Below are 57,671 nucleotides of genomic sequence, written 5' to 3'. Positions count from 1 at the left end.
AAACAATAACAGTTCATGGTACATTCTACGATTTCTGTATGCCAAACTACTTTACGCCAAATGGTAGTACAGGTACAACAATAGGTCCAGATTGTGGTGCATTAGCATACAAAGAACTAACATTTGATATCTATGACAGATATGGTAGAGTAGTAGCGAAATACCGTGTTGGTGGAAAATGGGATGGTAGATATCATGGAAATGAATTGCCAACAGGTGACTACTGGTACGTTCTTAAATTAAATGATCCGAAAGATCCAAGAGAATTTGTTGGACATTTCACTTTATACAGATAACAAAATTATAGCCCCAATGATGTTATCTAAAAAAATTATTACAATGAAAAAGTTTATTTTATCCTTAGTACTCATGGCTGTAACAACAAGTTACAGCCAAGAGTTAAACCTACCAGTGTTTACGCAGTATTTAGCTGATAACCCTTTTATTCTTTCTCCTTCTTACGCTGGTATTGGAGATAATCTCCGTATTAGAGCCAATGGTTTAACGCAGTGGGTCGGAATTAAAGATGCGCCAGATAACCAATCATTGTATGCAGATTTTCGTGTTTTAGATCGTTCAGGAGTTGGTATATCATTGTATAATGACAGCAATGGTAACACTAGGCAAACGGGAGCTAAAGTTTCTTTTGCGCACCACTTGATTTTAGATTATCGTACAGAACAGTATTTGTCTTTTGGTATTTCATACAACTTTAATAGTTTCCGTATTGAAACTGGAAATTTTAATGATGGAAGCAATGGAAACCCACCAATTGGAGGACAGCAGCCTACAGATAATCGCTATAGCGGAAATAATAACTTTGATATTAGTGCACTATATCGTAACAGAGGATTTTATTTTAGTTTCAATGCCAATAACGTATTGAAAAAGAATATCAGTCTTGAAAGAGTAAACGAACCAGATCTTTTATCTAACTTTCAGATATATTCTGGATTCACTTTCAAAGATGCTGAAAACAGACGTATAGAATACGAACCATCGGTTTTTCTTCAATATTTTTCAAGTGACCAGCGTTCTACAACCGACTTTAACTTCAAATATAGACGTTACAATCGTTACGAAGATTACTATTGGATTGGAGTTTCTTACCGTTTCTTAAACGACCAGTTCCCAAAACCATTAGCAATGGGACCAATGGCTGGTTTTATGAAATCTAAATTCTATTTTGCATACTCTTATCAGTTAATGTTTAATGGTCTTGGATCTTATAACTCAGGAACACATTCAATCACGATCGGATTCGATTTCTTACAATCTATCAGTAACTGTCCTTGTACACAAAGTCCTGTTCACGATTAGGCAAGTAATTTTTATCATCTTTAAGAATTATTTTGTTTGTTTTCATAATTTACAACGTTTTCGTTTTTATTATTGGATTATTTTTGCTTTTTTGAAATTTAGAGTACTGTAAAAGTTCTATATTTGTTATTCTTTCAAAAAATTAAAAAAATTAGCAGATGAAAACTTTAAACGATTTCGATTTTAAAAATAAAAAAGCAATTATCCGTGTTGACTTCAACGTGCCGTTGGATGAGAATTTTAATGTAACAGATACAACACGTATTGAAGCGGCAAAGCCAACAATTGATACTATTTTAGCACAAGGTGGAAGTGTAATTTTAATGTCACACCTTGGAAGACCAAAAGGAGCAGAAGAGAAATACTCTCTAAAACATATCTTAAAAACAGCTTCTGAAATTTTAGGAGTTCAAGTAAAATTTGCTGAAAACTGTGTTGGTGAACCGGCTCAAACAGCAGCAAAAGATTTAAAACCAGGCGAAGTTCTTTTATTAGAAAATTTACGTTTCCACGCAGAAGAAGAAGCTGGAGATGTAGCTTTCGCTAAAGAATTAGCTTCACTTGGAGACATCTATGTAAACGATGCATTTGGTACTGCTCACAGAGCACACGCATCAACTACTATTATTGCAGAATTTTTTCCAAACGATAAAACTTTTGGAACATTATTGGCAAAAGAAATTGACAGTTTAAATAAAGTTCTTAAAAACAGTGAAAAACCTGTAACTGCTGTTCTTGGAGGTTCTAAAGTTTCTTCTAAAATTACCGTTATCGAAAATATCTTAGATAAAGTAGATCACATGATTATTGGAGGAGGTATGACTTTTACTTTCATTAAAGCTCAAGGCGGAAAAATCGGTGAGTCTATCTGTGAAGATGATAAATTAGATTTAGCACTTGAAATTTTAAGATTAGCAAAAGAAAAAGGAGTTCAGGTACATATTCCTGTTGATGTTATTGCTGCAGACGATTTCTCAAATAATGCAAACACTCAGGTTGTAGATGTAACTGCAATTCCTGATGGATGGCAAGGTTTAGATGCAGGTCCAAAATCTCTAGAGAACTTCAAAAAAGTAATTTTAGAGTCTAAAACAATTCTTTGGAATGGTCCATTGGGAGTTTTTGAAATGGAAACTTTCTCTAAAGGAACAATTGCATTAGGAGATTATATCGCAGAAGCTACAGCAAATGGAGCATTTTCATTAGTGGGTGGCGGTGATTCTGTTGCAGCAGTAAAACAGTTCGGATTTGAAGATAAAATGAGCTATGTTTCTACTGGTGGTGGGGCAATGCTTGAAATGTTAGAAGGAAGAATTTTACCTGGAATTGCAGCGATTTTAGACTAAAATATCACAATTAACATTTTTTTAAACACTTTTCTTCGATAAAGGGCTTAAGTTTGCAAAAATACAACTCTAGTAATTGTTTGAATTACAGAATTTTAAAAAAATGTTATATGATTGTAAAAAAATTATCATTAGTGGTTTCTGTTTTCTTTACGTTGGCTGTCTCTGCACAGGAAACGGCAAAGACAAACGTAGAACTGAGGCCAGAGGTTAAGCTTTCATATTTAGATTCTATTAAAAGCACATTCAAAAAAGACAATCTGGCTACAAAAGTGGATAGTCTTTGGATGAACGAGTTAGTGAGTCTGGATATTTATGATGATCTAACCAAAGACATTCAAACCATTAACAAAGATGTTACTGTTGATGAAGAACTCCCAACCGAACTGCTAAAACAGCGTTTGGCGGCGATGAATCAGAAATCACCTTTTGAAATTCAATACAATCAAGGTTTAGAAAATATAATAAAGTCATTTCTTAAGAACCGGAAAAAATCGTTTTCTCGATTAATGGCTTTATCAGAATATTATTTCCCAATCTTCGAGGATGCTTTTGCTAAGCAAAACGTTCCTTTGGAAATAAAATATTTAGCCGTTGTAGAATCTGCTTTAAACCCTAAAGCAGTTTCTAAAATGGGCGCTACGGGACTTTGGCAGTTTATGTACGGAACCGGAAAACAATATGCTCTAAAAATCGATTCTTATATCGATGAAAGAAGCGACCCTCTTAAAGCTACAGCCGCAGCTTCAGAATACATGACCAAAATGTTTAATATTTTTGGAGACTGGGAACTGGTTTTAGCTTCTTACAATTCAGGACCAGGAAATGTTACCAAAGCAATTCGTCGCTCTGGCGGAAAAACAAAATATTGGGACATTCGCAATTATCTTCCAAAAGAAACTCAAGGTTATGTTCCTGCTTTCTTAGCAACAATGTACCTTTTCGAATACCACAAAGAACACGGAATCAATCCAGAAAGAGCAGTGGTTAAAAACTTTGAAACGGATACGGTTTGTGTAAAAAATCAAATGTCCTTCAAACAGCTAGCAGATTTATTAGACATGCCACAATCGCAAATTCAGCTTTTAAATCCATCATACAAAATGGGAGTTGTTCCATTTTATCAAGGAGAGCAGCACTTCATCCGTCTTCCAAAAGACAAAGTAGCTACTTTTGTTTCAAACGAAGATCAGATTTATGCTTATGTGAAATATGATGCCGAAATGAAATCTTCTAATTCAAGATTGGCGGTAAAGTATGCTCCTAAAGCGAAACCGGCAGCTAAAGCAATTCTTAAACCAACAGAAACGGATAATGCCGACTTTGAATTCTATAAAGTTAAAAAAGGAGATAACTTAGGAGCAATCGCTTCTAAATATAATGTAAGTATTAGCGAAATTAAAAAATGGAATAATATAAAAACAAATGCCGTAGCAATTGGCAGAAGTTTGAAAATTAAATCTGAAGAACCTTCATCTTCAGCTATTAAGGCAAATGCAGTTGTAGATAAAAAAGAAGAAGCAATCGCATCTGCTGATGAAAAAGAGAAATCAACAGCTGTCGATATGGACTATGTTGTTGTTGCTGGAGATAATTTAGGTAGCATTGCAAAGAAATTCGGTACGACTATTGCGGAGTTAAAAGAACTTAACAATTTAACTTCAAATAACATTGGTTTAGGAAAAACACTTATTATTTCTAAAGCAGCAATAGTTATAGAAGAGCCGACTTCAACAGCAATTGCATCAAACTCGGTTGATACATTCAAGAAAAAAGCGCCTTCTAAAAACGTTAGTGAAGATTATTACGTTAAGAAAGGAGATTCTTTATATAGCATTTCTAAAAAATATCCTGGAGTGACAATTTCAGATATTAAAAAATGGAATGGTATTAAAGATGAAGATATTAAACCGGGAATGAAACTTAAAATAAACGGATAATAGAAAAATCTTATTAAATTTGGGTTTTATTTCATAAATTAAAAAAATGAATAAAACCCATTTTTTATTGCTATTAATTCCATTTTTCCTGACTGCTTGTTTCAAGACTGAAAAACAGAATGAAACAGTTTCTGGAAAAACCAATACTATTTCTGTCATAATAGACGACCAGTTATGGTATGGTGAAGTGGGCGATAGTATCAGAAATAAATTTGCTTCACCGGTTCTTGGACTTACTCAAGAAGAACCTCTTTTTACCATTAATCAATATCCGGCCAGATTGCTTGAAGGTTTTGTTACAGACAGCCGAAGCATTATTGTGGTTAAGAAAGCGACAGCCGATAAATTCGAAATCATTCGAAGTAAAAACCTTCCGCACAATACTTTTCGCATTTACGGAAAATCGGTAGACGATATTATCTGCAGTCTTGAATTGAATTCTCCGCAAATAATAAAAATCATTCACGATTCCGAAATTCAGAAAATACAAGAAGATAACAGTGCTTCACTGCTGAATAAAGCCATTATAAAAAACAAGTTCCATATCAATATTCAGATTCCAACAGGATATGAATATATGCTGCATAAAAAGAATTTTATTTGGCTTAAAAAAGAAATCATTAGTGGCAACACGAGTTTATTAATTTACCAAATTCCGCTTCACAATTTCAAAAAGAAAAAAGATGTCGTAAACGCAATCGTCAAAATGCGCGACTCAATTGGTAAATACATTCAAGGACGTGAACCCAATACACAAATGATTACCAGCGATGCCTACGCACCGTATTTCTCCAAAGTATCACTAGACAATAGAGAAGCCTTTGAAACTAAAGGAACTTGGGAACTGAAAAACGATTTCATGACAGGACCATTTATCAATTACGCCATATTAGATCCAACTTTTAATCGCGTTTTGGTTATAGAAGGATTCTCTTATTCACCATCACATCAAGAACGTGACTTAATGCTAAATCTTGAAGCTATTATAAAAACATTCAGAATCGATAAACGATAGGGTTTTTTGTTTCAAGTTTGAAGTTTGAGGTTTCAAGTTAACGTTGCGTAATAAATCTGCATTGCTTTGAGGACTTTGCCTTCTTTAAAAATATCCTCAGCGTACTTTGCGAAAAATCCTTTGCGAACTCTGTGGTTAAATCCACAAAGCGGGATTTTGTTTCAAGTTTCAGGTTTGAAGTTATTACAGTTCCACGGTTACATATGCGCATTTCTCTGAGGACTTTGTCTTCTTAAAATATACTCACTGTGCTTTGCGAAAATCCTTTGCGACTCTGCGTTAGAACAGACAAAGCAATCAACTTCAAACCTGAAACCTGAAACAAAATAGAACAACCAAAAATTTTTCGTAATTTTATTCATAACAAACATAAAAACAATTAGTTATGAAAAAATTAACCACAACCTTAGCAATAATAGCCTTGTGTTTTGTTTCATGTAAAAAAGAAGCAAAAACAGAGACTGCTACCGCAAAAGACTCTCTTGCTGTTAAAACGGAAGAACCGCTTATTGAAGAACCATTAGATTCTGCAGCTCAAATGAAAGCTTGGGCGGCGTATGCAGCTCCAAGTGAAGCGCATAAATTAATGGCCGACGAAGTTGGAACATGGAACTGCGATATGACATTCTGGTCTGAACCAAACGGGAAACCAGAAAAATCTACGACCACAGCAGAAATAAAAATGATTTTGGGAGGACGCTATCAAGAAGCAGTTTATAAAGGAACGATGATGGGACAGCCTTTTGAAGGGAAAAGCACTTTGGCCTACAATAATGCAAGTCAAGAATATACCACAACCTTTATCGATAATATGGGTACTGGAATGATGGTTGCTATGGGAAAATATAACGAAGCGGCAAAGAGTATGGAATTCAAAGGAGAAATGGTAAATCCTGTCAACGGCGAGAAAACGCCATATCGCGAAGTTTACACAATTGTTGACCCGAAAACGAGAAAATTGGAAATGTTTGATGTAAAAAACGGATCAGAATATAAAAGCATGGAAATCGTAATGACGAAAAAATAGTTTTTTCTAAGGGACAAAGTTACAAAGTGACAGAGGCACAAAGTTTTATTCTAACGAAATAAATTTTGTGTCTTTTCGATTTTTATAAGAAACTTTAGCGGAGCAAAAAAAATATATAACTTCGCGTTTTTGCGCCGTCGTGGCAAAACATAAAGTAAGAATGGAATTAAAATGGAAAATAAAGCCTTTTGAGGCATTAACTGTTTACGAGTTATACGATTTGCTCAGATTGCGAAGCGAGATCTTTGTAGTCGAGCAAAATTGCGTTTATTTAGACCTTGACAATAAAGACAAGAAAGCATTGCACTTGATAGGAGAGTTTGAAGGTAAAATTGTAGCCTATTCGCGTTTATTTGATGCTGGAATTAGTTTTGATAATGCTTCTATAGGAAGAGTTGTCGTAGACGCAAATTATCGTGATCGCAAATGGGGACACGAATTAATGCGTGAAGCAATTGCTCAAATCAAATCCAATTTTGGAAAAGATAAAATAACCATAGGTGCACAATTGTATTTGAAGAAATTCTACGAAAGCCACGGTTTTGTCCAAACCAGCGAAATGTATTTAGAAGACGATATTCCGCATATACAAATGGTTAGGGAGTAATCATTACATTTCTATCTTAAAAAAATAATTATATAGCGACTGAAATATTTAGTCGTTTTTTTTGTTGGTTCTTTTTATCAGTTTGATTTCTTTCTTTAATAAAGAGTTTTGCTCTTTTAATAATTCTATTTTATTTTCTAAAGAGATAATTAAGGTGTCTGTATTTGAATAATTTATGTCTTTTCTTTCAATACCTAAGAGGACAATAACATCCACACCCAATGCTTTAGCTATATTATTTAAAGTTTTGATGTCAATTTTACATCTATTATTTTCAATTTTAGAATATGTCGATTGGCTTATTCCTATTTTCTCAAATATTTCCTCTGCTTTTATATCTTTTTCTCTTCTGCACTTTCTAATGTTTTCTCCTATATTCATAAATAATAATTAAATTATTCACAAATATATAAGAAAATTCACACATTTAAAACAATATTCCTTTAAAGAATTATTTATTCTAATTATGCTCTGTGCTTATTAAAATAAAATACACAAATTTGAAACATAAAATTATTCTTACTTTAATACAGGGTTAACTGCAGTAACAATGTCTAAGTAACGATTAAATTTTTATTAATCAATTAAAACAAGCAAAATGAGTAAATTAAGTTTAGACGCTCTAAAAGAAAGAGCGGAAGCAAAAGCTTCAGAAGAATTGTTAAATGAAATTAAAGGTGGAAATGCAAATGGCTGTCACAGTACGTTAGAGCAAGCCGCAGAAGCAATCGGGACTTATCTTTTCGAAACTGGTTTCGGACGTTAGTAATTAAACCTATGAAGTTGTTATTAACTTTTTAATAGTTTTAACTTCTTCATAGGTTAAATTTTTATTTAAATGTTCAAAATCTTTAAAAGTGATATAAAAGATATATTAGTATGCCCTCGCAATATTGTATATGTCGGTTTCTTTAGAAAATCATTATTTTATTATTTTATTGCCTTTACATTAATGTTAATTCTTTTTTCGTTTTTTATTGGAATTCTAGTGCATGAATTTTCTAATAAATCTGAAGTTGTTATACCAAAAAACATTACTTTTTTTAAGGTAGCTATTATATCTCCAATTATGGAAGAAATTTTGTTCAGATTATTAATTATAAAAAACAAGTACAATCTAGTCTTATTTTCTGTCTTTTTCTTGATTTCATTTCTATATGAGAAATTTGTTTTATCAACCGTATTATATTATGTATTTAATATTTCTTTTTTACTGCTTTTTGTTTCTAAAAAGTTTAATTATAAACTAAATATTTCGGATGATAAAAGCTTAATGTTACCAATTATTTATTTTTCATGTTTGCTTTTTGGAGTATTTCATTTGTCAAATTTTAATAATTTAAATACGTTAAATATTGTAATAGTATTATATATATTTTCTAAAATCATTTCGGGCTTTATTTTTTCTTTGCTGAGATTAAAATTTGGAATTGCTGCATCTATCGCTCTACATATTTTCTTAAATTCATTTTCCTATATATTAATTTCCTAATTATCTGTTTTATAGCAATATATTAATTTAAATTTAATCGGTAATAATAAGTACAATTAAAAATTATTCAAAAATGAGGGATATCAAGGCTTGCCAAACAGAAATGATAAATACTATCAAATTGCTTATTTATAAAGAAAATCCAGATTTATTAGAAAGAATCGATTTTGATGACGATAATTTATTTCTAGAACCACTATTGTTCTTTTATTTTAATCATAAAATTGAAAATTATTTCTCTAATGAACTTTTAGTAGAAATCATGCAAGGTTATTTTCTGGACAAACAAGATTTGGAGATTAATCATTCTTTTAGTAGCACTAGTAGTATTGCTTACCTTCCAAAATTAGGATATTTTAATAAAGAAGAACCCATTCCTTTTGATAAGATACAAATGATAGAGAATACTAATATTGAAGTGTTTATACATCCAGTTGATTTACTTCAAAATATTTTTAAAAATATTTCTGGAAATATACTAGATTATAGTCAGATAGATTGTAGTAATAAGTTGTTCAATAAAAATATTAATTATTTAACAAATGCACTTTCTCTAATTAAGGAAAACTCAAAGGAACATTTTAATCTAATTGAACTTTGTTGTCAAAAAATACTAATTTTTAAGACGGATACTAACAATACCAATTCTTTTGCATCAATAAATGCTCATGGTATAGTTTTTTTAAATGTCTACCAAGATGATTATGATGAAGTCTTTTTTGTTGATGATATTGCCCATCAAACCGGGCATATTATTTTAACAACATTATTCTATAACAGAAAGGCTATTTTTAAAATTAATGAAGAACAAAATGTAGAAGATATCATAAAATTAAAAGATCATAGAACAGTTTATATACTTTTTCATGCACTTTATACATATTATGCGACATTTTTATGCTTAGATGATTGTCTAAAAAATAATAAATTCAAAGAAAAACAAAGAAAAGAAGCTATAGCAAGAATAGGTTTTTATTTAATTAAATGTTCTTTTGATTTGTCAAGACTTGAAGAAATAAATAAGTTTTATAATGGAAAAGAAAATGTGTTGACACTTGAAGGAATTGAGATTTATAATCTAATTAGAAAAAAGTATTTAGAAATTTCAAAAAAATGGCATATTACAACGAAATATTATAATTATAATAATCAGCCATACAACTTCACAATGAAAAATTTTGATCAATCAAATTTTAATTAATTATGATAAAAATAATTATTTCCCTTTTCTTATTAATGTTTTCGTGGTTAAACTATTCACAAGCAAAAAATCAAGAGATTATAATACAAGAATATGCAACTAATTGCGCTTTAAGATATAATTACAATTATCAAATGTCAGAATGGCAAAGCTGTTTAGATAATGGTCTTAAAAAAGACAGTACAGTTGCATATTTATGGCAACAAAAAGCTATGCCGTACTTTAAAGCTCGGAAGTATGAAATGGGGATGCAGTATATTAGTAAAGCTGTTCTATATAATTCAGAAGAGTGGCTGCCATATAGAGCTTTTATAAAGTGCATTTTTTCCAAAACATATGAAGAAGCTATTTTGGATTTCGAAGAGTGTATAAAAAAGTATGGAAATAACTACGTAATGGATCATACCTATAGTTTTTATATTGGTATATGTTACCTACAATTAAATAAGTTTGATAAAGCCGAAAAAGTATTAAAAGAGTATAACGATGATATTTTTTTGAATAGACAGCAGTTGGAGCATCCTACCGCTTTATTTTATTATGGAATTGCGAAATATGAATTAAAAAAATGGGATGAAGCAATTATATTATTTGATAAAGCATTAAAAATATATCCAAATTTTTCAGATGCTAAATATTATAAATCTATATGTATGGCTAGGTTAGGATTTTCATCAAAAGATAGTAATAATTTATTTAATGAAGCAAAAGAAGATGCAAAATTGGGATTTACAATAAATGAAGATAATACAATATATGAAATTTATCCTTATCAGGTAAGATGGAATTTTAAGTAGCAAATATTTATATATTTCTACATAAGGATTCAAGATTACAGAATTAAAATATAAAAGTTCGCTAAAAGTATAGATTATAAATGATAAAAAAGAAGTTTCCACATTTTAGACAATTAGATAATAAAGATTGTGGGCCCACCTGTTTGAGAATGGTTTCCAAATACTATGGTAAAAATTTTTCGCGAGAATTTTTAAGGGACAAAGCTAGTATTACCAAACAGGGTGTAACAATGGCAGGAATTGCAGAAGCAGCTGAAGCAATAGAAATGCGCACTCTCGGTATGCGAATTTCTTTAGAAAGTTTAGTAAACGAACTACCAACTCCTTTTATCGTGCCATGGAGACAAAAACATTTTGTTGTTATATATAAAATTACTAAATCAAAAATATATGTAGCTGATCCAGCTCAAGGGTTACTAATTTATTCTCAAAAAGATTTTAAATCAGCTTGGACTGATGTTTCGGATGAGACAGGCTATGTTTTAATATTAGAACCCAATGCTAAATTTTACGAGCAAGATGATGATAAAGAAAAAATGCAGGGATTTTCATTTATATATCCTTATTTTAGACCATATAAAAAATTAATCTATCAAGTTTTTATAGGTTTATTTATCGCTACTATTATCCAGTTTATTTTGCCTTTTTTAATGCAATCTGTAGTAGATATTGGTGTTAATAATAAAAATGTTTCGTTTATATATTTAATTCTTATTGCGCAGTTTGTTCTAATACTTTCGCAAACTCTAGTGACTATATTTAGAGAATGGATTTTGATACATATAACAAGTAGGTTTAATATCAAAATAATTTCAGATTTTTTATATAAAATGTTGAAATTGCCAGTAAATTATTTTGATACAAGAAATTCTGGAGAACACTTACAAAGAATTACAGATCACACACGCATACAAAATTTTGTTTCTTCTTCTAGTGTGAATATGATATTCTCAATAGTGACTTTTGTAATATTTAATGGAATTTTAATATATTATAATCTGATTATCTTTTTGGTATTTATAATAGGCTCTATTTTTTATATTAGTTGGACTTTCTTTTTTTTAAAAAAAAGAGCAGAATTAGATTTTAGGAGATTTGATCAACTATCACAAAATCAAACTTCACTAATTCAAATTATTAATGGTGTCAAAGAAATTAAGATTAACAATTCACAGCGGAAAAATCGTTGGAAATGGGAATATAATCAGATTAGTTTGTTTAAAACTTCCCTAAGCACATTAAAATTAGCACAATATCAAAATATTGGAGCTAATTTTATTAATGAACTAAAAAATATTATCATCACTTTTCTTTCTGCTAAGGCAGTGGTAGATGGTAATCTAACAATTGGTATGATGACGTCAATACAATTCATTGTAGGACAACTTAATTTGCCTTTGAGTAGTTTTGTTCTTTTTATACAATCATGGCAAGATGCAAAATTAAGTTTGGAGAGATTGTCACAAGTTCATTTAAAGGATGACGAGGATATAATTTCAGCTGGCAAAATAAAAGAACTGCCTAATGATAAAACTATAATTTTAAAAGATTTAACTTATAGATATGGTGGTAAAACTTCAGCAGTTGTTTTAAGAAACATTAATTGTACTATTCCTGAAGGAAAAACGACAGCCATTGTTGGTGCTAGTGGTAGTGGTAAAACTACTTTGATGAAACTATTATTGAAATTTTATGAACCGACCGAAGGAAGTATTAGTGTTGGAGCAGTAAATTTAATAGAGATAAACAATGATTTTTGGCGTTTAAATTGTGGAGCTGTCATGCAAGATACTTTTATTTTTAATGATACTATAGGTGGTAATATTTCTGAGTCAGAACAAAATGAAATTATAGACAGGAATAAATTAAATAACGCAGCATTTGTTTCAAATATCGAATCCTTTGTAGGGAGATTACCTAATAAATATAATACGGAATTAGGAACGTCAGGAATTCGTTTAAGTGGCGGACAGGAACAGCGAATTATGATTGCTCGAGCCGTATATAAAAACCCATTATATTTTTTGTTTGATGAAGCGACAAGTGCTCTTGATGCTAATAATGAAAAAATAATAATGAAAAATCTTAGAGAGTTTATTTATGGAAAAACTGCTATAATTGTTGCGCACAGATTAAGTACGGTAAAAAATGCAGATAATATAATTGTTCTTGAAAATGGAGAAATTGTAGAGCAGGGCAATCATAATGATTTAACTAAATTAAAAGGAAAATATTTTGAATTGGTTAAAAATCAATTAGAATTAGGAAGTTAAAATGGAAGAAATTAACAATAGTCTTAAAATTTATAGTGAAGAGGTAAGAGATGTTTTGTCTAGTCCCCCAAAGGCTATTCAAAAATGGGGCAATAGCATTTTATTATTATTTATTATAGTACTTTTTTTAATATCATGGTTTGTAAAATATCCTGATATTATAACATCCCAAGTTGTAATAACCACTAATATGCCACCTCAGAAAGTAGTTGTTAATATTTCAGGCAAAATTGATGCAATTCTAGTAAAAGATAAAGAGATTGTAAAACCAAATGCAGTTTTAGCTGTTTTAGAAAATTCTGCAAGATCACAAGATATTTTTTTATTAAAAAATATCTTGGACACAATAAATATTGAGAAAGTTAAGTTTCCGTTTGCAAAATTTAATTCTGCTCAATTAGGCGATGTTGAAAGCTCTTTTGCAAATTTTAGAAAAGAAAGTTTAGCGGACGAACTTAATTTAAGACTAAAACCCTATCGAGTTGAAGATATAGCTCAACGTTATGAAGCAAATCAACTACAGGAAAGACTAAGTTTGTTACAATCTCAAAAAGATATTAATCAAAATGAATTACTTCTTCAAAAAAATGATCTCGATCGTTATGAACTTTTATTTATAAAGGGAATATACTCTTCTCAAGAAGTAGAGAAACAACGATTAATTTATTTGCAAGCTCAAAAGGGTTACAACACTTTTTTAAGCACTATCTCTCAACTAAAATCTTCATTAAATGAATTAAGACGCAATAATCAAACTACACATATTAATGAAAGTAAAGAAGAAATCAATTTGGAAAACAACAAAATGCAGGCTTTTTTTCAATTAAAAAAAGCACTGAGAGATTGGGAACTTAATTATATTTTAAAATCTTCTATTAATGGAAAAATAAGTTTTTTACAAATCTGGTCTGAGAATCAATTTGTAGAAGTTGGTTCAGCAGTTTTTGCAATAGTTCCAATTTTAGAAAAAGATTATATAGGCAAATTGAAAGCGCCAGCATTAAATTCGGGTAAAATAAAAAAAGGTCAATTTGTCAATATAAGATTGACAAATTTTCCAGATAATCAGTTTGGTATGTTAACAGGAAAAGTCAATAATATTTCATTGACACCTGATAAAGACGGGAATTTATGGATTGATGTATTATTGCCTAAGAAGTTAGAAACATCATATCATAAAAGAATTCCGTTTAAACAAGAAATGTCGGGATCTGCAGAAATTGTTACAGAAGATTTGCGTTTAATCGAGAGATTATTATATCAATTTAGAGATATTTTTAAAAGATAACTAAACCTTAATAACGACAAATAAAATTTTTATACTTATTATTCTAAAGAAAATAAAAGAATAATCAAAAGCAAAAAACTTAGAATCTTAGTGACTCAGAACCTTAGTAGCTTAAATTAAATTTTGGTAATCACAAATTCCACCCGCCGATCGTAATTATCGCCTTTTCCTAAAGGATATTTATTGCCGCAGCCTATGTAGGTCATGCGGCTTTTGGACACTTTTTTGGAAATTAAATAGTAAAAAACAGTTTTTGCTCGGTTCCAAGAAAGTCTTCTTTCTTTCGTATCTCTATCAATTCCGTCGCTATAAATATCGGGTGTGCAGCAGACGTGCCCGCGTATTTCAAAATAGAGATTTCTGTGGTTTTGTAGTGTAATGGCAATTTTGTCTAGTTCTTTTTTGGAATTTGGAGTCAATTTAGCACTTCCAATATCAAATAAAATAGATTCCAGATAAACTTTATCGCCAACTTTTAAATCGTCTTTAAAAGAAGTAAAAATCCCTTTTCCGAAACTATTCTTTTTTACGACAATTAAGTCAACCCGCCGATTACGGAGACGCGTCTCGTACAGATTTTCTACCGTATCTGCTTTTACGACAACACGCCCTTTTCCTTCCAGAATAACGATTTTACTTTGATTGAATCCTCTTTCGATCAATAGATTCTGAATTGTATTAGCCCGATTATTAGACAATCTGAAGTTATACTCATCATTTCCGCGATCATCACAATAGCCATAAATCTGTATAGACTCTACTTTAGAAGTGTCTATGCTTTTTATAAAGTTAGAAACCACATCGATTTGCTTTTCTGTCAAATCATACCTGTCAAATTCAAAATAAATAGTTTCAACTGGTTTTTGCTGTGCGTTTGCTGTATAAAATGAAAAAAGAATCAGGGCTAGAGTTATCTTCATTCACTACATTTTTAAAATCGTTTTATATTCTGTCTGGTTATTTAATACACTAACTGCTCTTTTAATTTCTGAATTGTTTTTTAAGTAATACTGATACAAACCTTCTTGATATTGATATCTTTTAATCAACTCTTCCAAAATCATGTTTTTAATTTCTTTTTGGTTTTTATCTAGTAAAGTTGTCTCGCTTTTTTCTAAAGCATTCAACAATTGCTGATATTCGGCAGTGATGGTCTCGTCTATTTTTTCTTTTTTAGCTGCCGCTAAAGTATTTTTCAAAGCTACTTCGGTGTCGGTATCAAAAGTAATTTTATTCGTTTTTAAGTATTGTTTGAAAGCCGTATAATCCGCATCAGTAAGAGTTGGAATCTTATCACCTAAATTTGGATTTTTGTAATAGTAAGCAGTTGCGTAATCAAAAACACCGTCATTTTTAATTAAAGCAGTTGCGATCGCACTAGTTTTGGTTTCTTCCAATTCGATATCTGGCAAAACGCCGCCTCCATCATAAACCGTTCTTCCTTTTCTAGTTTTAAAAGCATTGAAATTTTTAGCGTCTGTTTTTTGAGCCACACCATTTTTATCTTTATGCGCATAATCCAAAGCTTGAATACAACGGCCAGATGGCGTGTAATATCTAGAGATCGTTACTTTGAGCTGTGTTCCGTATGTCAAATCAACAGAACGTTGCACCAAACCTTTTCCAAAACTTCTGCTTCCTAAAATTACGGCACGATCCAGATCTTGTAAAGCACCCGATACAATTTCAGAAGCCGAAGCACTTCTTCCGTTTACTAAAATCGCTAGCGGAATTTCAGTATCAACTGGTTCTTTCTGTGTTTTATAAGTATTATTGTGTTTTTCAATTCGCGATTTAGTCGTTACAATAACTTCATTTTTCGGAACAAACAAATTACAGATATCAATTGCTTCGTTTAATAATCCTCCAGGATTTCCGCGTAAGTCCAAAACAATCTGTTTAGCGCCATCAGCTTTTAATTTTTCAAGAGCTTCTTTTACTTCAGCAGAAGCTTTTCTGCTAAAATGTGCCAAAACGATATAACCAGTTTTGTCATCAATTTTTCCGTAAAAAGGAACCGATTTAATATCTACTTCATCCAAAACCAAAACAGTAGTATTTGGTTTTCCTTGACGAAGATATTTGATGTTGATTTTTGTGTTTTTTGTTCCTTTCAATAATTGCGAAGCGTCATCTTTAAAATCGGCAATTAAAACATCTCCAATCTGAATAATTTCGTCTCCCGCTTTAAGTCCCGCTTTGTCAGCTGGATAATTTTTATAAGGTTCGCGAACAATCAAGCGATCGTTTTTTCTAGAAATCAAAGCTCCGATTCCTGTATATTCTCCCGTATTATTGATTTTAAAATTAACCACGTCCTGTTCGTTAAAATAAACCGTGTACGGATCCAAACTTCCCAACATGCTTTTGATCGCTTTATCCATCAAATCTCCCGGATTAGTTTCATCAACATAATTGGTATTTACGGCTTTGAATAAAGTCGTAAAAATTTCGATCTGTTTGGCAATTTCAAAAAAATCTTCTTTAAAACTGGTTCCAACAAACAACATTCCCGCCGCAGCGACTGGTATAATAAATCTTTTTTTGAAATACGGATACATGATTATTCTTTTTTTCTTCTTTTTAATCTTTTTCTAATAAAATAGGCTAATACAAAAAATATAATGACAAACGGCCAAACGCTAATTAACGAAATTAAAAAATCGGATAAACTGAAAAACCCTGATTTAACAGCAGTCAACAGTTTTGAACCGTAAGATATTTTGACACCTTCTTTTTCAGGTATTGTTTTATAAAATTCAATAGTAATTGTACTTTCAGAAACGCGGCTTTCTAGGTATTTCAGTTGACCTTCTTTGGCTTCGATTTCTTCTCGAATAGTTGAAATTTGCTGTTCGATTTCTAAAATTTCACTGACTTTGTTTGCTTTCTTTAAAATTTCAAGATAACGTTCCTCAAGTTTTTTCTTGGTTTTTAATCTAGAAGTTAGATCGATATATTGTTCTGTAACATCTTCTGCAGATATTTGTTTTTCATCAAAATAAGAAACGCCTTTTGAAACCGCATCGATAAAACGGTCAAAATTTTGGCTTGGAACTTTAATTACCAAAACTCTGCTGACATTATTGTAATTCTTCCCTTCAGTATCATTAAAAATATTGCCATTATTTTCAATTATAGCTTTTTTAATTTGATTGAAAGTGTTTTCAAGATTATCAGTCTCGAATCTTAAGCTCGCTTGTTTTATGATCTTTTGTTCAATTTCTTGTTTCACTTTTGGAGCTACTGGATCAAAATTTTTATCATCAGAGGCAGCTTCTGCTTTTGGAGGCAGTTGTACTGCTGCAATAGACATATTTTCTTCTGCTGAAGCTGAAGATTTGCTGCAGCCTGAAAGAAGTAAAACCAAAATCGATAAAAAGAAAAGTTGACGCATAAAATTTCAATTTAGAGCTAAAACTACGATTTTTTTGCCTAACTTGATTAATAATCTTACGTTTTGAAATTTACGCTTCCGTTTTTGGTTCAGAATCTTGCGGTTTGTTGATCTGCGTTGTAAATTTCTCAAACAGCTGAATCATTTTAGTATTGATTTCAGCATAAGACAAACGGTCTTTGGTTTGATAAAAAAGCATAATCGAATACGGACGATCCAGATTATCCAAAAGCAAATGTTTGTTTAATCGATAGGTTTCACGTAGAACCCTTTTGAAGTAATTTCGATCTACGGCTTTCTTGAAGTATTTCTTAGAAACCGAAACGCCAATCTTGGTTTGTTCTTCTGAGTTTGCTTCCGCTTGACGGTAAACCAAACGAAGCGGATATTTAGATACCGATTTTCCTTCAGAAAATAATAATCCGATGGTGGTTTTGCTTTTTAAACGCTCGTTTTTAGGGTAATTAAAGTTCATTTAACTCAGAAAAGATTTGCAAATTCTAGCGCAAAGGTACAATTAAACCAGAAAAACAGTTATTGTTTTCAATTTTAATAAGTCTAAAAATTTATTTACTACTTTTGCGCATTAATTTTTGAAGCATGGAAAAAATTATTTCTTATCCAATATCGGTAATTTATTATTTATTATTTGGTTTATGTTTGGCTGTTTTTCATCCAATTCAGTGGATTTGTTTAAATGTATTTGGCTACCAGGCTCATAAAAAAAGTGTCGATTATTTAAATTTCTGCCTTTTAAAATGTACCAATCTTGTAGGAACAAGATATACAATTGAAAATGTAGATACGGTTCCGAAAGGTGTGCCAATTATTTTTGTGGCGAATCACCAAAGTATGTACGATATCGTAGCAATGATTTGGTATTTTAGACGTTTTCATTGTAAATTTGTAAGTAAGAAGGAGTTAGGCAGCGGAATTCCGAGTGTTTCGTATAATTTGAAACATGGTGGATCGGTGCTTATTGACCGAAAAGACCCTAAACAAGCCATACCAGTTATTAAAGGCTTGTCTGAATATATCGAAAAAAACACAAGATCTGCCGTTATCTTCCCAGAAGGAACAAGAAGTAAAACGGGAGTGCCAAAAGAATTTGCACAGAGCGGTTTAAAAATCTTATGCAAATATGCTCCATCTGCATACGTTGTACCAGTGAGTATCAATAATTCTTGGAAAATGGTAAAATTTGGTTTTTTTCCTGTTGGCTTAGGAAATCATCTGAAGTTTACAGCTCACAAAGCTTTGGCTGTTAAAGATTACAAGTTTGAAGAGCTGATGGAGATTACTGAAAAAGCAGTTAAAGAAGGAATAAATGAGTATAAACAGGTTTAAGTTTTAGTCCGAGCTAAAACCTAAAACCCAAATTTAAAATAAGTAATGTCTATAAAAAACATTAGATTAGAAGTAATGCAGTTTTTGGAAAAAAACGTGGATAGCTTCGTTGAACAGTATTTAATTCCAGTGGAAAAAATTTGGCAGCCGTCGGATTTCTTACCAGATTCTCAAGGAGAAAACTTCTTTGAAGAGGTAAAAGAATTACGCGAGATTGCTAAAGAACTTCCTTACGATTTCTGGGTTACGCTTGTTGGTGACACCATCACCGAGGAAGCTTTGCCTACATATGAGTCATGGTTAATGGATGTAGAAGGAATAGATCAGCAAGAAGGAAGTCAAGGTAATGGTTGGGCCAAGTGGGTTAAACAATGGACGGGAGAAGAGAACCGTCACGGGGACCTTTTGAATAAATACTTGTATTTGTCTGGTCGTGTGAACATGCGTGAAATCGAAATGACAACACAGCACTTAATCAACGACGGTTTTGATATTGGAACCGGAACTGACCCATACAAAAACTTTGTATATACTAGTTTCCAAGAATTAGCAACCTACGTTTCGCACAATAGAGTAGCACAGATAGCTAAGAAATTTGGCGATAACAAGTTGTCTAAAATGTGTAAAATGATTGCTGGAGACGAAATGCGTCACCACCATGCTTATAGTGAATTTGTAACGAGAATCTTCCAAGTGGATCCAAGCGAAATGATGTTGGCGTTTCAATACATGATGAAACAAAAAATCGTTATGCCTGCTCATTTCTTGAGAGAATCTGGTCAAAAAATCAGTACCGCTTTTGAGCAATTTTCAGATTCAGCGCAACGTATTGGCGTTTACACGGCAAACGATTATGTTGAAATCATGCAGAAATTAATCAGCAAATGGGAAATTGACAAAATCACCAATTTAAGTGATGAAGCAGAAAAAGCGCGTGATTATTTAATGAAACTGCCAGCTCGTATGGCTAGAATATCGGAAAGAATTGTAATTCCGCAAGAATCTCACATCTTCAAATGGGTTGAACCTGCGAGACTATAAATTTTAGATTTTAGAATGTAGATTTCAGATTTTTGATTGGAGTTTGGAATTTAAAATATTTGGAATTTGAAAAAAGCAACAATGTTGCTTTAAAACATATTTGTTGATTGTTGAAGGTTTATAATCTTTGACAATCAACTTTTTTTATAAACCGTAAAAACTTCTGTATGAGCGATTCAGCATTAATTATTAAAACCATAGCTTTTGTAAAAGAGAAACTAAACGATGCCGAAGGCGGGCACGACTGGTTTCATATTGAACGTGTTTATAAAAATGCCATTTTGATTGCTAAAGAAACCGAATGTGATTTAACGATTGTACAATTGGGTGCTTTATTGCATGATATTGCGGATAGTAAATTTCATAACGGAGATGAAACTATCGGCCCAAAAACAGCAAGAGCGTTTTTAGAGGCTCAAAATGTTTCTGAGGATATCATTGCCCATGTTGTCAATATCATTGAAAATATCTCTTATAAAGGCGGGAATTTTGAAAGAAAATTTTCTTCGGTCGAATTGGATGTTGTTCAAGATGCTGATCGCTTAGATGCAATTGGTGCAATTGGCGTTGCAAGAGCTTTTAATTATGGAGGATTTAAAAACAGAGCTTTATACAATCCAGAAATTGCTCCTATAACCAACATGACAAAAGAAGAGTATAAAAAAAACAATGCTCCAACAATAAACCATTTCTACGAAAAGCTTTTATTGTTAAAAGACAAAATGAATACCGAAAAAGGGAAAGAAATTGCAGCTGAGAGACATCGCTTTATGGAAAGTTTTCTAGCTCAGTTTTATGCAGAGTGGGAAGGGGTGAAATAGTATTCAGTTTTCAATCTGAATTTTCATCTCGCTTCTTTTTAATCTAGAAAATCTAAACTTTTCAGGATATAAAATTAAAACGGCTCTATTAGAGCCGTTTCGTATTCAAGTTTAATTATAAATTATTAGAACAGGTACAAATTACAATTTGGATTTTAAAAGACACATTATTGCAAAGGCACATAAAAAACCAAATGAAAACCAAAGCAGTCTAGTAATGACATTACTTCTGATAATTTCTTTTTTTTCAAATTTTGTCATTTTGAATGTGTTTTGAAACAAATCAAAAGTAATTTGAAAGAGATAACAATTATGCCTAAAAAGGTTTTTAAAGTACTAGAATAAGACAATTTTTACTTGCAATTGATCTGCATTAAATTTTGCTTATCTCTCTTTGGAAAGTCTTTCCTCTTTATTTTCTAGCAAGAACAAACCCTTCAACTGTATCCTTGAACTCTTTATTCTGTTCATAATACAAAATATGTCCTCCGTCTATGATTTTAACTTTTTGGTTAGGAAATTTAAACAGTTTATAATGTTCTGGACCAATGTTATTATCTTTTGTTCCTGAGATTATAAGTGTTGGCACTTTAATGGTCGCGGTTTCTTTTGTGAAATCGCTGAAATACAACGGACCGCTCAACGCGTGTTGCGCAAAAGAAGAGTTTCTTTTTTCGCTGCTATCGATACTGTCCAGTTTTTCGACATTTGCTCTATTGTCAGACAATATTTTATAATCTAAATCAGCTTTTTTAATTTTCGTTTTGGCTTCAAAAAAAGTATTTAAGATTGATTCTTTGCTTTTTATTGGAAAATCTTCGCCCAAAGTTTTGCCCATAAAAGCAATTTGATTGAGAAGCGAATCATTAATATCTAGTGTAGAATTCAATAGAATTAGACCTTTTACATGCTGAGGATATTTTTCGGCATATTTAGTAGCCAAAATTCCTCCGAAAGAATGACCAATTACAAATACTTTTGAAGTTTTAAGAGAAGCACGGATTTCTTCAATATCATCAATCATTCTGTCCATGCTGTAATTGTTATTAACGGGAGATCCAGATCGTCCGCATCCTCTTTGGTCGTAATAACACATCTTTAATTTATCTTCTAAAACATTTCCGCCAAATTCTTCAAAAGACTTACTCCAAGCGCCTGGACCGCCATGTACAAAAATGCAGACTTCACCTTTTCCTGAAACTTTCAAAAATAACGGAACTCCATCTGAAGTTAGAAAAGTGTTGTCGGTTTTTGGTTTTGCATTCGTTTTTGTTTGACTGATGATTGAACTTTGTACGAAAAACAATAATAGAATAGACAGAAAAGGGATTTTCATTTTGTAAGTTTTTGATGTTTTAAAGACATAAAAGTATAATTAAAACAGCACAGAAAAAACCTATATATTGTTTTTCATTACCAAGTAAGTAATAATTGTAGCGCAGAAAAAACCTATTGTAAACCAAAGCAATCGAGCAACTCTATTGTCTCTTATTATTTCCATTCTATCTTCTGGTGTCATTTTTAATGAGTTTTAGAAAACAAAAATAATTTTAGAAAATATACAAATAGGGCACTTTCAGGTTTTAAAATAACATAATAAGACATTTTAATAGAAAAAGCTTCAAATAGAATGAAATTCTACTTGAAGCTTACTTTGTCACTTTGCCTCTCTGTTACTTTGTTACTCTACTAAGAACATCCGCAATTCGTTCCTCCGCCACAATCTTTTTTCTTTTTAGATTTAAAAAAGAATTTTTTGATTAGAAAGGCAATTGCTATTCCTAATATGGCAAAGGCTATAATCTCTTGAAACATAACTTTTTATTTTAAAAGTTGATACGCAATTAATGCGGTTAAATAAGCCAATCCGCTCATGAAGACTAACTGCATTGCAGGCCATTTCCACGAATTGGTTTCCTTTTTAGTAATGGCCAATGTACTGGCGCATTGCATGGCAAAAGCATAAAATAGCAGTAAAGAAATTCCGGTTGCAAAGTCAAATACTTTTTTGCCTGTATCTGGGCGAACTTCTGCCTGCATTTTGCTTTTTATAGTCGATTCGTTGTCGGTATCTCCAACGCTGTAAATAGTTGCTAAAGTTCCAACAAAAACTTCGCGCGCCGCAAACGAACTGATTAAGGCGATCCCGATTTTCCAATCGTAACCCAACGGCTGAATTACAGGTTCGATTGCTCGTCCCATTAATCCGATATAGGAATTCTCTAGTTTTTGAGAATTAATTTCGTTTTCAAACTGCGTTTCGCTCAAAGTAGTATTGGCAAATTTTTCTTTTACGATAGTTTCTGCTTCATTAAACTCTCTTCCAGGGCCGTAAGAGGCTAAGAACCATAAAATGACTGATATTGCTAAGATGATTTTACCTGCACCAAGAACAAATGCTTTTGTTTTCTCTACCACATTAATACCAACATTTTTTAAAAGTGGCATTTTGTAGCTTGGCATTTCAACCACAAAATAGGTTTTAGATTGAAGTTTTAAAACTTTATTTAAAATATAGGCCGAAAGAATTGCCGTGAAAAATCCTAAAATATAAAGAGCCATTAAGGTTAATCCTTGAAGATTTAAAACTCCAAAAACGCGTTTGCTCGGAATGACAAGCGAAATGATAATAGCATAAACAGGCAATCTAGCAGAACAAGTCGTGAATGGCGTTACTAAGATCGTAATTAGGCGTTCTTTCCAATTCTCGATATTTCGAGTGGCCATAATTGCAGGAATTGCACAAGCAGTTCCAGAGATCAATGGCACGACACTTTTTCCTGAAAGACCAAACTTGCGCATGATTTTATCCATCAAGAATACAACACGGCTCATATAACCGCTTTCTTCCAGAATGGAAATAAATAAAAATAAGAAAGCAATCTGCGGTATAAAAATAATAACACCGCCAATTCCTGGTATAATTCCCTGCGAAAGCAAATCGGTTAAGATACCGCTTGGGAGTTCTGCTGCCACCCAGCTGCTCAAGGAAGCAAAAGTGCTGTCAATGAAATCCATTGGAATAGTTGACCAGCTGAAAATCGATTGGAAAATCAAAAACAGAATCGCAAAAAAGATCACATAACCAAAAACTTTATGCGTTAATATGCGATCAATCTTAGCGCGAATGTCTTTCGCCATCGAAGCATCAACTTTTAAACCTTCTTTTAAAACATCATTTATAAATTGATATCTTTTAATGGTTTCTTTCTGCTGTAGACGTTTTAATTCAGAATGCGATTTGGTAAATGTGCCACGTATTTCGTTTCGGTCTAAATTTAAGAAATTAACATCTTGCGTAATTACCAGCCACAATTTGTACATCAATTGGTTTGGAAATGCTTTTTGTAATTTTTCAAAATAATCGGGATCAATTACTGAAGCGTTTAAGCAAGGTTCGTGTGTAATATTTTTATAAGAAACAATAAGTTCTTTTAACTTTTCAATTCCTAACCCTTTGCGCGAACTTACTAAAGCAATTTTTGTTTTTAGTTTATCTTCTAAATAAGGAATATCTAGTGAAATCCCTTTACGCTCCATACGATCAGACATATTGATGACCAATATCGTCGGAATTTCTAAGTCTTTTATCTGAGTATAGATCAGTAAATTTCGTTTCAGATTTTCAACATCGGTTACAACTACTGCTACATCAGGATATAATTTGTCGTTTTTATTTAGTAAAAGTTCGATTACCACACTTTCGTCCATTGAACTGGCGTTTAAGCTGTATGTTCCTGGTAAATCTAGAATATTGGCTTTTACGTTGTTTGGCAATTTGCAGAATCCTATTTTCTTCTCAACTGTAATTCCAGGATAATTTCCGACTTGTTGGTTCAGACCTGTTAATTGATTGAAAACAGAAGTTTTTCCGGTATTGGGATTACCGATAAGGGCAACATTAATATTCTGAACACTCATTACAAATCGGTTTTGATAAGTTCAACTTCAATTTCGCGAGCTGTTTCAATACGTATTGCAACATGAGAACCATTAATATCTAAATATAACGGATCGCCAAAAGGAGCAACCTGCAGTAATTCAACTAAACTGCCCGGAAGACAACCCATTTCTAATAATTTCAGTGGAATAAGTTCGATATCAAAATCTTTGATAATGGCTTTTTCGCCTTTTTTCAGAGTGTGTATTGTATTTTGCAAGCTTATTTAGATTGAATTTAGATTGCAAAAGTAGGCAATTATTCTTTATTTCAAGGCATTTAACACTTCTACAAATGCTAAAAGTTTCTAAAAATAAGGGATTTTACTCTTGAGATAAGAATTCAATGTCTTCAATAAGGCGTTTTACGTCTTCTTTGTTTGTTCCGTCATAAAAACCTCGAACGCGACGTTTTTGATCGACCAAAACAAAATTCTCTGTATGAACCATATCGTAAAGCTGATCTGGTCTGCCTAATTTAACAGCTAGATACGATTTTCTGGCCATGGTGTAGATCTCTTTTTTGTCTCCAGTAACCAAATTCCATTTGCTGTCTACCACGCCATATTTAATCGCATAAGCTTTTAAAACAGAAACGCTGTCTACTTCTGGAAAGACCGTATGAGAAAGCAGCATAACTTTTGGGTTATTTAAAACAGCTTTTTGTACATCAACCAAATTGGTTGACATTTTTGGGCAGATAGATCCACAAGTTGTAAAGAAGAAATCGGCTACGTAAATTTTTCCTTCGTAATTTTTCTGGGTAATCGTATCGCCGTTTTGGTTTATAAAGGAGAAATCGGCGATAGTGTGGTATTTGCTTTTATATTGAATCGTACTGTCTACCAACTCAGGATTTACATCAGAAGGATTGTAAATTGGAAGTGTCTTTTTTGGTTTTAATGCCGAGTAAAACAGAGATATCGTAACAACCGAAAATACTATTAATACAATAAAGAATTTGCGGTATTTATATAAAAGCGATTTCATAAAAATAATTTGGCGCAAAAATACAAAAAGCAGATTTTAAAAACTTTACTGTATTATTTTTTTAACAGCCTTTTGTAACTTTTATTGAGGTTAAGAGACATATACCCTAAGTGTTTAAATTCTATTTGTGAAATTTATTCGCCTTTTTGGCTTTACAGTTAGAATTTTAACACAATTTTTGAAATAATAACAATATGTTTGTATTTTCCCTTAAACTATAATTTTTTATGAAAAAACAATTAGTTAAACCTGTGTTTGGTGTTATTTCTGCAATGTTTGCAATAACAGCAGCTCAAGCTCAAAACGCTCCAAAGGAACCAGGTATCAATGTTTCGTATATGGATACGAAAGTAAGCCCTAGTCAGGATTTTTTTAAATACGTAAACGGAACCTGGCTGGATAAGACAGAGATTCCTAGCGATAGAACTTCTTGGGGAAGTTTTAACGAGCTGATTAAAAAAACGGATAAGGATGTAATGGCTATTCTACAAGAGGCCGCAAAAAATCCAAAGTATAAATCAGATACAGATCAAGGAAAAGCGATTAACCTCTTTAATACTTACCTAGATTCTATCGGCAGAAATAAAAGAGGAATCGAGCCATTAAAACCTTATTTGAAAAAGATCGATGCCATTAAAAATATTGCTGATGTTCAGAAATATTTGGTTGAAATGGAAAAAGAAGGAAATGCTGGCTTTTTCGGAATTTACATTGGAGCTGATGATAAAGACAGCTCTAAAAACTCTGTAAATCTAGGACCAAGTAATTTAGGACTTCCGGATAAAGATTACTACACTTCTGACGACAAGGATTCTAAAGACAAACGTGCTAAATATGAATTGCATGTAGCGAGAATGCTTCAGTTTATTGGAGAATCTCCAGAAAAAGCAAAACAAAGCGCTGCTGAAGTTTTGGCTCTTGAAACAGAATTGTCAAAACCGAGATTAAACAGAGTTGAAAGAAGAGACAGTCGTTTGCAATATAACCCAATGACAGTTGCAGAACTTCAAAAGTTAACTCCAGCTATCAAATGGAACGAATATTTTGCTGGTTTAGGAATTACAAAATTAGAAACTGTAATTGTTTCTGAGCCTAAATACATGACAGCTTTAGAAACTGTTTTCAAAGAAAATAAAGTTGCACAATGGAAAGAATACCTTAAATGGGATCTATTAAATGGTTCTGCAACTAAATTAACATTAGCAATTGATGATGCTAATTTCGATTTTTACAGCAAAACATTAAGAGGTGCAATTAAACAGCTTCCTGCTGACGAAAGAGCACTTTCTGTTGTGAACCGCAGTGTTGGAGAAGCTCTTGGTAAATTGTATGTAGAGAAAGTTTTTCCTGCAGAAGCAAAAACCAAAGCTCTAGATATGATTCATAATGTTATCACGGCTTATCAAAACCGTATTAACAATTTGACTTGGATGTCTAAAGATACTAAAGTAAAAGCAATAGAAAAACTGAATAAGATTACCATAAAAGTTGGATATCCAGACAAGTGGAAAGATTATTCTGCTTTAACAATTAAAAGTGTTGCCGAAGGAGGAACTTACTTTGATAATACTAAAAATATCTCAAGATGGAATTTCCAAAAAGACATTGAAAAACTAAACAAGCCAGTTGATAAAACAGAATGGCATATGTCTCCTCAAACGGTAAATGCATATTACAATCCATCGTACAATGAAATTGTATTTCCAGCAGCAATTTTACAGCCGCCTTTCTACAATTACCAAGCCGACGAAGCAGTTAATTATGGAGGAATTGGAGCAGTAATCGGTCACGAAATCTCACATGGTTTTGATGATTCTGGTGCTCGCTACAATGCAGAAGGAAATTTGGTTGACTGGTGGACAGAAGAAGATTTGAAACAATTTACGGCTCTTGGAACAGATTTAGCAAATCAATATAGCGCTTTGGAGCCTCTGCCAGGAATTCACGTTGATGGTAAATTTACTTTAGGTGAAAATATTGGAGATTTGGGCGGAATCAATGCTGCTTTTGATGGATTACAATTGTATTTGAAAGCTCATGGAAATCCAGGTTTAATTGACGGATTTACGCCAGAGCAGCGTTTCTTTATTTCTTGGGCAACAGTTTGGAGAACTAAATCAAGAGACGAAGCGATCAAAAATCAAGTGAAAACAGATCCACACTCTCCAGGAATGTACAGAGCATATGTGCCAATTCAGAATGTTGATGCTTTCTACAAAGCTTTCGATATTAAGAAAGGAGATAAAATGTACGTTGAACCAGAAAAACGAGTTAAAATCTGGTAATCAACTAGTAAATAAAAAAGGGGCGGTTTCGAATTTCGAAACCGCCCCTTTTTTATACTATTTTGAGATATCAAGTATCATTCCGTAGGAATGTTTCGTCGGTAGAAAAGGATATGACGCCAGATTTATTTACGTTCCGTAGGAACGTTTGATTTTGATCTAAATTTTTAACCAATGGGCATATCAAACGTTCCTACGGAACGTAAATGCAAACCATATAATTTTTTTTCAACCAATGAAATGTTCCTACGGAACATAATACGATTATTTCAACTGACTGTAAATGTAAGCTTCAATTGCTTTTAATTCGTCCTCAGACATTGCTTTAGTAATGGCAAAATTGGTTTTCATAACCTCAAACTGACTTGGGTCAACAATTGGTTCTGCATTTCCTTTTAAGAAAGTCACGATATTGCCATTTTTGTCTTTGTACATTTTGGCAATTTCTTTAATGCTTGGTCCAACCACTTTTTGATCGGGCTGATGACAGGCAAAACAATTTCCGGTGCTTTCAAATATTTGTTTCCCTAATTCTTCTGGGGTTTGGGTTTTTGCCGGTTCTCCTTCAGAAACAGATTCGGTTGTTACGTTTGTAGGTTCAGAATTTTCTTTTTTGCAAGAAGCAAAAGCTAAAAATGCGGCTAGAAATAATACTTTCTTCATATTTTTTTAGATGTTATTCGATGGTAATTCGGTCGTTATTGGTTGATGGCTGTGATATCACCAAAAAATCCAATTGTTCTTGGCTTTCATTGGCAATATAATGCTGTGTTTTTGCCTCAATCAACAAACCCTTATTTGCATTTACAATTTCGATTTTTTCTCCCTGATAAAAAGTCGCAGTGCCTTTTAGAATAAAAAAGAACTGATTCGCATGATTATGAAAATGCAGTTTTTCTTTGGTTCCGCTTGGCATGCTTTCTTGTTTTACAGACAAACCTTCTGTATCTGCCAAAACCCAGCTGTCGCAATTATCTCCCCACAAATAATGAGAAGCGTTTTGTTTGTCGATAACCATTTTATTTCTTTAAAAGTATCGCAGCTTCTTTTGCAAAATAAGTAGAGATCAGATTGGCACCTGCACGTTTAATGCACATTAATTGCTCCATCATGATCTTATCGTTATCTAGCCAGCCTCTTTCAGATGCTGCTTTAATCATCGCATATTCTCCAGAAACCTGGTAAACCGTTACAGGAACATTTACGGTATTTTTAATTTCGCGAACAATATCCAAATAAGCAATTCCAGGTTTTACCATAACCATGTCTGCACCTTCTTCAACGTCAGACAAAGCTTCTTTGATGGCTTCAATGCGATTGGCATAATCCATCTGATAGGTTTTTTTGTCTTTTGGAACAGCAACATCAGCATCTTTTGGTGCAGAATCTAGAGCATCTCTAAACGGACCATAAAATGCAGAGGCATATTTAGCAGAATAACTCATGATTCCAACATTTTGAAATCCGGCAGCATCTAAACCTTCGCGAAGGCGTAAAACACGTCCGTCCATCATATCGCTTGGCGCAACAAAATCGGCACCAGCTTCTGCATGAGAAACTGCCATTTTTACTAAAGCATCAACAGTACTGTCGTTTTCTACATCACCATTTTTTATAATTCCGTCATGACCATAAATAGAATAGGGATCTAATGCCACATCAGGCATAACAATCATTTCTGGGCAAGCTGCTTTTATGGCACGAATGGCTTGTTGCATTAATCCGTTGGCATTCCAAGCTTCTTTTCCAGTATTGTCTTTTAAATTCTCACTAACTTTTACATAAATATTAACCGCGCGAATTCCTAAATCAAAAAGTTCTTTTACTTCTTCAACTGTTAAATCTATCGATCTTCTAAAAATTCCCGGCATTGACGGAATTTCGACTTTTACATTTTCGCCTTCAGCAATAAACATTGGAAACATAAAATCTGACGGACTTAAACTGGTTTCGCGAACTAAAGAACGAATGGACTCATTTACTCTTAATCTTCTGCCTCTTTGTAGTGGGAACATATAATTTTAGATTTTAGATTTTAGATTTTAGATTTGGATCTGATTCAATAAAAAAACAGATTGATGAATCTTGATTTCTAAAACTGTAGTTGTTTTTTATTTTTTCTTGAAGTTGTGTTACTTTTTATAAGTGGCGCAAAGTTAAAGAAAAAGGAACAAAATAAGGCGTTTAGCTTGTGGTAGAATCCGTTAATATTATCTAAAAATTTAGTTTTTTCAAGAGTTAAACTTAGAGCTAATCAAGCATGGTTTTTAAGAATATTCCATCTAAATTTGTAAAATGAAGAAAATTCTCGCTTTATTATGCTGTTTGCTCTTAACGAGTTGTTTTGAGATTACAGAAAGAATCAAACACCACGATGATCAAAGTGGCGAATATACTTTGATGATTGATTTTTCTAAATCATGGTTCAAGACCAAATCGGCTATCTGGTTGGAAGAAGTGGATGGTGTCAAAATTCCGAACGAACAGGAAATTACAGCTAAACTAAATGATTTTAAAGAGAAAGCATTGAAGATTGACGGAATTTCAAGTGTTAGCACCAAAACAGATTTTCAGAATTACGTTTTCATTATCAAACTTAATTACGCAAATCTAAAGGCTCTTAATGCGGCTGTAAATACCATAAACAATCAGCGCGATCTGATTCACTTTAGCGGAAGCGGCAAAACTTTCGAAAGAATTGCTTCGTATCCTGTGCCAGAAAAAGTGGTAAACGACCCTAAGAAAAAGAAAGATTTAGAGGAAGCCAGCATTATTTCTATTTATACTTTCGATAAAGATGTTCTGGCTGTGGATAATATGAACAGCAAAATTTCAAAAAATAAAAAGACGGTTTTTTTAAAGCAAAGTATGTACAGCGTATTTAAAAAATCGACATTAATGAATAATACAATCCAATTAACGCCTTGACTTTATGAAGCATTTTTACACCTTAATTTTTCTATTCGCCGCGTATTTTTCTTTTGGCCAAACCATTCCAGAAAAATACGACTATTTTGTACAGTTTAACGGAAACCAGCTTTCTAAAAAAGTCAGCATTGATGAGGTTTTAAATCATCCGATTTTAACCAAGTACATCACTAAAAAACCAGATTTTGATCTTCGTAAATATGTTGATATTATTAAGTTGAATGAAAAAATTACCATTCATGGCAATTTCTTAGATTCAGTTCCTTTTTACCAAGTTACGATTCCGGTAAAAAGCAAAGATGCAGTTAGAAAATATTTAATTGAAAAGCAGGGAGCAAATGGAGCGAACGGCTCAATTGAAAATTTCGGAAAATACGAAGTTTATACACCAAATGGAGTAAAAAGATCATTTGTTTGGAACGATAATTATTTGGTAGTTATTGAATTGACAAAACGACTTCCTTCTAAATTTTATGATGTTGCAGAAACTTCAACAGCAATGGATTCTGTTTCAATATCAGAGCCATATGATGAAACAATAATTGAAGCCCCGGTTTATGGTGTTCCAGTAATGGCCGATACACTAAAAATTGAAGAACCTGCGGCAAAAAATACAGATCCAATAGTATTTAATGAACCTGCGGAAAGCGATCATTTGTATGATGGAAATCCGTATGAAGAATACACGGCAGAACAAGCTGAATTTGATAGAAAATTGGCCGAGAAGCAGCGCGAAATTGTAAAGGCATTATTCGAAAACGGATTTACACCGCCAAGTTCTTCAAAAATAAATGTTTCTGCTGATATTTCTTCTTGGGTAAATTATGGCGGCGTGATGTCTAGTTTCTATTCGTTATACAATTATCCGCTGTCACTATTTGGCGGTTACGATAAGTATTTGCCAATGCAAAAGAACTTTGGGAATTTTGTAAAAGGAATCAATCTGGATTTTTATTTTGATAATGATAATGCCCGAATCGAAGAAGTGGTAGAGTATTCTCCAGAGATTGCCGATGTGGTAAGCAAAATCAGCAATAGGAAAATCAACAAGAATATCTTTAATTATTTCCCTGCCGAAAAGCCTTTAGGTTATATTTCTTATCATGCCAATACCAAAGCAGTTCTTGAAAACTTTCCGTCATTAATGACAGAATTATTCCAAAGTCCAAAACTTGCCAAAGAAGATATTAGCCTTATTACAGACTTGATTTCTACAATTGTTGACGAAGATGCTACAGCAAAGCTTTTTGATGGCGATTTAAGCGCTTTTTTGTACGATGTGAAAGACGTTGAGGTATTGACCAAAAAATATGGTTATGATGAAAATTATGAAGAGAAAATAACAGAGGAGAAAGTGAAAAAAGAAATTCCGCTTTTTTCTGTGATTTTTACTTCAACGCATCCAACATTTGGAGATAAATTACTGCAATTGGGCGTTCGCAAAAAGGTATTAGTTCAAAACGGAAATCTTTATACGATTGTTGGAACTCAGGACTACGACAACATTTTTATTCTTAAAGATAAAGATGTGGTAATTGTTGCGAATACAAAAGAGTACTTTGGAGCAGGAAATGGTTCTTTTATTAAAGAAACCAAGAAAAATTTGAGCAAAAATTATATCTCTGGAAAATTGAATATTGCACAAACGATAAAAACATTTGGCAAAAAAGCAAAAGATTCAGAATTGGATCGAATGACTAAAATCTCTTCTCAATTTTCTGATGTTTCAATTGAATCGCCTAAAAAGCTAATCGATAATAAATTGAAATTCGTTTTTAAACTGAGCTCTTTCAAGTCTGATAAAAATATTATTTTGCAGACTTTAGATTTGGCCGAAGAAATGACTTCTAAATAATGGAAAACAAAATCCCTGAAAGACTTCAGGGATTTTTTTATGATTTTATTGAACGGAAGCTTCGTAAATCTCTTTAATCGAATTGCCGAGTTCTGTATTGAATTCCTCATCAGATTGCCCAGCGCTAAGTCCTTCTGATAAAGCTCTAGAAAAACTCGCAATCAATCCGTGATTTTCGGCAAGTTTCTGATTGGCATCTTCTCGAGAATAACCGCCAGAAAGCGCTACAACTCTCACCACATGAGGATCTGACATTAAATCACTGTAAAAATTATTTACCGTTGGAATAGAAAGTTTCAGCATAACTTTCACGTCTTTATCCAAAGAATTCAGTTGTTTTTGAATTTCCTCTTTCAAAATCTGTTCCGATTTTTCTTTGTCTGCACTATAAATATCAACTTCAGGTTCGATTATCGGGATAAGGCCTTTTTCAAATATCTGCAATCCAACTTCAAACTGCTGTTTTACTACTTCTTGAATCCCTTTCAGATTTGCTTCCTTGATAACAGAACGCATTTTGGTTCCAAAAATCTTACGTTCGACAGCGCGATCAAGCAATTCGTTAAGATTAGAAATCGGTTTCATCAACTGAACGCCATCTGCAAGTTCTGCAAGACCTTTATCTACTTTTAGGAAAGGAATGATATGTTTTTGTTCCCATAAATAATCTGCCGTCCACTGTCCATCGATTTTACGATCCATTGTGTTTTCAAATAAAATGGCACCCAAAATATATTGACTGTCAAAGGCAGGACTTTTAATAATTCTAGTTCTCATTTCATGTACAAGAGCGTACATTTCTTCTTCGTTTGAATATTGATTTTCCTGAACGCCATATTGCGATAATGCCTTTGGTGTACTACCGCCGCTTTGGTCTAAGGCCGCAATAAAGCCTTTTCCAGAATGCATAAGATTTAACTGTTCGCTGTTTATATTTTTCATAACAATGAATTTTAGTTTTTTATAAATCTCTGTAATTTAAGCATTTTAATTGGGCTTCGTGCCTATTTCAAGTTAAGATTTCTTACAAGCCTATTTTTTTATTGACATTGTCGTAGACTTCTTTTACTTTTTTTGGAGGATCAAATCGATAACCAACAGACAGTTTTACAGTAGCGATATTGTCATTTAATCTTGGGTCAACTTTTTCATCTTGAGCAAAACTTACGGTATTAAGACTTGCAAAACCAAAAAAACGATCTCTATTATAGGCCAGTTTTAAATTGAAATCGGCTTGGTATAATGCTGAGGTTTCACCATCAATATCATTGATTCCAGCGCCTAAAGCAAGTCCAGCGCCAATTAAAACTCGATTACTGATTACAAAATTGTAAAAGTACGCTGGAGCCAGAGTAAATACATACATATCGCTAGGGGACGAATCGGGGGTATTTAAATCTAGATTGGTGTAATAAAAAGAGAATGACGGAATGAAACTTCCCGAACTTTTAGTCTGCCACTCGTTTTGGCTTACCAATGTTTTAAAAGAAAATTTATTATTGAAGACATAAGAAGTCGATCCGCCGATTTTGGTAGTGCGCATGCTGGGCAATTGCGCCGTTATGTTATCATCACTGATATAAAATCCTTTTTGATTAATGAAGGTAAAAGATTGCATCCATTTTTTATAGTAAAAACGGGTGTTAAAATTAAAGTGTTTGGAGTCGGAATCTCCTTTGTTTCGGCTCAGAAATTTAGGGGCAAAACCAATGGTTACATCAATAATTTTATAATTCAGGTTGAAACCAATCTGCTCTCTTCGATTGGGAATAAGATTGAGATATATTTTCGGGTCTTGAATATCTGATGCTATTACAAAACTATTGGAAGTATCTAGATAATAAACGCTGGCAGTAATTTTATCTCGATAAGATTTAAAATACGGATTCTGCAAAGTGTCATTTTGGGCAAAAGACCCAAAAATGTTTATAAAGAATGTGGCGTAAATTAGTTTTAAATTCATGAGCAATAATTTTTAAAATGCTCCAGCGGAGCAGAATATTTCTAGCAATTAAATTGCCCGAATGAATAAAGCTCCAGAGGAGCGACATAAAATCAAACTTCTTCAAAAAGATATTCATATTTATAATCAATATTGAATAACTTTAAAAACGCAATATATTCTTCTTTGAATGTTCTTATTTTATGATGTTCTTCTTGATTTTCTATATATTCAATAACATTTGTCAATTGTGAATGGCCATATGAAAATGCACCAAAACCAGTTTGCCATTCGAATTTCCCATTAATCCATTTTTGTTCATTTATAAATTTTGATGAACTAGATTTGATGTCCCGTACTAAATCTGATAATGAAATGTCTGGCTTTATTCCAACTAATATATGAATATGATCTGGCATTCCATTTATTGCGATCAGTTTTTGTTTTTGATTCGTGATAATTCCAGTGATGTATTTATACATTTCGTCTTTCCAATTTTTGGAAATCAAGTTTTGCCTTCCCTTTACGGCGAAAACAATTTGTATATACAATTGAGAATAAGTGTTTGCCATTTTTTAATCGAAATTACTAAACGACAAAACTAATTAATAATTTTAAATTTGTAAGATAAGTTTTCTTTTTTTATGGGTAGATATGTCACCCCGCTGGGGCTCTTGATGTAAGAGGTAATTGTTTCTATAGATATTTCGCTCCGCTGGAGCTTTATACGTAATGTTGGTATTTGAATTCTATAAATATGCCGCCCCGCTGGGGCTTTTGTTGGAGAGATTCAAAATGGTTCTATAGATATTTCGCTCCACTGGAGCTTTATACGTAATGTTGGTATTTGAATTCTATAAATATGTCGTCTCTCTGGGACTATTTTGTATGAAAAATGCTCCAGCGGAGCATAATATATATAGAAATTGAATCGCCAACCCCAAAAAAGAAGCCCCAGCGGGGCGACATATTAATTAAGAAACCCACTCACGTGGATTTGCCAAAACGTTGATCAATTTTTCTTCTTCGCTTCCCGCTTCTGGATGATGATCGTAGACCCATTGCACATGAGGAGGCAAACTCATCAAAATACTTTCAATTCTTCCGTTTGTTTTCAATCCGAATAAAGTTCCTTTATCGTGAACCAAATTGAATTCAACATAACGACCGCGACGGATTTCTTGCCAGTTTCTTTGTTCTGGCGTGTATAACAGAGTTTTTCTTTTTTCTACAATTGGCACATAAGCTTCTAGGAAACTATTTCCAACTTCGGTTACAAAATCGTACCAGTTTTCCATAGACATTTGCTCATTTGCTTTGCAATAATCAAAGAATAAACCGCCTAAACCACGAGCTTCATGACGATGTGCATTCCAAAAATACGAATCGCATTGTTTTTTATATTTTGGATAAAACTCTGGATTGTGTTTATCGCAAGCTGTTTTACAAGTCTGATGAAAATGAATGGCATCTTCTTCAAACAAATAGTAAGGCGTTAAATCTTGTCCGCCACCAAACCATTGTTCGATTACATTTCCTTTTTCGTCATACATTTCAAAATAGCGCCAATTGGCATGCACCGTAGGAACCATCGGACTTTTAGGATGAATTACCAAGCTTAATCCGCAGGCAAAGAAATCGGCTTCGCCAACATTGAACATTTTTTGCATCGTTTCTGGAAGTTTTCCATGAACAGCTGAAATGTTTACGCCACCTTTTTCGAAAACATTTCCGTTTTCAATAACGCGTGTTCTTCCACCGCCGCCTTCTGGACGTTTCCATAAGTCTTCACGAAATTTTGCAGTTCCGTCAACGGCTTCTAATCCAGCGCAAATCTGGTCTTGTAAATTTTGTATGTAGGCGTAAAATTTGTCTTTCATGATTTTATGTATTCTGATTTAAGAAGTCCGAAGTAAACCGAGTTCTGCAAAGTACCGTCTCCGTTTCTAAATTCGTCTCTTAAAATTCCTTCTTGTTTGAAATTGTGTTTCAATGCAACTTTCTGGCTTGCGATATTGATTTCTGAAGTGCAAATGAAAACTTTGTTCAGCATTAATTCGTTGAAACAAAAGTCAAGTGCATTAGAAACCATTTTAGAAGTGATTCCTTTTCCCTGATAATCTTCATCAATAAAATAACCAAATTCACATTTCGAAACGCGATAATCGATAGTTTTTATACACAAATAACCAATTAAATTATTCGTTTGGATGTCTCGGGCATAAAAATGAAAACCTTCTTTATTTCTCTCTTTATCGGAACTTAGCGATAAAAAATTTTGTGCTTTTTCTAGAGTATCAGAATTGGAAAGAGTGACAGGAAAAGTTTTGGCAATGTGATTTCGATTCTTGTCAATTAACCTGTAGAATTCTTCAGGAAGAATAGTATCAATTCGGTTTGTTTTCCAATCTGTAAAAGTCATTTTTATTTGTTTTTAAGAGATGAAATTTTCGAATTTATTCCAAAAGAAAACACTTTGCTTTCAGATTGGATATATTGATAAAGAGCCAAAGCCTTATCTTTAAAATTATAATTTTCTTCTTTTGAAAGTTCAATCAGGATATCAGCAAACTGTTCCAATTGTTCCCAATCAAAATGAAGACGCATCAATAATGTTGTCAAATCTTCATTAGAATAATCGATCAAACTTTCAAAGTTCAATCCAAATTCTTTCAGTTGGTTTTCAAGATCTGATTTTTGTAAAGCATTCAAAGGATAAGGTACATAAACAAGAGTTCGTAACGTTTTGAGAACGTTATCAATTCTTATTTTTTCTTCATCTCTTAAACCTTTGTTGAGCATTTTTTTGGTTGTTGGTTGTTGGTTTATGGTTGATAGTTATAATCTAACAACTATCAACCATAAACTATCAACTATCAACTATTATTGCCCGTATTCCTTCACTGCGTCGATAAACGCTTTTGCGTGGTCTACAGGGATATTCGGTAAAATTCCGTGACCTAAATTTACGATATATTTGTCTTTTCCGAACTCATCGATCATTTCGTGAACCATTTTCTTGATAGTCGGAATTGGAGAAAGCAATCTTGAAGGATCAAAGTTTCCTTGTAAAGTAATATTTCCGCCAGACAAATAACGTGCGTTTCTTGCTGTGCAAGTCCAGTCAACTCCAAGAGCTGATGCTTTACTTTTACCCATTTCGCCAAGAGCAAACCAACATCCTTTTCCGAAAACAATAACAGGAGTAATATCTGCTAAAGCATCTACAATCTGATTGATGTATTTCCATGAAAATTCTTGATAATCAACCGGAGAAAGCATTCCTCCCCAAGAATCAAAAATCTGAACGGCATTTACTCCCGACTTTACTTTTTCTTTTAAGTATAAAATAGTCGTATCTGTGATTTTTTGCAATAAGATATGCGCCGCAACTGGATTTGAAAAACAGAATCCTTTTGCTGTATCAAAGCTTTTAGAGCCTTTTCCTTCAACAGCATAGCAGAAAATTGTCCAAGGTGAACCTGCGAAACCAATTAAAGGCACTTCATCATTCAACATTTCCTTAGTCAATTTCACAGCGTCAAAAACGTAACCTAAAGTTTCATTTACATCTGGAACAAAAACTTGATTCACTTGTTCCATTGTACGAATTGGATCTGGAATAATTGGACCTAAATTGTCTTTCAGTTCTACGTGAATTCCCATTGCGCGTGGCACTACCAAAATATCTGAAAATAAAATAGCAGCATCTGGAGCAATTCTGCGAATTGGCTGAACGGTGATTTCAGCGGCTAATTCTGGAGTTTCGCAACGTGTAAAAAAGTCATATTTATCGCGAAGTTCTCTAAATTCTGGTAAATATCTTCCCGCTTGACGCATCATCCATACTGGCGGACGCTGAACTGTTTCTCCTTTTAATGCTTTTAAAAATAGGTCGTTTTTTAACATTGTTTTTTTGCTTTAGGCTTTAAGCTTTAGGCTTTAAGCTTGTTTTTAACTATAGTTTTTTGCTTACGGCTTAAAGCCTAAAGCATATTGCTTATCTATATTCGTGAATTACATCTTCAATCACATCTTCAATTGTGGGCTGATCTGCGACGATGATGTTTTTAGTGATTTTTGACAAAGCTTCTGCGGTTGTATCACCAATGCAGAAACAGATTTGTTTATTTATCGTGTTGTGTTTCAAATAACTCTTAACGCCAGATGGACTAAAGAACAAGATCGCTTCTGGATTTGCTTTTATTTTCTGAGGCTGTAAAGTAGTTTCGTAAACCTGAATTTCATTGAATTTAATTCCGTTTTCTTTTAAAGCTTCGGGTAAAGTGTCTCGTCTTAAATTTCCGCTGAAAAAAGTATAACTTTCATTTCCATAAATCAACGTGATGATTTCAGCTAAATCTGAAGCGTAACCTGTGTAAGCCACAACATTAAAGCCATTATCGCTTAAAAGCGTTTTGGTTTTAAGTCCAACGCAATACACGTTTTTCTTTTTCAGTTCTTCTGATTTTGGATTTGATAAAACACTATGAACGGCGTTCTGACTTGTAAAAATCAGACTTTCGTTGAGGTCTTTTAATTCGAAAGGTTTATTTTCGGTTTTAATGAAATCAGCTTCGATTAATTCAACGCCATATTTCATTAACTCTTGCTTATGAAGAGGAGATAATATTTTAGTAGATAATATCTGAACTGGATTTGCCATTATTTTTTCAGGGATTCTTTGATTTTTTGCATTAATTCCGTTCCGCCATTATTCAAAATCTCCTGAGCTGAGTTGAAACCTAATTTTTTCCATTCAGAAATATCAACTGTTTTGTCGATTTCAAGTTTTTGTTTTCCATCAATAGAAAGCAAAACTCCTTGAAAATGTAATGTGTCTTCGTCCTCATTATAGGTAACCAAAGCTCCAATTGGGGCAGTACATCCGCCTTCCAGCGTTCTTAAAAACTGACGTTCGATATAGGTGCAAATTTCAGTTTCGATATCATTTAACTGAGAAAGGGCATCCAAAGTATAATTATCATTTTCCATTCCCACCACTAGCATTGCGCCTTGTGCAGGTGCAGGAATCATCCAATCTAAGTTAATGTAGTTTTCGGGTTTCAGATTAATTCTCTCCAAACCAGCAGCGGCAAAAACAGCTCCGTCCCAGTTGTTATCTTGTAACTTCTGCATACGAGTGTTTACATTTCCACGTAAGTCAACGACAGTATGATTAGGATATTTATTGAACCATTGTGCTTGGCGACGCAAACTTCCGGTTGCAATGGTGCTTGGATTTGAAAAATCAGGATTGCCTTTATGGACTAAAATATCTAAAACATTGGCTCTTTCTAAAACAGCACCTTGAACGATACCTTTTGGTAAAGCTGTTGGAACATCTTTCATCGAATGCACCGCAATATCAATATCGCCATTGATCATGGCAATGTCTAAAGTCTTGGTGAAAATTCCCGTAATACCAAGTTCGTAAAGTGGTTTATCCAGAATAATGTCACCTTGAGATTTTACCGCCACAATCGAAGTTTTGTAACCTAAATCGTTTAGTTTTTTCTCTACAGTGTGTGCTTGCCAAAGCGCTAACTCGCTGTCACGCGTTCCTATTCTGATTGTTTTTTCAGCCATTTTTTTTGTTTTGAACCATATAAGTTATATAAGTAAATTTAAGCGGTTTGAGTAAAACACATTTTAAATAATCTAATACAACTTTTGTTTTTGCTTTTTTAAACCATATAAGTCATAAAAGTAAATTTAAGTTTTGCACACGGCAATTTTAAATGAACTTATATGACTTATATGGTTTAAACTAAGATGCTTTTATTTTGAAGACTTTTTCAATCCATTCGATGCTTTCATCGACCATGGTATCGTCGTCTTTTAAATGATTTGCAAAATGCGTAGTGATTTTTTGAATGATTCGGTTACTGATTATTTCAGCTTGCTCTTCATTAAAATCGGCAATTTTTTTACTTTGAAAATCTAGTTCCGAAGCTTTAATGGCGTTTAGTTTTTCTTTTAAAGCATTAATTGTCGGAGCGAATTTTCTTCCTTTCATCCAAGTCACAAATTCTTCTTTGATTTCTTCGATGATTGCCTCAGCTGCAGGAATGTGCAGTTTTCTGTTTTCCAAAGTTTCATCTGTCAGTTGAGACAAATAATCCATGTGAATTAAAGTTACGCCTTCTAATTCCTCCACATTTTCATGAACATTTTTCGGAATAGATAAATCCAAAATCAATAAAGGTTTTTTCAGATTTAAAATTGCTTTGTCAACTGTTGGGTTTTGTGCGCCTGTCGCTACAACCACAACATCGGCTTTTTGAAGTTCTAAGTGTAATTCAGAGTAATCTTTAACAATCAAATTTAATTTTCCTGCCAGTTTCTCTGCTTTATCTTTAGTACGGTTTATTAAAGTGATATGTTCGTTTTTAGTATGTTTTACTAAATTCTCACACGTATTTCTTCCGATTTTTCCAGTTCCGAAAAGCAAAATGTTTTTATTGCTGATGTCTTCTACATTTTTAAGAATATATTGTACCGATGCAAATGAAACCGAAGTTGCTCCAGAGCTGATCTCAGTTTCATTTTTAATTCTTTTGCTTGACTGAATAACTGCATTTACCAGTCTTTCCATAAAAGCATTCGCTAAACCTAAAGATTTTGAGTGAATGAAACTGGTTTTAATTTGAGATATAATTTCAAAATCGCCTAAGATCTGACTATCTAAACCAGTTCCTACGCGAAATAAGTGATTAATTGCTTCTTGATTTTTGTAAACGAAACCAACTCTTTGAAAAGCGTCAACAGAACCATTACTGTTATCGCAAATCAATTTGATTAATTGAAATGGGTGTTCTGCAAAACCATAAATCTCGGTTCTGTTGCAGGTTGAAGTAACTAGTAAACTTTCTATTCCTTCGCTTTTAGCTTGCTCCAGCAGACGAGTTTTCGCAACAGCATCCAAACTAAATTGACCTCTGACCTCAGCATCAGCTTTTTTATAACTCAGACCAACTGAGTAAAAATAAAGGTGTTTCGGTACGTTATTGTTTTCCATAAATTCACTTTCATAAAAGTGCAACAAAATTATTACTATACCATCGATAAAAATAACGCTAAAAGTACTTTTTATGTCGCTGTATGTTTTTTTGAACCTAAATGGGTGTTTTTGAGTAAAAAGGACTACTTTTGTAGCAAAATCAGCTCCTTTGAAGTGATTAGTTTAGAGTGATTCTAAATAACGTTTGAAATTTGTTTTGATTTTCGTTTCAAAAAAATATCGCTATGGGTTCTCAACAAATTATAAAAATTGAAGACGACTTTACGCTGATCCGTTTTCAGAATGACGGCACCGAACCTTTTTTTGCACAGCATGAAATTATAGGTACTGGTCTGATACAGTTTCACTTTGGGATAAAAGGGAATGCAAAATTCTTGTTTAATCAAGGCACTTATGCTTTAGAGCTGAAAGAAGAAAAATCGCTGCTTTTATACAATCCGCAGAAAGAATTGCCACTTCATTTAGAACTTGCTCCAAACTCGTGGGTGATTTCGGTAATTGTTTCTATCAAGAAATTTCATGCATTGTTTTCTGCTGAAGCCAATTATATTACTTTTCTAAGTCCTGACAATAAAGACAAGAAGTATTATAACGAAGGAAATATAAGTCCGTCAATGGCAATTGTGTTGAGTCAGCTGTTTCATTACAATCTTCATCCTTCGATCAAAAACCTTTATTATAAAGGAAAAGGATACGAATTGTTGAGTTTGTATTTCAACAGAACCGAAGATCCAAATGCAGAACAATGTCCGTTTTTGATTGACGAAGACAATGTTTTGAAAATTAGAAAAGCCAAAGAAATTGTAATCGCTAATATGGCCGAACCGCCAGGATTGCAAGAATTGGCAGATGAAATTGGTTTGAATTTGAAAAAGCTAAAAATGGGTTTTAAACAAATTTATGGCGATACGGTTTACGGTTTTCTTTTCGACTACAAAATGGATTTCGCTCGAAAACTATTAGACTCTGGTTCTTATAATGTAAACGAAGTAGGGTTGAAAATTGGTTACAGCACCGGGAGCCATTTTATAGCAGCATTCAAAAAGAAATTCGGAACAACACCCAAAAAATATTTGATGTCGATTAATGCGAATGTTTAAATTTTTTTTCGCCACAAATTCACGAATTAGCTTAAAATGAAATCTGCTAAATCTCCTGAATCTGCGAGAGAAAATTTCACGAACGATTTAAAATCAATTTTGAATATTCAACAATAATTAAAAAGTAATAATTATCATATTTCGAAAAAGTTCCAAGCGCTACTTTTGTCGAAATTTTTAAAAAACAAATTAAAAGCTTAAAGCCTAGAGCTTAAAGCCTAAAGCAAAAAAAACAATAATGAAAGGCGTATTATTAGTAAACTTAGGTTCTCCAGAAAGTCCAACTCCAAAAGACGTAAAACCATATTTAGATGAATTTTTAATGGATAAATATGTGATCGATGTTCCATATTTATTAAGAGCACTGTTAGTTCGTGGTATTATTTTAAGAAAAAGACCAGAAGAATCGGCACATGCTTACGCGAAAATTTGGTGGGAAGAAGGTTCTCCTTTAGTCGTTCTTTCAGAAAGAATGCAGCATAAAGTACAGCCTTTAGTAAATGTTCCTGTTTCTTTAGCCATGCGTTACGGAAGTATGACAATCGAAAAAGGACTTCAAGAATTAAGCGATAAAGGAGTTACAGATGTTCTTCTTTTTCCATTATATCCGCAATATGCAATGGCTTCTACTTTGACGATTTTGGTTAAAGCAGAAGAAATTCGCAAGAAGAAATTTCCTCACATGAAATTTACCGATGTTCCAGCGTTTTACAACAAGCCAGATTACATCAAAAATTTAGCAGATTCAATTCAGAAACACTTAGTTGGATTTGAATACGATCATTTATTGTTTTCATATCATGGAATTCCAGAGCGTCATATTCGTAAAACTGATGTAACAAAATCACATTGTAAAATTGATGGTTCATGCTGTAACACACCGTCGCCAGCACACGAATTCTGCTATCGTCACCAATGTTATGAAACGACAAAACAAGTTGTAAAATTATTGGGACTTCCAGAAGACAAATACAGTCTGACTTTCCAATCTCGTTTAGCAGGTGATAAGTGGCTAGAACCGTACACCGACGTAGAAATTGACAATATGCCTGCGAAAGGAATCAAGAAATTGGCAGTTGTAACACCAGCCTTCGTTTCAGATTGTTTAGAAACTTTGGAGGAAATCGCAATGCGCGCGAAAGAAGATTTCGAAGCAAAAGGAGGAGAAGAATTTTTAGCAATTCCTTGCTTGAATGACGACGACGAATGGTGCCAAACAGTGGCAAATTGGATTAATGATTGGGCTAAATAAAAATTAGATGGATAAATTAAAAAGCATTTTCGTTTTATTTTTTGTTTTGATAATTCTTGCAGGTTGTAAAAAAAGCGGTTCACTTGCAGACAATAATTTTTACGATAAAACATTCAATTGGCACATTTCTGTTCCAGATGATTACGAAAAAGTAGATTTAAAAGAGAAAGCAGACATTAAAGGAGATACTGCTTTAGCAAAAAAGAAACATTCGATTGTTGTTTTTAAGAAAGATGAAGCCAATTATTTTTCGGTAAATTATGATGATTTTTATGGGAATGATGTTCGATCGCTTGATCTCAATATGAAATTAAAAGATTTTCTTCTTTTAAAGGATATTGGTAAAATTTATCCAAAAGGTAAAATGGGAGATTACTCAGTAAGTACTGAAAATATTTCAGGTTTGCCATTTAGAAAAGCTAAAATAGAAATCACTGAAGGAGAGAAAAAAGTAGCAACATTAGTAATTTTTTCTCGAGGTTTTAATGGTAAAATCTTCGTCAATTCTATAGTCTATGAAGATGAAGATGATGGTAAAGAAATGATCGACCTTTTTAAAAAATCTACATTTAAGAAGTAATGGAATACTACAACTATTTAAAATCACTGCACCTTATATTTGTAATTACTTGGTTTGCAGGTTTGTTTTATATTGTGCGTTTGTTTGTTTATCAAATAGAAGCTAGTGAAAAACCTTCTCCTGAAAAAGAAATTTTACAGGCGCAGTACAAAATTATGGCCTACCGTTTGTGGTATATTATTACATGGCCATCGGCGGTCTTAGCGAGTATTTTTGCTTTTTGGATGCTGTTTTTTACAGACGCAGGTCATGTTTGGATAAAAATGCCTTGGATGCATGTAAAATTATGCTTCGTTTTCCTATTGTATTTATATCACGGAAAATGCCATCAGATATTTAAACAATTGCAAAACGATGAGGTAAAATATTCGAACAATTTCATGCGCTTATGGAACGAAGGTGCAACGATTATTTTGTTTGCCGTTGTTTTTTTAGTAGTTTTAAAAAGTGCCATCAACTGGATCTTCGGCGTAATCGGAATTATTTTATTCTCGGTTTTAATTATGCTGGGGTTTCGATTTTACAAAAGAATTAGAGAAAAGAAATAGTTTTTTAGTTTCAGGTTTCAAGTTTCAAGTTGCCAACGCAACATAACCTGAAACTTGAAACCTGAAACAAATAAAACAAAAAACATGCTAAACAACTTCAAAATGTCAATGCTTTCGCTTCGTACCAGGATTTTCCTGTCGATGATTGTATTGATTGTAGTGGCATCTTTTTTATTGGCTTCGATTTCTATTATTCAGTTTAAAACGGAAGCCAAAGAATACCATCAAGAACGTTTAGAACGAAAAGAAAATGCCGTAAAAGAACATATTAATTATGTTTTGGCAACTACAACGTATCCGCTGAAAACCCAAAATCTGGATTTGATTTTTAAAGATAAAATCCACGAGCTGGCGCAGATTCATAAAATTGAAATCAATATTTATAGTCTTGACGGAAAACTTTTAAAATCTTCAAAAGAATCTTTTGCCGTTGATAAAGCGCCACCGCCAATTCCCGAATACATCTTAAAATTGGTTCGTTCTTCTATAGAAAAGCGATTTGTAGACATAAAAACAATCGACGGAGTCAAAAACCGATCTTCATACAGTTTAATTAAAGACGAAAAATTCAAGCCACTCGGAATCTTAAATCTTCCGTATTTAGAAGATGATGGCTATTACGACAATGAGCTCAATACTTTCCTGATTCGTTTGAGTCAGGTGTATTCTTTCATGCTGATTGTGGCTTTTGCATTAGCGTATTTCCTTTCCACCTATATCACAAAATCACTAAAAACAATTTCGGAGAGATTGGAAGAAACAAATCTAGATCAGAAAAATGAGAAAATTGTTTTAGAGGCAAATAGTAAAGAAGTCAATTTCTTGATTAAAGCCTATAACGGAATGGTAGATAAATTGGAAAAAAGTGCCATCAAACTGGCGCAAAGCGAACGTGAAGAAGCTTGGCGCGAAATGGCCAAACAAGTGGCGCATGAAATTAAAAACCCGCTTACGCCAATGCGTTTGACGGTTCAGAGTTTTCAGCGAAAATTTGATCCTTCCGCTCCAGATGTAAAACAGAAAATGAATGATTATTCGGAGACTTTAATTCAACAGATTGATACCATGACAGCGGTGGCATCCGCATTTTCGAACTTTGCTTCGATGCCTGCACAGCAAAATGAAACGCTGAATGTAGTTGAGGTTGTCGAATTGGCTTTGGATATTTTCAACGAAGATTATATTGTTTTTGAAAAAGAAGAAGAAGAAATCATTTCAACAATGGATCGTACACAATTGATTCGTGTCATTACCAATTTGGTTAAAAATGCTACTCAGGCCATTCCCGAAAGTCAGTTTCAGAAATCAATTGTCGTATCCGTCAAAAGGAGCGACAATAATGTAGAAATTGCTGTAAAAGACAATGGAATTGGAATTCAGAAACAAGATATAGAAAGGATTTTCGAACCAAAATTCACTACCAAAACCAGCGGTATGGGACTTGGACTCGGAATTATCAAAAACATTATCGAAAATTACAAAGGAACGATTACCTTTGAGTCAACTTACGGAAAAGGAACAACGTTTATCGTTTCTTTGCCTATCACCAACTCATAAAAATAGTGTCATGATTTACGAAAATATTTTGATTGCAATAGAGGAGAGAATTGCAACCATTACGATTAACAGACCAGCAAAATTGAATGCTTTAAACAAGGAAACAATTAGCGACTTGAGTAAAGCAATTCAATTACTTAGCAAAAATGACGATGTTCGCGTTATAATTTTGACTGGAAGTGGCGAAAAAGCATTTGTGGCTGGAGCCGATATTTCAGAATTTGCTAATTATACTATTGTTGAAGGCGCACAGTTGGCTGCTGAAGGACAAGAATCTCTTTTCGATTTAATTGAAGGACTTAAAAAACCGGTTATTGCCGCTGTGAATGGATTTGCATTGGGCGGTGGATTAGAACTGGCAATGGCTTGTCATTTTAGAATTGCTTCAGACAATGCAAAAATGGGACTTCCGGAAGTTACTTTAGGATTAATTCCAGGTTACGGAGGAACGCAGCGTTTGCCTCAATTGGTTGGAAAAGGCCGTGCCATGGAAATGATCATGACAGCCGCAATGATTTCTGCTGAACAAGCAAAAGATTACGGTTTGGTAAATCATGTTGTGCCTCAGGAAGAACTTTTGTCTTTTACGAATGTAATTGCGCAAAAAATCATTAAAAATGCTCCTTTCGCTATTGCGAAAGCTATAAAAGCAATCAATGCTAATTTTACAGATGGTAAAAATGGTTTTGATGTAGAAATAAAATCATTTGGAAAATGTTTCGGAACTGCCGATTTCAAAGAAGGAACAACAGCATTCTTAGAAAAACGTAAAGCCGAATTTACAGGAAAATAATTTTTCTTAACCGCAAAGACACAAAGATTTACGCAAAGCACGCAAAGAAAAATATAAAACTTAGCGGACTTCGCGTAAATCTTAGCGACCTTTGCGGTTAAATAATTACACAAAGAGTATAAAAACTTAGTCTCTTAGTATCTCAGAACCTTAGCACCTTAAAAAATGTACGAACCAATATTTGCCCTTTTTTGTGAACGAGTTAAAGAAAGCATCCAATCTGGAACTTTCGCAAAACTGACTTTGGCCAAAACTATGGGCGATACCGATCTTAAAAATGTTTATTTCCGATTGGTTCTTAATGAAGATAATACCTTTTCAATTTCGCTGACTTTTAGATACAAAACGGAAGAAGTAGAAAGTATTCATACCTTAGACGAAGCTTTATTAATTTTAGGAACGCACATTAAAAATCCGTTTCTAACGGCACTTTTATTTACAACAAATGATGATGTTACCTTCAAAGTAAATAAGAAGAATGCAGGAAGTATTATTGAGCAAGCGCCGACTTTTAAAAATGCTTCTCCTGTAATGCTGGAAATGATTGAAAAAGGAATTGTTTAAATAGAAAGACATTCCGTTCCTAGGGAACTCAAATTCTGATAAAAATTTTCAAATTCAACGGATTAAAATCCGTTGCTACAATATATTTTGTTCCTATGGAACTTTGGTTTAAAGTTTCTGTGAATTCCTGGAAATAAAGAGCCATCGGCTCGATTCATTTTGTAGAGACGGATTTTAATCCGTCCTTAGCATTAATTTTTGCGTGTCTTTGCGAAAAATCTTCGTGTATCTCTGCGGAATCTCTCTCTCTCTCTTAAACAAGCTTCACAAACAAATTAGAAGCAATTTTATTCGAGATAGATAATTCTCTTTCGTTAACTTTAATTCTCACCGATAAATCGAAAGATTCTTTAGAAAGAAATTCAATTTTAGAACCCAAAGCAATTCCTTGTTTGTCCAGATATTTTAAAAACTCCGAAGAAGTATCTTTTACGCCCACGCAAACACCAGTCTGATTTTCTTCTAATTCAGACAAAAGCTGTTTTTCGATTTTAATAATTCGTCCGTTCGCATCTGGAATTGGATCTCCGTGCGGATCTTCAGTCGGATTTCCAAGAAAATCATCCAAGCGGTTAATCAATTGTTCCGATTTAATGTGTTCTAATTGTTCAGCAATATCGTGAACCTCATCCCAACTGAAATTTAGCTTTTCAACCAAAAACACTTCCCAAAGACGATGTTTTCTCACAATCATTTTTGCGGCCAGCTTTCCATTTTCAGTTAAGGAAACACCTTGGTATTTTTTATAATTTACCAAATCTTTCTCTGCCAGCTTTTTAAGCATATCGGTTACAGAGGAAGCTTTTGTTTCCATAATTTCCGCAATGGCATTGGTGCTAACTTCTGTCTCCGAAGCAGCTGTCAAGTGATAGATCGATTTTAAGTAGTTTTCTTCTGAAAAGGTCATTTCTTTATTTTAAGTGGCAAAGATACAAAGTGACAGAGGTGCAAAGTTTATAATCTTTGTCTCTTTGTTACTTTGAACCTTTGTATCTATTTCATTTAACAATCAACAAAGGTATCGAAATTTTATGTCTCAATTTGTCTACGGTTGTGCCAAAAAGAATATCTTTTAAGCCAGTGTGGCCGTGGGTTCCCATAACGAGAATGTCAAAATTGCCATTATTGATGATTTCTGGAATTGTTTTGTTTGGTTTTCCAAAACCAAGTTCAGTTTCGATGCTAAATCCCTTTTGCGAAAGCATTTCTTTGTATTCCAATAATAATTTTTCATCAATCGTGGTTTCGTAATCGTGAATGTGAGTGCCGTACATTAAAGCACCAACTGTTTCCACAATATGAATAAGCGTATATTTTGCATCCATTCCGCCCAATTCGAAAGCGTGATTCAGTGCCGCTTCATCAGCATTAGAAAAATCAACAGAAATGGCAATGTTTTTTACTTCTTGGGTTTTCTTTTGAGCAAAATGAAGTTTAAGGTTATGCGGGGAATGATTGATCGTTTTTGACTTGAATTTAGCAATAAAAGGTTTTAAAATGATGTACAATAATAATGCTGCAAATCCAAAAGCAAGAGGAACAACCGTAAGCCAAAGAACTGTCGGATGATTGGAGCTTTGTAGCCAAGAAGTGATTTCGTCATAAACCAATTTGGCATTCAGCGAAACAATGATTGAAGCAATAATCCAAGAAACAATCTGTGTGGTTCTGGAAATATGAAAACCATTCATTTTTGACTTGTCACTCACGAAATGGATTAGCGGAATAATGGCAAACCCAAGTTGCAGACTCAAAATGACCTGACTTAAAATTAAGAGCTTTCCAGTTACGCTTTCGCCATAAATTAAAATCACAATTACGGCAGGAATAATGGCAATCAAACGTGTTATAATTCTACGAACCCAAGGCTGAATTCTAAAATGCAGATAACCTTCCATTACAATTTGTCCAGCAAGCGTTCCTGTTACGGTCGAACTTTGTCCTGCGGCGATCAAGGCGACTGCAAATAATATTGGCGCCCATTTGGTTCCTAATAATGGTTCGAGAAATTGATGTGCATCTTGAATTTCGGCAACTTCAAACATTCCGTTTTTGTGAAAAGTAGCGGCGGCAAGAATTAAAATCGCAGCATTTACGAAGAAAGCAAGATTTAGAGCAATGGTTGAATCGATCAAGTTATATTTTAGAGCTTGTTTGATTCCTGCAGGAGTTCTATCAAATTTTCTCGTTTGCACTAAAGACGAATGCAGGTACAAGTTATGTGGCATTACAGTCGCTCCGATAATTCCGATAGCAATGTACAAAGCAGCAGAGTTTGGAATTGAAGGAATAAGTCCGGCTAAAACTTTGTGGACTTCCGGTTCAGCAAAAATCATTTCGAAAATGAAAGAAAAGCCAATAATTGCCACTAAAGCAATAATGAAGGCTTCCATCTTGCGAATTCCTTTATTGATCAGGAAAAGCAATAAAAAGGTGTCTAGAACAGTAATTAAAACGGCTTCGAGCAACGGAATTCCAAAAAGGAGGTTAATTCCAATCGCCATTCCGAGAACTTCTGCCAAATCGCAGGCCGCAATCGCAATTTCGGCAAGAAAATATAAAATGTAGTTGATGTATTTCGAATAGGTTTCTCTCGAAGCTTGTGCCAGATCGCGCTGTGTTACAATTCCGAGGCGGGCACTTAAACTCTGCAAAAGCAAAGCCATTAAGTTACTCATTAATAAAACCCAAACTAAAGTGTAGCCGAATTGGCTTCCGCCAGCAATATCAGTCGCCCAGTTTCCTGGATCCATATAGCCAACACTTACTAAATATGCAGGGCCTAAGAAGGCTAAAATTTTTCTAAAACCTTTTTTTTTATTTTCTGTAGAGACCGATTCGTGGACTTCTTCTAAAGATTTGGTCATTGTAAAAGTATTGTTTTCACAAATATAGAGAAAAATTATATTCGCGAAACAATATTTTTAGACGAGTCTAAAAGTTAAATGTTAGAATTTAAACAATTCGGACACAATCCCGACAAGGTAAAGTTGATTTCGTTCACTTTGTAATTGTGTGGCATGATGTAACTCGGCTTTACCGTTTCGAGGCAAGTAATCTCATGACAATTTTCGCAACTGAAATGTGCATGGTTATGAATGTGTACACGCTGGTGCGAATGATTGCATTTGGCATACTTTACAGTTCCGTCCAAATTCGAAATTTTATGAATAACGTCTTCATTGATTAATCGATCTAGAATTCTGTAAATGGTAACGCGATCGCATAAATCGTTTAATTGTTTATGAATTTCGGTATGCGAAAGAGCCGTTTTAGATTTCTCAAACACCTCTAAAACAGCCGTTTTTGCTGCGGTATTACGTGTAGTTTTCATTTTTACGGAATTAAAAATTAAACGCAACAATGTTGCAATTGATAAAATTATATATATTTGCAACAAAATTGCATTAAGCAAAAGTACACGAAATGAAGAAAATAAGCACACCTTTTTACGATATTTTAGGAATTTCAAGCGCGACTATTTGTCTGGTTCATTGTTTGATTTTTCCTCTTTTAACGATTCTTCCTTTGGGGTTGAGTCATAATCCGATTATAGATTTGCTCTTTGCTTCGATAGGTCTATTTGCAATTTTCAAAATTATAAAAAAATCATCTCTTTTGGTATCGTCAATTTTAGTTGTTTCAATGGCGTTGATTTGGATTAGCATTTTGACAGAACTCTTTTTCGAAATCCATCTTGATCTGATTTATTTCGGAGGAATTGGGATGATCTTAGGGCATTTAATTAATTACAAATTACATAGAAAGCAAAATCATTAAAAATAGAAATATGGAACAGAAGAATTTTGAAGTGATTATCGTTGGTGGAAGTTATAGCGGACTATCTGCAGCAATGAGTTTAGGACGCTCTTTACGTCAGGTTTTGGTTATCGATAGCGGTTTGCCTTGCAATAGACAAACACCGCATTCTCATAATTTTATTACACAAGATGGTGAAAAGCCAGCAGTTATTTCGGCGAAAGCCAAATTGCAAGTTGATATCTATAAAACCGTTCAATTTTATAATGGACTTGCTGTAAAAGCACTTAAATCAGAAAATGGTTTTGAAATTACGACTGAATCTGGAGAGATCTTTACAGCGAGAAAAGTATTGTTTGCAACAGGTGTTAGAGATTTGCTTCCAGAAATTGAAGGCTTTGCTGCATGTTGGGGAATCTCGGTTTTGCATTGTCCGTATTGTCATGGTTATGAAGTTAAAAATGAAAAAACGGCTATCATTGCCAATGGAGAAATGGGTTACGAATACGCCAAACTAATTTCAAACTGGACGAAAGATCTAAGATTGTGCACCAACGGAAAATCAGAATTGACTTTAGAGCAAACACAAACACTTAAAAATCATGGCGTTTTGATTTTAGAAGAAGAAATAGATTCTTTGGCACATAGTGAAGGCTACGTTTCGGATATCATTTTTAAAAACGGAGAAAAAGTTCACATAAAAGCCATTTATACAAAGCCTCCGTTTGAACAGCATTGCAATTTGCCACAAGAAATAGGTTGCGAAATCAACGAACAAGGATATTTGAAAGTTGATTTTATGCAAAAAACAACTATTCCAGGTATTTTCGGAAGCGGCGATGCGACAACTCAAATGCGTTCTGTGGCATTGGCGGTTTCTTCTGGATCTTTCGCGGGAGCGGTAATTAATAAAGAACTTATCGATGAGAATTTTAAATAAGCTCGTGAAAAATGCTTGCAAAGTCGCGAAGGCGCAAAGTTTTTTTAAACCATATAAGTTATATAAGATAATGTAAGTTTGATTTTAATGAATTGCCCCTAGCTAAAGCTGGACGCTATTCAATTTCTAAATGTATTGGTTTTTACATATAGATTTAAATCCAGTTTTAAATGAACTTATATGACTTATATGGTTTAAACGATTTGCCGAAAAACAAAATCCTAACATATTGAATTCAATACGTTTGAAAAATTTTCCTTTGAGAATAATTATTTGTCAAATTTAATTTTTAGATTTGTCTAAATTTAATTTTACAACAATGAAATATTTATTTTTGACAATATTAATAATTTCAGCTAAAAGCCTTTACTCGCAAAATATTTCAGGAAAAGTAGAAGCATCAATTCCTGTTGATCAGTATATTACTATTAGTTTATTAAATACAAACTTTAAAACTCAGGCAGATTCTCTAGGAGTTTTTCAACTTCAGAATATTCCAAAAGGAACTTATAAAATACAAGTGACCTCGACTGGATTCAAACCGATAACCCAAAAGATTTCAGTTTTAGAAAATGAAAATTTGAATTTAGATTTTGAATTGGAAGAAGACCAAAACGAATTGAATGAAGTTGTGGTTTCAGGAACTTTAAAACCTGTAAAGCGATTAGAAAGTGCCGTTCCTGTTGAGGTTTATTCTCCGGTTTTCTTCAAGAAAAACCCAACGCCAAGTATTTACGATGCGCTTCAAAATATAAATGGCGTTCGTCCACAGCTCAATTGTGGTGTCTGTAACACGGGAGATATCCACATAAACGGATTGGAAGGTCCATATACTTTGGTTATGATTGACGGAATGCCAATTGTAAGCAGTCTTTCTACGGTTTATGGTTTGTCTGGAATTCCGAATTCTTTGGTTGAACGAATTGAGATTGTAAAAGGTCCTGCTTCGTCTCTTTACGGAAGTGAAGCAGTTGGCGGTTTGATCAATATAATTACTAAAAATCCAACTACTGCACCGACTTTTTCAGCCGATTATTTTACGACTTCTTATTTTGAAAGCAATCTCGATTTGGGAACCAAGTTTAATGTTGGGAAAAAAGCGACTTCGCTTATCGGAGTCAATTACTTCAACTACGATCAGGTTATTGATAAAGACAAAGACAATTTTACCGATGTGACACTTTCTAAGCGAATTTCGGTTTTTAATAAATGGAGTTTTAAGAGAAATTACAATCGCCTTTTTACGATTGCAGCGCGCGGAATGTACGAAGATCGTTGGGGAGGAGATATTCGTTGGGAAAAGAAATATCGAGGTGGTGATGAAATTTACGGCGAAAGCATTTATACCAAAAGAGCCGAATTAATTGGAAGTTATCAATTGCCTTTTGAAGAAAAACTGATGCTTTCGTTCTCTGGAAACGTTCATTATCAAGACAGCCGATATGGCACAACATCGTATATTGCCAATCAGAAAATTGGATTTTTGCAATTGACTTGGGATAAAAAAATCGGAAGAAACGATTTATTGGCGGGAGTTGCGAGCCGATATACGTATTATGATGATAACACGCCCGCAACGAAAAATCCTGAAAACACTTGGCTTCCTGGGATTTTTGTTCAGGACGAAATTACATTTTCTCCCAAAAGCCAGATTTTGCTCGGAATGCGTTACGATTACAACTCTATTCACGGCTCTATTTTTACACCGAGATTTGCGTATCGATTCAAAGCCAGCGAAAACACAATTTTTAGATTAAATGCAGGAACTGGGTTTCGCGTTGTGAATTTGTTTACAGAAGATCATGCTGCTTTAACGGGTTCGCGAGATGTTATCATTAAAAACGATTTGAAACCAGAACAATCTGTAAATGTGAATTTGAATTATATTCAGAAAATAAATTTCGGAAATGGAACGTTTATGGGAATCGAAACAACGGCTTTTTATACCAGATTCAGCAATAAAATCATTTCAGATTATGAGTCGAATCCAAACGAAATTATATACGATAATATTGATGGTTATGCGCTAAGTCAAGGAATTAGCACTAATATTGATCTTAACTTTCCTTCGGGATTAAAATTTATTGTGGGAGCAACGGTTTTAGACAACAAAAATGTGGAAAACGGGATTTCAGAAAGACCTTTTTTGACCGAGAATTTTACGGGAACTTGGAGCATTTCATACAAAATCCAGCCTTGGAATCTATCGATGGATTATACGGGAAATGTTTACAGTCCGATGAAATTGCCATTGTTGAGTGAAACCGATCCGAGAAGTCCGACATCGCCTTGGTACAGTATTCAGAACATTCAGTTTACGTATTCGGGATGGAAAGATTTTGAAGTCTATGGCGGAATCAAGAATTTGCTGAACTTTACCCCAATGCAGAATAATCCGTTTTTGATTTCGAGAACAAATGATCCTTTTGATAAGAATGTTCAATACGATTCGGCTGGAAAAGTTTTGGTTACGCCTGATAATCCGTACGGTTTGACATTTGATACGACTTATGTTTATGGACAAAACCAAACTATCCGTGGTTTTTTAGGATTGCGATATACTTTTAGGTAATTTTATATTAGCCACGAATTCACGAATTATTTGTTGAGATTCAACCAAATAAAATTATACGAATTAATTTTGATTAATTCGTGTAATTTCTCTTTCAGTTGTGTTGCTTTATAGACAATTTTTCAAATAATTCGTGAATTCGTGGCTAAAAAACAGAAAACAATGAAAAAGCTATTTCTATTTATTCTTTTCTTCGGAATAACTTCAACAGGATTCTGCCAGTTAAAAAGCAGATCTTTTGAGGAAATAGATAGCTTGCAGCAAATTCAAAAACGAAAAATCATTGTCTTTATTCATGCCGATTGGTGCCAGTTTTGCCAGAGAATGAAAGCTACAACATTTACAAATCAGGAAATTATAGAGAAATTAAACTCTGATTTCTATTTTATCAGTTTCAATGCCGAGGAAAAACGGGATATTAGGTTTGCTAATCACACTTTCAAATACCAGCCTTCGGGAAATAATGTTGGCGTTCACGAATTGGCTTTAGAGCTTGGAATGATGAACAAACAAATCAGTTATCCCATTTTATGTGTTTTGAATGAGAAGAATGAAATCATCTTTCAGTACAACAATTATTTGGCGATGAAAGATTTTAAAACTCTTTTAGAAAATCTGGAAAAGTAAATTTTCTTATTTTTGAGAATGAATTCTTCGCAAATCCCACACTTCGACTATATTTTTACAGGAACTGGCCTCGCATCTCTGATGACGGTTTATAAAATGATTTTGTCTGGAAAATTCTCCGATAAATCGATTTTACTTCTAGATCAGGATGCAAAGAAAGTCAATGACAGAACTTGGTGCTTTTGGGAAAAAGAGCAAAGTGTTTGGAATTCTGTTATTTCAAAAAAATGGAATTCGGCTTTATTTGCCAATGAAAATTTCAAACGCGATATGGATCTTAAACCGTATTCGTACAATAAAATCAACAGTTTAGATTTCTATAATTTTGTTTTTGATGCCATTTCAAATCAATCGAATATTACATTCCTAAACGAAAAAGTAACCGACATTAACGAACTCGAAACGCATGTTTTTGTTGGGACAGAAGAAAATCGATACACCGGCAACTATCTTTTCAATAGCATTTATACTAAGGCTTTCGCCGAAAGGCAAAACAAATATCCCGTTTTGCAACAGCATTTTGTAGGTTGGTTTGTAAAAACTAATGAAGAAGCTTTTAATCCAGAGGAAGTTACTTTTATGGATTTTTCGGTAGAACAAAGAGGAAATACAAGATTTATGTATGTTTTACCGACTTCAAAAACAGAAGCTTTGGTGGAATATACTTTGTTTTCCGAAAAACTCCTTTCAAAAGAAGAGTATGAAAAAGAGATTGAAATTTATCTGAGAAATCTCGGAATTGAACAGTGTGAGATTTTAGAAAAAGAGCAAGGAAGTATTCCAATGACCTGTTATCCGTTTTGGGAAAAGAACACCAAACGTGTGTTGAATATCGGCACGGCAGGCGGCTGGACAAAAGCGAGTACAGGTTATACCTTTAAAAGCTCAGATAAAAAATCTTCCCACTTGGTAAGTTTCATTCAACAAGAAAATTTTGAAATGAAGAACTTTCATAAAAAATCTAGGTTTTGGTTTTACGACTTACTGCTTTTGGATATTCTACATCGACACAACGAATTGGGAAGTTCTATTTTTTCATCACTATTCAAAAAAGGAAATCCAGAATTGATTTTCAAATTTTTGGATGAAGAAACGAGTTGGGTGGAAGATTTAAAAGTGATTTTGAAATGTCCTAAACTACCTTTTATAAAGTCTTTGATTAGGGTTTTACTTAAGTAATTTGGCTTTGCACCTCTTTTTCTTTCAAATCGCCAAAAATAGTTGATGTCCTAAAAACATTAGACTGTTTGTTAATAAAATGGCTTATTTTCTTGTTATAATAACTTTTTGAGACAGTATCGCTTAACTAATAGCATTTAAATTTGCGGGATCAAAACTAGATTTTAGATTTTGAAAGAATCACTGAAAAAGAATAATCGCGTAGTAACGATAATGAATTATGAAATGGACTCTGACTTAAAATTTGATGCGGAAATAGAAGCAGTAAGTGAAATCTGTAAAGCACTTGGTCATCCTACTAGAGTTCAGATTATGACCCTTCTTT

The 57,671-nt window shown here is 33.4% G+C and carries 59 protein-coding genes (2 of these 59 only partly in view); 32 read left to right on the top strand and 27 right to left on the bottom strand.

Annotation, left to right across the window (positions count from 1 at the left end; all coding sequences use genetic code 11):
* The 7 genes from J7574_RS02165 to J7574_RS02135 form a co-directional block, all read left to right on the top strand.
* Positions 1 to 296: the 3' portion of a T9SS type B sorting domain-containing protein gene (locus J7574_RS02165; protein ID WP_290963563.1), read on the top strand. 17,152 nt of this gene lie to the left of the window's left edge; 296 of the gene's 17,448 nt are visible here — the last part of the coding sequence; its start codon lies off the left edge, out of view; the stop codon is at positions 294 to 296.
* 43 nt (positions 297 to 339) lie between these two features.
* On the top strand, positions 340 to 1,320 hold the full coding sequence (locus J7574_RS02160; protein WP_290963560.1) for a type IX secretion system membrane protein PorP/SprF: 981 nt from the start codon (positions 340 to 342) through the stop codon (positions 1,318 to 1,320).
* A 158-nt stretch (positions 1,321 to 1,478) separates the two neighbouring features.
* Complete coding sequence (pgk, locus tag J7574_RS02155; protein WP_290963557.1) at positions 1,479 to 2,666, top strand: phosphoglycerate kinase; 1,188 nt, start codon at positions 1,479 to 1,481, stop codon at positions 2,664 to 2,666.
* 110 nt (positions 2,667 to 2,776) lie between these two features.
* A complete protein-coding gene (locus J7574_RS02150; protein WP_290963555.1) occupies positions 2,777 to 4,606 on the top strand; it encodes a LysM peptidoglycan-binding domain-containing protein in 1,830 nt (609 codons plus the stop codon).
* Between the two features lie 46 nt (positions 4,607 to 4,652).
* Entirely contained in the window at positions 4,653 to 5,621 is a 969-nt protein-coding gene (locus J7574_RS02145) for a DUF4837 family protein (RefSeq protein ID WP_290963552.1), read from the top strand.
* A 385-nt stretch (positions 5,622 to 6,006) separates the two neighbouring features.
* Positions 6,007 to 6,648, top strand: a complete 642-nt coding sequence (locus J7574_RS02140; protein ID WP_290963549.1) for a DUF1579 domain-containing protein — start codon at positions 6,007 to 6,009, stop codon at positions 6,646 to 6,648.
* A gap of 160 nt (positions 6,649 to 6,808) precedes the next feature.
* Positions 6,809 to 7,255: a GNAT family N-acetyltransferase gene (locus J7574_RS02135; protein WP_290963546.1), complete on the top strand. Its 447-nt coding sequence runs from the start codon at positions 6,809 to 6,811 to the stop codon at positions 7,253 to 7,255.
* A gap of 48 nt (positions 7,256 to 7,303) precedes the next feature.
* On the opposite strand, the gene J7574_RS02130 is transcribed toward J7574_RS02135, so the two are convergent.
* On the bottom strand, positions 7,304 to 7,636 hold the full coding sequence (locus J7574_RS02130) for a helix-turn-helix transcriptional regulator (RefSeq protein ID WP_290963544.1): 333 nt from the start codon (positions 7,634 to 7,636) through the stop codon (positions 7,304 to 7,306).
* A gap of 217 nt (positions 7,637 to 7,853) precedes the next feature.
* On the opposite strand from J7574_RS02130, the gene J7574_RS02125 reads away from it, so the two are divergent.
* The 6 genes from J7574_RS02125 to J7574_RS02100 all read left to right on the top strand — a co-directional run bounded on the left by J7574_RS02125 (position 7,854) and on the right by J7574_RS02100 (position 14,306).
* Positions 7,854 to 8,021: a hypothetical protein gene (locus tag J7574_RS02125; protein ID WP_290963541.1), complete on the top strand. Its 168-nt coding sequence runs from the start codon at positions 7,854 to 7,856 to the stop codon at positions 8,019 to 8,021.
* A 72-nt stretch (positions 8,022 to 8,093) separates the two neighbouring features.
* Positions 8,094 to 8,747, top strand: coding sequence for a CPBP family glutamic-type intramembrane protease (locus tag J7574_RS02120; protein WP_290963501.1), 654 nt, complete (start codon positions 8,094 to 8,096; stop codon positions 8,745 to 8,747).
* Between the two features lie 73 nt (positions 8,748 to 8,820).
* Positions 8,821 to 9,948 (top strand): hypothetical protein, encoded by a 1,128-nt coding sequence (locus tag J7574_RS02115; RefSeq protein ID WP_290963498.1) that lies wholly within the window; start codon positions 8,821 to 8,823, stop codon positions 9,946 to 9,948.
* A gap of 2 nt (positions 9,949 to 9,950) precedes the next feature.
* Positions 9,951 to 10,745, top strand: coding sequence for a M48 family metallopeptidase (locus J7574_RS02110; RefSeq protein WP_290963495.1), 795 nt, complete (start codon positions 9,951 to 9,953; stop codon positions 10,743 to 10,745).
* Positions 10,746 to 10,825: 80 nt separating this feature from the next.
* Positions 10,826 to 13,018, top strand: a complete 2,193-nt coding sequence (locus J7574_RS02105) for a peptidase domain-containing ABC transporter (protein ID WP_290963492.1) — start codon at positions 10,826 to 10,828, stop codon at positions 13,016 to 13,018.
* A gap of 1 nt (position 13,019) precedes the next feature.
* Positions 13,020 to 14,306: an HlyD family efflux transporter periplasmic adaptor subunit gene (locus J7574_RS02100; protein WP_290963489.1), complete on the top strand. Its 1,287-nt coding sequence runs from the start codon at positions 13,020 to 13,022 to the stop codon at positions 14,304 to 14,306.
* Positions 14,307 to 14,422: 116 nt separating this feature from the next.
* Here J7574_RS02100 and J7574_RS02095 read toward each other — a convergent pair whose 3' ends face one another.
* From J7574_RS02095 to rnpA, 4 genes are all read right to left on the bottom strand, one after another.
* Entirely contained in the window at positions 14,423 to 15,226 is an 804-nt protein-coding gene (locus tag J7574_RS02095; RefSeq protein ID WP_290963486.1) for an OmpA family protein, read from the bottom strand.
* Positions 15,227 to 15,229: 3 nt separating this feature from the next.
* A complete protein-coding gene (locus J7574_RS02090; protein ID WP_290963483.1) occupies positions 15,230 to 16,867 on the bottom strand; it encodes a S41 family peptidase in 1,638 nt (545 codons plus the stop codon).
* Positions 16,868 to 16,869: 2 nt separating this feature from the next.
* Positions 16,870 to 17,703: a DUF4349 domain-containing protein gene (locus tag J7574_RS02085; RefSeq protein WP_290963480.1), complete on the bottom strand. Its 834-nt coding sequence runs from the start codon at positions 17,701 to 17,703 to the stop codon at positions 16,870 to 16,872.
* A 70-nt stretch (positions 17,704 to 17,773) separates the two neighbouring features.
* Positions 17,774 to 18,178, bottom strand: a complete 405-nt coding sequence (gene rnpA / locus J7574_RS02080; RefSeq protein WP_290963477.1) for a ribonuclease P protein component — start codon at positions 18,176 to 18,178, stop codon at positions 17,774 to 17,776.
* Positions 18,179 to 18,303: 125 nt separating this feature from the next.
* Between rnpA and J7574_RS02075 the strand changes: the two genes are divergently transcribed.
* The 3 genes from J7574_RS02075 to J7574_RS02065 all read left to right on the top strand — a co-directional run bounded on the left by J7574_RS02075 (position 18,304) and on the right by J7574_RS02065 (position 20,912).
* Entirely contained in the window at positions 18,304 to 19,050 is a 747-nt protein-coding gene (locus J7574_RS02075) for a 1-acyl-sn-glycerol-3-phosphate acyltransferase (RefSeq protein ID WP_290963474.1), read from the top strand.
* A 45-nt stretch (positions 19,051 to 19,095) separates the two neighbouring features.
* Positions 19,096 to 20,091 carry an acyl-ACP desaturase gene (locus J7574_RS02070; protein WP_290963470.1) on the top strand — a complete coding sequence of 332 codons (996 nt, stop codon included), beginning with the start codon at positions 19,096 to 19,098 and terminating at the stop codon, positions 20,089 to 20,091.
* 167 nt (positions 20,092 to 20,258) lie between these two features.
* Positions 20,259 to 20,912 carry an HD domain-containing protein gene (locus J7574_RS02065; RefSeq protein WP_290963467.1) on the top strand — a complete coding sequence of 218 codons (654 nt, stop codon included), beginning with the start codon at positions 20,259 to 20,261 and terminating at the stop codon, positions 20,910 to 20,912.
* Between the two features lie 412 nt (positions 20,913 to 21,324).
* Here the strand turns inward: J7574_RS02065 and J7574_RS02060 are convergent, their stop codons facing one another.
* The 6 genes from J7574_RS02060 to J7574_RS02035 all read right to left on the bottom strand — a co-directional run bounded on the left by J7574_RS02060 (position 21,325) and on the right by J7574_RS02035 (position 25,841).
* On the bottom strand, positions 21,325 to 22,248 hold the full coding sequence (locus J7574_RS02060) for an alpha/beta hydrolase (protein ID WP_290963463.1): 924 nt from the start codon (positions 22,246 to 22,248) through the stop codon (positions 21,325 to 21,327).
* A 60-nt stretch (positions 22,249 to 22,308) separates the two neighbouring features.
* Positions 22,309 to 22,431 (bottom strand): hypothetical protein, encoded by a 123-nt coding sequence (locus J7574_RS02055; protein ID WP_290963460.1) that lies wholly within the window; start codon positions 22,429 to 22,431, stop codon positions 22,309 to 22,311.
* 170 nt (positions 22,432 to 22,601) lie between these two features.
* The gene (locus J7574_RS02050) at positions 22,602 to 22,727 is read right to left on the bottom strand and encodes a FeoB-associated Cys-rich membrane protein (protein ID WP_290963457.1); all 126 of its coding nucleotides are present in this window, start codon (positions 22,725 to 22,727) and stop codon (positions 22,602 to 22,604) included.
* 6 nt (positions 22,728 to 22,733) lie between these two features.
* Positions 22,734 to 24,833, bottom strand: coding sequence for a ferrous iron transport protein B (gene feoB / locus J7574_RS02045; protein ID WP_290963454.1), 2,100 nt, complete (start codon positions 24,831 to 24,833; stop codon positions 22,734 to 22,736).
* Positions 24,833 to 25,072: a FeoA family protein gene (locus J7574_RS02040; RefSeq protein ID WP_290963451.1), complete on the bottom strand. Its 240-nt coding sequence runs from the start codon at positions 25,070 to 25,072 to the stop codon at positions 24,833 to 24,835. Before J7574_RS02040 ends, feoB begins: the two co-directional genes overlap by 1 nt.
* A gap of 103 nt (positions 25,073 to 25,175) precedes the next feature.
* The gene (locus tag J7574_RS02035) at positions 25,176 to 25,841 is read right to left on the bottom strand and encodes an SCO family protein (RefSeq protein WP_290963450.1); all 666 of its coding nucleotides are present in this window, start codon (positions 25,839 to 25,841) and stop codon (positions 25,176 to 25,178) included.
* Between the two features lie 227 nt (positions 25,842 to 26,068).
* Here J7574_RS02035 and J7574_RS02030 point away from each other — a divergent pair, with 227 nt between their 5' ends.
* On the top strand, positions 26,069 to 28,126 hold the full coding sequence (locus J7574_RS02030) for a M13 family metallopeptidase (protein ID WP_290963447.1): 2,058 nt from the start codon (positions 26,069 to 26,071) through the stop codon (positions 28,124 to 28,126).
* Positions 28,127 to 28,390: 264 nt separating this feature from the next.
* Here J7574_RS02030 and J7574_RS02025 read toward each other — a convergent pair whose 3' ends face one another.
* From J7574_RS02025 to hemB, 3 genes are read right to left on the bottom strand one after another with little or no spacing between them, the layout of a single operon-like run.
* A complete protein-coding gene (locus tag J7574_RS02025) occupies positions 28,391 to 28,789 on the bottom strand; it encodes a c-type cytochrome (RefSeq protein ID WP_290963444.1) in 399 nt (132 codons plus the stop codon).
* 13 nt (positions 28,790 to 28,802) lie between these two features.
* Complete coding sequence (locus J7574_RS02020) at positions 28,803 to 29,144, bottom strand: cupin domain-containing protein (protein ID WP_290963442.1); 342 nt, start codon at positions 29,142 to 29,144, stop codon at positions 28,803 to 28,805.
* 1 nt (position 29,145) lies between these two features.
* On the bottom strand, positions 29,146 to 30,141 hold the full coding sequence (gene hemB / locus J7574_RS02015; protein ID WP_290963439.1) for a porphobilinogen synthase: 996 nt from the start codon (positions 30,139 to 30,141) through the stop codon (positions 29,146 to 29,148).
* Between the two features lie 280 nt (positions 30,142 to 30,421).
* On the opposite strand from hemB, the gene J7574_RS02010 reads away from it, so the two are divergent.
* Positions 30,422 to 31,054 (top strand): hypothetical protein, encoded by a 633-nt coding sequence (locus J7574_RS02010; RefSeq protein ID WP_290963437.1) that lies wholly within the window; start codon positions 30,422 to 30,424, stop codon positions 31,052 to 31,054.
* Positions 31,055 to 31,058: 4 nt separating this feature from the next.
* On the top strand, positions 31,059 to 32,909 hold the full coding sequence (locus tag J7574_RS02005) for a hypothetical protein (protein ID WP_290963435.1): 1,851 nt from the start codon (positions 31,059 to 31,061) through the stop codon (positions 32,907 to 32,909).
* A 45-nt stretch (positions 32,910 to 32,954) separates the two neighbouring features.
* On the opposite strand, the gene J7574_RS02000 is transcribed toward J7574_RS02005, so the two are convergent.
* The 10 genes from J7574_RS02000 to hemA all read right to left on the bottom strand — a co-directional run bounded on the left by J7574_RS02000 (position 32,955) and on the right by hemA (position 41,872).
* A complete protein-coding gene (locus J7574_RS02000) occupies positions 32,955 to 33,842 on the bottom strand; it encodes a fructose bisphosphate aldolase (RefSeq protein WP_367272540.1) in 888 nt (295 codons plus the stop codon).
* Between the two features lie 91 nt (positions 33,843 to 33,933).
* Positions 33,934 to 34,872, bottom strand: a complete 939-nt coding sequence (locus J7574_RS01995) for a DUF4421 family protein (RefSeq protein WP_290963429.1) — start codon at positions 34,870 to 34,872, stop codon at positions 33,934 to 33,936.
* 92 nt (positions 34,873 to 34,964) lie between these two features.
* Positions 34,965 to 35,423, bottom strand: a complete 459-nt coding sequence (gene tnpA / locus J7574_RS01990) for an IS200/IS605 family transposase (protein ID WP_290963426.1) — start codon at positions 35,421 to 35,423, stop codon at positions 34,965 to 34,967.
* A gap of 402 nt (positions 35,424 to 35,825) precedes the next feature.
* Positions 35,826 to 36,731, bottom strand: coding sequence for an oxygen-dependent coproporphyrinogen oxidase (hemF, locus tag J7574_RS01985; RefSeq protein ID WP_290963423.1), 906 nt, complete (start codon positions 36,729 to 36,731; stop codon positions 35,826 to 35,828).
* Positions 36,728 to 37,273, bottom strand: coding sequence for a GNAT family protein (locus J7574_RS01980; protein ID WP_290963421.1), 546 nt, complete (start codon positions 37,271 to 37,273; stop codon positions 36,728 to 36,730). The genes hemF and J7574_RS01980 overlap by 4 nt, the downstream gene beginning before the upstream one ends.
* Positions 37,274 to 37,275: 2 nt before the next feature.
* Positions 37,276 to 37,653, bottom strand: a complete 378-nt coding sequence (locus J7574_RS01975; RefSeq protein WP_290963418.1) for a hypothetical protein — start codon at positions 37,651 to 37,653, stop codon at positions 37,276 to 37,278.
* 81 nt (positions 37,654 to 37,734) lie between these two features.
* Positions 37,735 to 38,760: a uroporphyrinogen decarboxylase gene (gene hemE, locus J7574_RS01970; protein WP_290963415.1), complete on the bottom strand. Its 1,026-nt coding sequence runs from the start codon at positions 38,758 to 38,760 to the stop codon at positions 37,735 to 37,737.
* Between the two features lie 91 nt (positions 38,761 to 38,851).
* The gene (locus J7574_RS01965; protein WP_290963412.1) at positions 38,852 to 39,517 is read right to left on the bottom strand and encodes a uroporphyrinogen-III synthase; all 666 of its coding nucleotides are present in this window, start codon (positions 39,515 to 39,517) and stop codon (positions 38,852 to 38,854) included.
* Entirely contained in the window at positions 39,517 to 40,440 is a 924-nt protein-coding gene (hemC, locus tag J7574_RS01960) for a hydroxymethylbilane synthase (RefSeq protein ID WP_290963409.1), read from the bottom strand. The genes J7574_RS01965 and hemC overlap by 1 nt, the downstream gene beginning before the upstream one ends.
* A 181-nt stretch (positions 40,441 to 40,621) precedes the next feature.
* Complete coding sequence (gene hemA / locus J7574_RS01955; protein WP_290963406.1) at positions 40,622 to 41,872, bottom strand: glutamyl-tRNA reductase; 1,251 nt, start codon at positions 41,870 to 41,872, stop codon at positions 40,622 to 40,624.
* 227 nt (positions 41,873 to 42,099) lie between these two features.
* Between hemA and J7574_RS01950 the strand changes: the two genes are divergently transcribed.
* The 7 genes from J7574_RS01950 to J7574_RS01920 all read left to right on the top strand — a co-directional run bounded on the left by J7574_RS01950 (position 42,100) and on the right by J7574_RS01920 (position 48,269).
* Complete coding sequence (locus tag J7574_RS01950) at positions 42,100 to 42,975, top strand: AraC family transcriptional regulator (RefSeq protein WP_290963403.1); 876 nt, start codon at positions 42,100 to 42,102, stop codon at positions 42,973 to 42,975.
* A gap of 238 nt (positions 42,976 to 43,213) precedes the next feature.
* On the top strand, positions 43,214 to 44,227 hold the full coding sequence (gene hemH, locus J7574_RS01945; protein WP_290963400.1) for a ferrochelatase: 1,014 nt from the start codon (positions 43,214 to 43,216) through the stop codon (positions 44,225 to 44,227).
* 7 nt (positions 44,228 to 44,234) lie between these two features.
* Positions 44,235 to 44,807: a hypothetical protein gene (locus tag J7574_RS01940; RefSeq protein ID WP_290963397.1), complete on the top strand. Its 573-nt coding sequence runs from the start codon at positions 44,235 to 44,237 to the stop codon at positions 44,805 to 44,807.
* Positions 44,807 to 45,355, top strand: a complete 549-nt coding sequence (locus J7574_RS01935; protein WP_290963394.1) for a CopD family protein — start codon at positions 44,807 to 44,809, stop codon at positions 45,353 to 45,355. Before J7574_RS01940 ends, J7574_RS01935 begins: the two co-directional genes overlap by 1 nt.
* Positions 45,356 to 45,496: 141 nt before the next feature.
* Entirely contained in the window at positions 45,497 to 46,912 is a 1,416-nt protein-coding gene (locus tag J7574_RS01930; RefSeq protein WP_290965402.1) for an ATP-binding protein, read from the top strand.
* Between the two features lie 10 nt (positions 46,913 to 46,922).
* Positions 46,923 to 47,705: an enoyl-CoA hydratase-related protein gene (locus tag J7574_RS01925; RefSeq protein WP_290963392.1), complete on the top strand. Its 783-nt coding sequence runs from the start codon at positions 46,923 to 46,925 to the stop codon at positions 47,703 to 47,705.
* Positions 47,706 to 47,870: 165 nt separating this feature from the next.
* Positions 47,871 to 48,269: a hypothetical protein gene (locus J7574_RS01920; protein ID WP_223706360.1), complete on the top strand. Its 399-nt coding sequence runs from the start codon at positions 47,871 to 47,873 to the stop codon at positions 48,267 to 48,269.
* 253 nt (positions 48,270 to 48,522) lie between these two features.
* On the opposite strand, the gene J7574_RS01915 is transcribed toward J7574_RS01920, so the two are convergent.
* The 3 genes from J7574_RS01915 to J7574_RS01905 all read right to left on the bottom strand — a co-directional run bounded on the left by J7574_RS01915 (position 48,523) and on the right by J7574_RS01905 (position 51,603).
* Positions 48,523 to 49,176 (bottom strand): metal-dependent transcriptional regulator, encoded by a 654-nt coding sequence (locus tag J7574_RS01915; protein ID WP_290963386.1) that lies wholly within the window; start codon positions 49,174 to 49,176, stop codon positions 48,523 to 48,525.
* Between the two features lie 91 nt (positions 49,177 to 49,267).
* Positions 49,268 to 51,136, bottom strand: coding sequence for an Nramp family divalent metal transporter (locus tag J7574_RS01910; protein WP_290963384.1), 1,869 nt, complete (start codon positions 51,134 to 51,136; stop codon positions 49,268 to 49,270).
* A gap of 74 nt (positions 51,137 to 51,210) precedes the next feature.
* Positions 51,211 to 51,603 (bottom strand): Fur family transcriptional regulator, encoded by a 393-nt coding sequence (locus J7574_RS01905; RefSeq protein ID WP_095930227.1) that lies wholly within the window; start codon positions 51,601 to 51,603, stop codon positions 51,211 to 51,213.
* Between the two features lie 92 nt (positions 51,604 to 51,695).
* Between J7574_RS01905 and J7574_RS01900 the strand changes: the two genes are divergently transcribed.
* The 6 genes from J7574_RS01900 to J7574_RS01875 form a co-directional block, all read left to right on the top strand.
* On the top strand, positions 51,696 to 52,049 hold the full coding sequence (locus J7574_RS01900; protein WP_290963382.1) for a MerC domain-containing protein: 354 nt from the start codon (positions 51,696 to 51,698) through the stop codon (positions 52,047 to 52,049).
* A gap of 10 nt (positions 52,050 to 52,059) precedes the next feature.
* Positions 52,060 to 52,968, top strand: a complete 909-nt coding sequence (locus J7574_RS01895) for an NAD(P)/FAD-dependent oxidoreductase (protein WP_290963379.1) — start codon at positions 52,060 to 52,062, stop codon at positions 52,966 to 52,968.
* A 319-nt stretch (positions 52,969 to 53,287) separates the two neighbouring features.
* The gene (locus tag J7574_RS01890) at positions 53,288 to 55,540 is read left to right on the top strand and encodes a TonB-dependent receptor (RefSeq protein ID WP_290963377.1); all 2,253 of its coding nucleotides are present in this window, start codon (positions 53,288 to 53,290) and stop codon (positions 55,538 to 55,540) included.
* A gap of 162 nt (positions 55,541 to 55,702) precedes the next feature.
* Positions 55,703 to 56,167, top strand: a complete 465-nt coding sequence (locus tag J7574_RS01885) for a thioredoxin fold domain-containing protein (RefSeq protein WP_290963375.1) — start codon at positions 55,703 to 55,705, stop codon at positions 56,165 to 56,167.
* Positions 56,168 to 56,185: 18 nt separating this feature from the next.
* Complete coding sequence (locus J7574_RS01880) at positions 56,186 to 57,346, top strand: lycopene cyclase family protein (RefSeq protein WP_290963374.1); 1,161 nt, start codon at positions 56,186 to 56,188, stop codon at positions 57,344 to 57,346.
* A 171-nt stretch (positions 57,347 to 57,517) separates the two neighbouring features.
* Positions 57,518 to 57,671 carry the 5' portion of a helix-turn-helix transcriptional regulator gene (locus J7574_RS01875; protein ID WP_290963371.1) on the top strand. Its footprint extends 347 nt past the window's final position, so only the first 154 of its 501 coding nucleotides appear in the window; the start codon lies at positions 57,518 to 57,520; its stop codon lies beyond the right edge, outside the window.

The organism is Flavobacterium sp., from assembly GCF_017744675.1.
GTDB lineage: Bacteria > Bacteroidota > Bacteroidia > Flavobacteriales > Flavobacteriaceae > Flavobacterium.
Note: the sequence above shows the minus strand (reverse complement) of the source record. Positions and strands in the feature narration are given on the sequence as shown.

Coding starts and splice junctions, on each gene's coding strand:
- J7574_RS01980 (WP_290963421.1), bottom strand. CDS start 37,273: ATGACTTTTACAGATTGGAAAACAAACCGAATTGATACTATTCTTCCT.
- J7574_RS01900 (WP_290963382.1), top strand. CDS start 51,696: ATGAAGAAAATAAGCACACCTTTTTACGATATTTTAGGAATTTCAAGC.
- J7574_RS01910 (WP_290963384.1), bottom strand. CDS start 51,136: ATGACCAAATCTTTAGAAGAAGTCCACGAATCGGTCTCTACAGAAAAT.
- hemF (WP_290963423.1), bottom strand. CDS start 36,731: ATGAAAGACAAATTTTACGCCTACATACAAAATTTACAAGACCAGATT.
- feoB (WP_290963454.1), bottom strand. CDS start 24,833: ATGAGTGTTCAGAATATTAATGTTGCCCTTATCGGTAATCCCAATACC.
- rnpA (WP_290963477.1), bottom strand. CDS start 18,178: ATGAACTTTAATTACCCTAAAAACGAGCGTTTAAAAAGCAAAACCACC.
- J7574_RS02050 (WP_290963457.1), bottom strand. CDS start 22,727: ATGTTTCAAGAGATTATAGCCTTTGCCATATTAGGAATAGCAATTGCC.
- J7574_RS02115 (WP_290963498.1), top strand. CDS start 8,821: ATGAGGGATATCAAGGCTTGCCAAACAGAAATGATAAATACTATCAAA.
- hemB (WP_290963439.1), bottom strand. CDS start 30,141: ATGTTCCCACTACAAAGAGGCAGAAGATTAAGAGTAAATGAGTCCATT.
- J7574_RS02085 (WP_290963480.1), bottom strand. CDS start 17,703: ATGCGTCAACTTTTCTTTTTATCGATTTTGGTTTTACTTCTTTCAGGC.
- J7574_RS02130 (WP_290963544.1), bottom strand. CDS start 7,636: ATGAATATAGGAGAAAACATTAGAAAGTGCAGAAGAGAAAAAGATATA.
- J7574_RS01940 (WP_290963397.1), top strand. CDS start 44,235: ATGGATAAATTAAAAAGCATTTTCGTTTTATTTTTTGTTTTGATAATT.
- J7574_RS02125 (WP_290963541.1), top strand. CDS start 7,854: ATGAGTAAATTAAGTTTAGACGCTCTAAAAGAAAGAGCGGAAGCAAAA.
- J7574_RS02060 (WP_290963463.1), bottom strand. CDS start 22,248: ATGAAAATCCCTTTTCTGTCTATTCTATTATTGTTTTTCGTACAAAGT.
- J7574_RS02030 (WP_290963447.1), top strand. CDS start 26,069: ATGAAAAAACAATTAGTTAAACCTGTGTTTGGTGTTATTTCTGCAATG.
- J7574_RS01975 (WP_290963418.1), bottom strand. CDS start 37,653: ATGCTCAACAAAGGTTTAAGAGATGAAGAAAAAATAAGAATTGATAAC.
- J7574_RS01930 (WP_290965402.1), top strand. CDS start 45,497: ATGATTGTATTGATTGTAGTGGCATCTTTTTTATTGGCTTCGATTTCT.
- J7574_RS01895 (WP_290963379.1), top strand. CDS start 52,060: ATGGAACAGAAGAATTTTGAAGTGATTATCGTTGGTGGAAGTTATAGC.
- J7574_RS02135 (WP_290963546.1), top strand. CDS start 6,809: ATGGAATTAAAATGGAAAATAAAGCCTTTTGAGGCATTAACTGTTTAC.
- J7574_RS02065 (WP_290963467.1), top strand. CDS start 20,259: ATGAGCGATTCAGCATTAATTATTAAAACCATAGCTTTTGTAAAAGAG.
- J7574_RS01915 (WP_290963386.1), bottom strand. CDS start 49,176: ATGACCTTTTCAGAAGAAAACTACTTAAAATCGATCTATCACTTGACA.
- J7574_RS02035 (WP_290963450.1), bottom strand. CDS start 25,841: ATGAAATCGCTTTTATATAAATACCGCAAATTCTTTATTGTATTAATA.
- J7574_RS01890 (WP_290963377.1), top strand. CDS start 53,288: ATGAAATATTTATTTTTGACAATATTAATAATTTCAGCTAAAAGCCTT.
- hemC (WP_290963409.1), bottom strand. CDS start 40,440: ATGGCTGAAAAAACAATCAGAATAGGAACGCGTGACAGCGAGTTAGCG.
- J7574_RS02020 (WP_290963442.1), bottom strand. CDS start 29,144: ATGGTTATCGACAAACAAAACGCTTCTCATTATTTGTGGGGAGATAAT.
- J7574_RS01925 (WP_290963392.1), top strand. CDS start 46,923: ATGATTTACGAAAATATTTTGATTGCAATAGAGGAGAGAATTGCAACC.
- J7574_RS02145 (WP_290963552.1), top strand. CDS start 4,653: ATGAATAAAACCCATTTTTTATTGCTATTAATTCCATTTTTCCTGACT.
- J7574_RS02120 (WP_290963501.1), top strand. CDS start 8,094: ATGTTCAAAATCTTTAAAAGTGATATAAAAGATATATTAGTATGCCCT.
- J7574_RS02090 (WP_290963483.1), bottom strand. CDS start 16,867: ATGTATCCGTATTTCAAAAAAAGATTTATTATACCAGTCGCTGCGGCG.
- J7574_RS01995 (WP_290963429.1), bottom strand. CDS start 34,872: ATGAATTTAAAACTAATTTACGCCACATTCTTTATAAACATTTTTGGG.
- J7574_RS01950 (WP_290963403.1), top strand. CDS start 42,100: ATGGGTTCTCAACAAATTATAAAAATTGAAGACGACTTTACGCTGATC.
- J7574_RS01885 (WP_290963375.1), top strand. CDS start 55,703: ATGAAAAAGCTATTTCTATTTATTCTTTTCTTCGGAATAACTTCAACA.
- pgk (WP_290963557.1), top strand. CDS start 1,479: ATGAAAACTTTAAACGATTTCGATTTTAAAAATAAAAAAGCAATTATC.
- J7574_RS01935 (WP_290963394.1), top strand. CDS start 44,807: ATGGAATACTACAACTATTTAAAATCACTGCACCTTATATTTGTAATT.
- J7574_RS02160 (WP_290963560.1), top strand. CDS start 340: ATGAAAAAGTTTATTTTATCCTTAGTACTCATGGCTGTAACAACAAGT.
- tnpA (WP_290963426.1), bottom strand. CDS start 35,423: ATGGCAAACACTTATTCTCAATTGTATATACAAATTGTTTTCGCCGTA.
- J7574_RS02025 (WP_290963444.1), bottom strand. CDS start 28,789: ATGAAGAAAGTATTATTTCTAGCCGCATTTTTAGCTTTTGCTTCTTGC.
- J7574_RS01880 (WP_290963374.1), top strand. CDS start 56,186: ATGAATTCTTCGCAAATCCCACACTTCGACTATATTTTTACAGGAACT.
- J7574_RS02070 (WP_290963470.1), top strand. CDS start 19,096: ATGTCTATAAAAAACATTAGATTAGAAGTAATGCAGTTTTTGGAAAAA.
- hemH (WP_290963400.1), top strand. CDS start 43,214: ATGAAAGGCGTATTATTAGTAAACTTAGGTTCTCCAGAAAGTCCAACT.
- J7574_RS02140 (WP_290963549.1), top strand. CDS start 6,007: ATGAAAAAATTAACCACAACCTTAGCAATAATAGCCTTGTGTTTTGTT.
- J7574_RS01920 (WP_223706360.1), top strand. CDS start 47,871: ATGTACGAACCAATATTTGCCCTTTTTTGTGAACGAGTTAAAGAAAGC.
- J7574_RS02100 (WP_290963489.1), top strand. CDS start 13,020: ATGGAAGAAATTAACAATAGTCTTAAAATTTATAGTGAAGAGGTAAGA.
- J7574_RS02075 (WP_290963474.1), top strand. CDS start 18,304: ATGGAAAAAATTATTTCTTATCCAATATCGGTAATTTATTATTTATTA.
- J7574_RS02095 (WP_290963486.1), bottom strand. CDS start 15,226: ATGAAGATAACTCTAGCCCTGATTCTTTTTTCATTTTATACAGCAAAC.
- J7574_RS02055 (WP_290963460.1), bottom strand. CDS start 22,431: ATGACACCAGAAGATAGAATGGAAATAATAAGAGACAATAGAGTTGCT.
- J7574_RS02150 (WP_290963555.1), top strand. CDS start 2,777: ATGATTGTAAAAAAATTATCATTAGTGGTTTCTGTTTTCTTTACGTTG.
- hemE (WP_290963415.1), bottom strand. CDS start 38,760: ATGTTAAAAAACGACCTATTTTTAAAAGCATTAAAAGGAGAAACAGTT.
- J7574_RS02010 (WP_290963437.1), top strand. CDS start 30,422: ATGAAGAAAATTCTCGCTTTATTATGCTGTTTGCTCTTAACGAGTTGT.
- J7574_RS01965 (WP_290963412.1), bottom strand. CDS start 39,517: ATGGCAAATCCAGTTCAGATATTATCTACTAAAATATTATCTCCTCTT.
- J7574_RS02110 (WP_290963495.1), top strand. CDS start 9,951: ATGATAAAAATAATTATTTCCCTTTTCTTATTAATGTTTTCGTGGTTA.
- J7574_RS02005 (WP_290963435.1), top strand. CDS start 31,059: ATGAAGCATTTTTACACCTTAATTTTTCTATTCGCCGCGTATTTTTCT.
- hemA (WP_290963406.1), bottom strand. CDS start 41,872: ATGGAAAACAATAACGTACCGAAACACCTTTATTTTTACTCAGTTGGT.
- J7574_RS01905 (WP_095930227.1), bottom strand. CDS start 51,603: ATGAAAACTACACGTAATACCGCAGCAAAAACGGCTGTTTTAGAGGTG.
- J7574_RS02105 (WP_290963492.1), top strand. CDS start 10,826: ATGATAAAAAAGAAGTTTCCACATTTTAGACAATTAGATAATAAAGAT.